General features: G+C 72.3%; 50 protein-coding genes (1 of these 50 cut by a window edge). 23 read left to right on the forward strand and 27 right to left on the reverse strand.

Annotated features, from left to right (window positions below; translation table 11 throughout):
* Window positions 1–158 precede the first annotated feature (158 nt).
* Both hemQ and hemG read right to left on the reverse strand, forming a co-directional pair.
* On the reverse strand, window positions 159–860 hold the full coding sequence (hemQ, locus tag AWQ70_RS29990) for a hydrogen peroxide-dependent heme synthase (RefSeq protein WP_067183601.1): 702 nt from the start codon (window positions 858–860) through the stop codon (window positions 159–161).
* A gap of 18 nt (window positions 861–878) precedes the next feature.
* Window positions 879–2333: a protoporphyrinogen oxidase gene (gene hemG, locus AWQ70_RS29995; protein WP_067183426.1), complete on the reverse strand. Its 1455-nt coding sequence runs from the start codon at window positions 2331–2333 to the stop codon at window positions 879–881.
* Between the two features lie 218 nt (window positions 2334–2551).
* On the opposite strand from hemG, the gene AWQ70_RS30000 reads away from it, so the two are divergent.
* Window positions 2552–3568, forward strand: a complete 1017-nt coding sequence (locus AWQ70_RS30000; RefSeq protein WP_067183430.1) for a DUF4349 domain-containing protein — start codon at window positions 2552–2554, stop codon at window positions 3566–3568.
* Here the strand turns inward: AWQ70_RS30000 and hemE are convergent.
* Window positions 3565–4602 (reverse strand): uroporphyrinogen decarboxylase, encoded by a 1038-nt coding sequence (gene hemE, locus AWQ70_RS30005; protein ID WP_174552435.1) that lies wholly within the window; start codon window positions 4600–4602, stop codon window positions 3565–3567. The two genes, AWQ70_RS30000 and hemE, sit on opposite strands and share 4 nt — an antisense overlap.
* Window positions 4603–5118: 516 nt before the next feature.
* On the opposite strand from hemE, the gene AWQ70_RS30010 reads away from it, so the two are divergent.
* Complete coding sequence (locus tag AWQ70_RS30010; RefSeq protein ID WP_067183437.1) at window positions 5119–5715, forward strand: DUF3000 domain-containing protein; 597 nt, start codon at window positions 5119–5121, stop codon at window positions 5713–5715.
* A gap of 3 nt (window positions 5716–5718) precedes the next feature.
* Window positions 5719–6942: an HRDC domain-containing protein gene (locus AWQ70_RS30015; protein ID WP_067183440.1), complete on the forward strand. Its 1224-nt coding sequence runs from the start codon at window positions 5719–5721 to the stop codon at window positions 6940–6942.
* A 72-nt stretch (window positions 6943–7014) separates the two neighbouring features.
* Here the strand turns inward: AWQ70_RS30015 and AWQ70_RS30020 are convergent, their stop codons facing one another.
* Both AWQ70_RS30020 and AWQ70_RS30025 read right to left on the reverse strand, forming a co-directional pair.
* Window positions 7015–8145, reverse strand: coding sequence for a DUF1648 domain-containing protein (locus AWQ70_RS30020; protein ID WP_067183444.1), 1131 nt, complete (start codon window positions 8143–8145; stop codon window positions 7015–7017).
* Window positions 8142–8543 (reverse strand): GntR family transcriptional regulator, encoded by a 402-nt coding sequence (locus tag AWQ70_RS30025; protein WP_067183448.1) that lies wholly within the window; start codon window positions 8541–8543, stop codon window positions 8142–8144. Before AWQ70_RS30025 ends, AWQ70_RS30020 begins: the two co-directional genes overlap by 4 nt.
* Window positions 8544–8610: 67 nt before the next feature.
* On the opposite strand from AWQ70_RS30025, the gene AWQ70_RS30030 reads away from it, so the two are divergent.
* The 5 genes from AWQ70_RS30030 (at window position 8611) to AWQ70_RS30050 (ending at window position 14554) form a co-directional block, all read left to right on the forward strand.
* Window positions 8611–9558, forward strand: a complete 948-nt coding sequence (locus AWQ70_RS30030; protein WP_245647213.1) for an ABC transporter ATP-binding protein — start codon at window positions 8611–8613, stop codon at window positions 9556–9558.
* Window positions 9555–10349, forward strand: a complete 795-nt coding sequence (locus tag AWQ70_RS30035; RefSeq protein ID WP_067183451.1) for an ABC transporter permease — start codon at window positions 9555–9557, stop codon at window positions 10347–10349. Before AWQ70_RS30030 ends, AWQ70_RS30035 begins: the two co-directional genes overlap by 4 nt.
* 81 nt (window positions 10350–10430) lie before the next feature.
* Complete coding sequence (locus tag AWQ70_RS30040; protein WP_067183454.1) at window positions 10431–11216, forward strand: hypothetical protein; 786 nt, start codon at window positions 10431–10433, stop codon at window positions 11214–11216.
* Window positions 11217–11270: 54 nt separating this feature from the next.
* On the forward strand, window positions 11271–12455 hold the full coding sequence (locus tag AWQ70_RS30045) for a thiolase family protein (RefSeq protein ID WP_067183457.1): 1185 nt from the start codon (window positions 11271–11273) through the stop codon (window positions 12453–12455).
* Complete coding sequence (locus AWQ70_RS30050) at window positions 12452–14554, forward strand: 3-hydroxyacyl-CoA dehydrogenase NAD-binding domain-containing protein (RefSeq protein ID WP_067183461.1); 2103 nt, start codon at window positions 12452–12454, stop codon at window positions 14552–14554. Before AWQ70_RS30045 ends, AWQ70_RS30050 begins: the two co-directional genes overlap by 4 nt.
* 104 nt (window positions 14555–14658) lie before the next feature.
* Here AWQ70_RS30050 and AWQ70_RS30055 read toward each other — a convergent pair whose 3' ends face one another.
* A complete protein-coding gene (locus AWQ70_RS30055) occupies window positions 14659–16299 on the reverse strand; it encodes an amino acid permease (RefSeq protein ID WP_084517965.1) in 1641 nt (546 codons plus the stop codon).
* Window positions 16300–16403: 104 nt separating this feature from the next.
* Window positions 16404–18305, reverse strand: coding sequence for a 1-deoxy-D-xylulose-5-phosphate synthase (gene dxs / locus AWQ70_RS30060; protein WP_067183465.1), 1902 nt, complete (start codon window positions 18303–18305; stop codon window positions 16404–16406).
* A gap of 156 nt (window positions 18306–18461) precedes the next feature.
* Here dxs and AWQ70_RS30065 point away from each other — a divergent pair, with 156 nt between their 5' ends.
* Both AWQ70_RS30065 and AWQ70_RS30070 read left to right on the forward strand, forming a co-directional pair.
* Window positions 18462–19241: a neutral zinc metallopeptidase gene (locus AWQ70_RS30065; RefSeq protein ID WP_067183470.1), complete on the forward strand. Its 780-nt coding sequence runs from the start codon at window positions 18462–18464 to the stop codon at window positions 19239–19241.
* Between the two features lie 117 nt (window positions 19242–19358).
* On the forward strand, window positions 19359–20168 hold the full coding sequence (locus AWQ70_RS30070) for a neutral zinc metallopeptidase (RefSeq protein ID WP_157530614.1): 810 nt from the start codon (window positions 19359–19361) through the stop codon (window positions 20166–20168).
* 19 nt (window positions 20169–20187) lie between these two features.
* Here AWQ70_RS30070 and AWQ70_RS30075 read toward each other — a convergent pair whose 3' ends face one another.
* The 5 genes from AWQ70_RS30075 to AWQ70_RS30095 all read right to left on the reverse strand — a co-directional run bounded on the left by AWQ70_RS30075 (window position 20188) and on the right by AWQ70_RS30095 (window position 25628).
* A complete protein-coding gene (locus tag AWQ70_RS30075; protein ID WP_157530628.1) occupies window positions 20188–21387 on the reverse strand; it encodes an ROK family transcriptional regulator in 1200 nt (399 codons plus the stop codon).
* Window positions 21388–21439: 52 nt separating this feature from the next.
* Window positions 21440–22690 (reverse strand): sugar ABC transporter permease, encoded by a 1251-nt coding sequence (locus AWQ70_RS30080; RefSeq protein WP_067183480.1) that lies wholly within the window; start codon window positions 22688–22690, stop codon window positions 21440–21442.
* On the reverse strand, window positions 22687–23463 hold the full coding sequence (locus AWQ70_RS30085; RefSeq protein ID WP_067183484.1) for an ATP-binding cassette domain-containing protein: 777 nt from the start codon (window positions 23461–23463) through the stop codon (window positions 22687–22689). Before AWQ70_RS30085 ends, AWQ70_RS30080 begins: the two co-directional genes overlap by 4 nt.
* Before the next feature lie 120 nt (window positions 23464–23583).
* Window positions 23584–24699 carry a sugar ABC transporter substrate-binding protein gene (locus AWQ70_RS30090; RefSeq protein WP_067183487.1) on the reverse strand — a complete coding sequence of 372 codons (1116 nt, stop codon included), beginning with the start codon at window positions 24697–24699 and terminating at the stop codon, window positions 23584–23586.
* Window positions 24700–24893: 194 nt separating this feature from the next.
* Window positions 24894–25628 (reverse strand): sulfite exporter TauE/SafE family protein, encoded by a 735-nt coding sequence (locus AWQ70_RS30095; RefSeq protein ID WP_067183489.1) that lies wholly within the window; start codon window positions 25626–25628, stop codon window positions 24894–24896.
* Between the two features lie 186 nt (window positions 25629–25814).
* Between AWQ70_RS30095 and AWQ70_RS39400 the strand changes: the two genes are divergently transcribed.
* Window positions 25815–26120, forward strand: coding sequence for a ribbon-helix-helix protein, CopG family (locus AWQ70_RS39400; protein WP_067183492.1), 306 nt, complete (start codon window positions 25815–25817; stop codon window positions 26118–26120).
* Window positions 26117–26452 (forward strand): type II toxin-antitoxin system PemK/MazF family toxin, encoded by a 336-nt coding sequence (locus tag AWQ70_RS39405; protein WP_067183495.1) that lies wholly within the window; start codon window positions 26117–26119, stop codon window positions 26450–26452. The genes AWQ70_RS39400 and AWQ70_RS39405 overlap by 4 nt, the downstream gene beginning before the upstream one ends.
* A 155-nt stretch (window positions 26453–26607) precedes the next feature.
* Here AWQ70_RS39405 and AWQ70_RS30110 read toward each other — a convergent pair whose 3' ends face one another.
* The 4 genes from AWQ70_RS30110 to AWQ70_RS30125 all read right to left on the reverse strand — a co-directional run bounded on the left by AWQ70_RS30110 (window position 26608) and on the right by AWQ70_RS30125 (window position 33209).
* Window positions 26608–29382: an aconitate hydratase gene (locus tag AWQ70_RS30110; RefSeq protein WP_067183499.1), complete on the reverse strand. Its 2775-nt coding sequence runs from the start codon at window positions 29380–29382 to the stop codon at window positions 26608–26610.
* A 163-nt stretch (window positions 29383–29545) separates the two neighbouring features.
* Entirely contained in the window at window positions 29546–30670 is a 1125-nt protein-coding gene (locus AWQ70_RS30115) for a linear amide C-N hydrolase (RefSeq protein WP_084517968.1), read from the reverse strand.
* A 135-nt stretch (window positions 30671–30805) separates the two neighbouring features.
* On the reverse strand, window positions 30806–31525 hold the full coding sequence (locus AWQ70_RS30120) for a metal-dependent hydrolase (protein ID WP_067183503.1): 720 nt from the start codon (window positions 31523–31525) through the stop codon (window positions 30806–30808).
* A 319-nt stretch (window positions 31526–31844) separates the two neighbouring features.
* Window positions 31845–33209: an MFS transporter gene (locus tag AWQ70_RS30125; RefSeq protein WP_084517969.1), complete on the reverse strand. Its 1365-nt coding sequence runs from the start codon at window positions 33207–33209 to the stop codon at window positions 31845–31847.
* Window positions 33210–33375: 166 nt separating this feature from the next.
* Between AWQ70_RS30125 and AWQ70_RS30130 the strand changes: the two genes are divergently transcribed.
* Window positions 33376–34125, forward strand: a complete 750-nt coding sequence (locus tag AWQ70_RS30130) for a PadR family transcriptional regulator (RefSeq protein WP_157530618.1) — start codon at window positions 33376–33378, stop codon at window positions 34123–34125.
* Between the two features lie 63 nt (window positions 34126–34188).
* Window positions 34189–34851, forward strand: coding sequence for a DUF1707 SHOCT-like domain-containing protein (locus AWQ70_RS30135; RefSeq protein ID WP_084517973.1), 663 nt, complete (start codon window positions 34189–34191; stop codon window positions 34849–34851).
* Window positions 34852–34904: 53 nt separating this feature from the next.
* Here AWQ70_RS30135 and AWQ70_RS30140 read toward each other — a convergent pair whose 3' ends face one another.
* From AWQ70_RS30140 to AWQ70_RS30150, 3 genes are read right to left on the reverse strand one after another with little or no spacing between them, the layout of a single operon-like run.
* Complete coding sequence (locus tag AWQ70_RS30140) at window positions 34905–35579, reverse strand: response regulator (RefSeq protein WP_067183508.1); 675 nt, start codon at window positions 35577–35579, stop codon at window positions 34905–34907.
* Complete coding sequence (locus AWQ70_RS30145; protein WP_084517970.1) at window positions 35576–36655, reverse strand: sensor histidine kinase; 1080 nt, start codon at window positions 36653–36655, stop codon at window positions 35576–35578. The genes AWQ70_RS30140 and AWQ70_RS30145 overlap by 4 nt, the downstream gene beginning before the upstream one ends.
* On the reverse strand, window positions 36652–38178 hold the full coding sequence (locus AWQ70_RS30150; protein WP_245647214.1) for a serine hydrolase domain-containing protein: 1527 nt from the start codon (window positions 38176–38178) through the stop codon (window positions 36652–36654). The genes AWQ70_RS30145 and AWQ70_RS30150 overlap by 4 nt, the downstream gene beginning before the upstream one ends.
* A gap of 209 nt (window positions 38179–38387) precedes the next feature.
* Between AWQ70_RS30150 and AWQ70_RS30155 the strand changes: the two genes are divergently transcribed.
* Window positions 38388–39344: a DUF5996 family protein gene (locus AWQ70_RS30155; RefSeq protein ID WP_067183613.1), complete on the forward strand. Its 957-nt coding sequence runs from the start codon at window positions 38388–38390 to the stop codon at window positions 39342–39344.
* Between the two features lie 23 nt (window positions 39345–39367).
* On the opposite strand, the gene mug is transcribed toward AWQ70_RS30155, so the two are convergent.
* Window positions 39368–39916, reverse strand: a complete 549-nt coding sequence (gene mug, locus AWQ70_RS30160; protein ID WP_067183514.1) for a G/U mismatch-specific DNA glycosylase — start codon at window positions 39914–39916, stop codon at window positions 39368–39370.
* Window positions 39917–40140: 224 nt separating this feature from the next.
* On the opposite strand from mug, the gene AWQ70_RS30165 reads away from it, so the two are divergent.
* The 5 genes from AWQ70_RS30165 (at window position 40141) to AWQ70_RS30180 (ending at window position 44860) form a co-directional block, all read left to right on the forward strand.
* Window positions 40141–41250 carry a HesA/MoeB/ThiF family protein gene (locus tag AWQ70_RS30165; RefSeq protein ID WP_174552436.1) on the forward strand — a complete coding sequence of 370 codons (1110 nt, stop codon included), beginning with the start codon at window positions 40141–40143 and terminating at the stop codon, window positions 41248–41250.
* A gap of 86 nt (window positions 41251–41336) precedes the next feature.
* The gene (locus AWQ70_RS42145; protein ID WP_281197134.1) at window positions 41337–41462 is read left to right on the forward strand and encodes a hypothetical protein; all 126 of its coding nucleotides are present in this window, start codon (window positions 41337–41339) and stop codon (window positions 41460–41462) included.
* A gap of 84 nt (window positions 41463–41546) precedes the next feature.
* The gene (locus tag AWQ70_RS30170; RefSeq protein ID WP_067183517.1) at window positions 41547–42161 is read left to right on the forward strand and encodes a DUF6879 family protein; all 615 of its coding nucleotides are present in this window, start codon (window positions 41547–41549) and stop codon (window positions 42159–42161) included.
* Between the two features lie 13 nt (window positions 42162–42174).
* On the forward strand, window positions 42175–43410 hold the full coding sequence (locus AWQ70_RS30175) for a hypothetical protein (RefSeq protein WP_067183521.1): 1236 nt from the start codon (window positions 42175–42177) through the stop codon (window positions 43408–43410).
* Window positions 43411–43453: 43 nt separating this feature from the next.
* Window positions 43454–44860: a sugar porter family MFS transporter gene (locus AWQ70_RS30180; protein WP_067183522.1), complete on the forward strand. Its 1407-nt coding sequence runs from the start codon at window positions 43454–43456 to the stop codon at window positions 44858–44860.
* Window positions 44861–44916: 56 nt separating this feature from the next.
* Here the strand turns inward: AWQ70_RS30180 and AWQ70_RS30185 are convergent, their stop codons facing one another.
* The 4 genes from AWQ70_RS30185 to AWQ70_RS30200 all read right to left on the reverse strand — a co-directional run bounded on the left by AWQ70_RS30185 (window position 44917) and on the right by AWQ70_RS30200 (window position 50744).
* The gene (locus AWQ70_RS30185) at window positions 44917–45633 is read right to left on the reverse strand and encodes a nucleotidyltransferase domain-containing protein (RefSeq protein ID WP_067183526.1); all 717 of its coding nucleotides are present in this window, start codon (window positions 45631–45633) and stop codon (window positions 44917–44919) included.
* Window positions 45630–48179 carry a polynucleotide kinase-phosphatase gene (locus AWQ70_RS30190; protein ID WP_067183529.1) on the reverse strand — a complete coding sequence of 850 codons (2550 nt, stop codon included), beginning with the start codon at window positions 48177–48179 and terminating at the stop codon, window positions 45630–45632. Before AWQ70_RS30190 ends, AWQ70_RS30185 begins: the two co-directional genes overlap by 4 nt.
* On the reverse strand, window positions 48172–49737 hold the full coding sequence (locus AWQ70_RS30195; RefSeq protein ID WP_067183532.1) for a 3' terminal RNA ribose 2'-O-methyltransferase Hen1: 1566 nt from the start codon (window positions 49735–49737) through the stop codon (window positions 48172–48174). Before AWQ70_RS30195 ends, AWQ70_RS30190 begins: the two co-directional genes overlap by 8 nt.
* An 89-nt stretch (window positions 49738–49826) precedes the next feature.
* Window positions 49827–50744 carry an LLM class F420-dependent oxidoreductase gene (locus AWQ70_RS30200; RefSeq protein WP_067183534.1) on the reverse strand — a complete coding sequence of 306 codons (918 nt, stop codon included), beginning with the start codon at window positions 50742–50744 and terminating at the stop codon, window positions 49827–49829.
* Between the two features lie 95 nt (window positions 50745–50839).
* On the opposite strand from AWQ70_RS30200, the gene AWQ70_RS30205 reads away from it, so the two are divergent.
* The gene (locus AWQ70_RS30205) at window positions 50840–51970 is read left to right on the forward strand and encodes a glycoside hydrolase family 18 protein (protein WP_067183537.1); all 1131 of its coding nucleotides are present in this window, start codon (window positions 50840–50842) and stop codon (window positions 51968–51970) included.
* 103 nt (window positions 51971–52073) lie between these two features.
* Window positions 52074–52475 (forward strand): TIGR03668 family PPOX class F420-dependent oxidoreductase, encoded by a 402-nt coding sequence (locus AWQ70_RS30210; RefSeq protein WP_067183539.1) that lies wholly within the window; start codon window positions 52074–52076, stop codon window positions 52473–52475.
* Window positions 52476–52560: 85 nt separating this feature from the next.
* On the opposite strand, the gene AWQ70_RS30215 is transcribed toward AWQ70_RS30210, so the two are convergent.
* The 3 genes from AWQ70_RS30215 to AWQ70_RS30225 all read right to left on the reverse strand — a co-directional run bounded on the left by AWQ70_RS30215 (window position 52561) and on the right by AWQ70_RS30225 (window position 56582).
* The gene (locus tag AWQ70_RS30215) at window positions 52561–52920 is read right to left on the reverse strand and encodes a four-helix bundle copper-binding protein (RefSeq protein ID WP_067183542.1); all 360 of its coding nucleotides are present in this window, start codon (window positions 52918–52920) and stop codon (window positions 52561–52563) included.
* A gap of 366 nt (window positions 52921–53286) precedes the next feature.
* Window positions 53287–54531: a class I SAM-dependent RNA methyltransferase gene (locus tag AWQ70_RS30220; protein WP_067183545.1), complete on the reverse strand. Its 1245-nt coding sequence runs from the start codon at window positions 54529–54531 to the stop codon at window positions 53287–53289.
* A 14-nt stretch (window positions 54532–54545) separates the two neighbouring features.
* On the reverse strand, window positions 54546–56582 hold the full coding sequence (locus AWQ70_RS30225; protein WP_067183548.1) for an APC family permease: 2037 nt from the start codon (window positions 56580–56582) through the stop codon (window positions 54546–54548).
* A 106-nt stretch (window positions 56583–56688) separates the two neighbouring features.
* On the opposite strand from AWQ70_RS30225, the gene AWQ70_RS30230 reads away from it, so the two are divergent.
* Window positions 56689–56692, forward strand: the 5' end (the start) of a protein-coding gene (locus AWQ70_RS30230; protein ID WP_067183552.1) for a potassium channel family protein. Its footprint extends 665 nt past the window's final position; 4 of the gene's 669 nt are visible here — the first part of the coding sequence; it begins with the start codon at window positions 56689–56691; its stop codon lies off the right edge, out of view.

Below are 56692 nucleotides of genomic sequence, written 5' to 3' on the forward strand. Positions count from 1 at the left end.
CAATTGGTACAGCGAGGTAGATCTTTCCGTACGCCGAGGGCGATCTCGGCCGGTCCTACCCGCCCCGGCGGCGTCGTACGCCAGGTGTTCCCCGGGCCGGAACGCGCGACGCCCGCCGGTGGGACCGGCGGGCGTCCGGATGGAACGCGGCACAGCGGTCAGGGCAGCGCCGCGACCAGCTCGCCGACGGGCTTCCTGCGCCCGGTGAAGAACGGGATCTCCACCCGGGTGTGCCGCCGCGCCTCGGCGCCGCGCAGATGGCGCATGAGGTCGACGATGCGGTGCAGCTCGTCCGCCTCGAAGGCGAGCATCCACTCGAAGTCGTTCAACGCGAAGCAGGCCACGGTGTTCGCCCGCACGTCGGGGAAGTCGCGGGCCATCCTGCCGTGCTCGGCCAGCATGGTCCGGCGCTCGACGTCATCCAGGAGGTACCACTCCAGGGAGCGCACGAACGGGTAGACCGAGACGAACGCCCGCGGCTCCTCCTCCGCGAGGAAGGCCGGGATGTGCGACTTGTTGAACTCCGCCGGCCGGTGCAGCGCCATCGCCGACCAGACCGGCTCGCTGGCGCGGCCGAGCGCGGTGCGGCGGAAGCGCGAGTACACCTCCTGCAGGTCCTCGGCCGCCGGAGCGTGCCACCAGAACATGAAGTCGGCGTCGGCGCGGAACCCGGAGACGTCGTAGCACCCGCGGGTCACGACGTCCTTGCCGCCCGCCTGCGCGAGCAGCTCGTCGACCTCGTCGGCGACGCCCTCGCGGGCCTGGGGAAGCTGGTCGCGCAGCCGGAAGACCGACCACATGGTGTACCGGATCACCTGGTTGAGATCACGCGCCTTGGGACGCGGTGTGCCGTCCGTCATGCGTTCCATTCTGCCGTCTCACCCCTCCGGGTCTTCGGCCGCCCCGGCGGCGTACCGGGCGTCGCCCGCGGCGAGATGGGCCAGGATCTCGGCCGCGGCCGTACGCGCGCCGGCGGCGCACGCCGGCACCCCGACGCCGTCGTAGGCCGCGCCGCAGAGCGCGAGGCCGGGCTGGATGGCCGTCGCCGCGCGGATGCGGGCGACCCGGTCGAGATGGCCCACGTTGTACTGCGGGAGGGAGCCGCCCCAGCGGGTGACCCGGGTGTCCAGCGGGAACGCCGTGACCCCGGTGACCTCGGCCATCTCCGTCACCGCCGCGGCGACCAGGTCGGAGTCGTCCCGCTGCAGGACGTGCTCCTCCCCCAGCCGCCCGATGGAGCAGCGGACCACCACCACGCCGGGGTCGGCCTCGGCCAGGTGCGGCCACTTGATCGTGCTGAAGGTCGCGGCCTTGACCGGCCTGCCCTCGACGGGCGGCACAAGGTAGCCGCTGCCCGACGGCGCCGCGGGGAAGGCGTCCCGCGCGTACGCCAGGGTGACGATGGCCATACTCGCGTACTCGATGCCGGCCAGTTCGGCGGCCGCGCCCGGCACCTCGCGCCGCAGCAGCCGGGACGCGGCGGTCGCGGGCACGGCGAGCACGACGGCGTCGGCCTCGACGATCTCCTCGTCCCTGGTCGGGCCGGTGACGAGCCGCCAGCCGCCCGGGACGCGGATCAGCTCGCGCACCGTCACGCCCGTCCTGATGTCGGCCCCGGACGCCTTGGCGACCGCCTCCGGAAGGCTGCCCATGCCGCTCTTGAGCGTGGCGAAGACCGGCCCCGCGTCCTTGGGAGCCGCCGCGACGATGTCGGCGACGGCCTTCGTCAGGGAACGTTCCGTACGCGCGACGGCCGCGATCTGCGGCATGGTCGCCCGGAGGGACAACATCTCCGAACGGCCTGCGTAGACGCCGCCGAGCAGCGGCTCGACCAGCCGGTCGACGACCTCGCCGCCCATGCGGGCCCGGATGTAGGCCGCCACCGAGACATCCGTGGTGGCCGGGCTCGCGGGGAGGACCCGGTCGAGCGCGGCGCGGGCCAGCCCCGCGGGCGAGAGGACGCGCGAGGCGGCGAGCGCGGCCAGGTCGGACGGCACGCCCATCACCTGGCCCGCGGGCAGCGGGCGGAGCGCGCCCCGCGACAGGATCGACGCGTGCGTCGTGCCCGGATGCACGAGCATGTCCTCGAGGCCGGCCAGCCGGGCCAGCTCCCTGCCCTCGGGCCGGCGGGCCAGCATCGCCTCGGCCCCGGCGTCGACCTCCAGGCCGGCCACCTCCGAGGCGTACAGCTTGCCGCCGATCCGCGGCGCCCCTTCCAGAACGGTGATCCGGATCTCGCGTGCGGCGCCGCGCCGGAGGTGGAGGGCGGCGGCGAGGCCGGCGATGCCACCGCCGACGACCACGACATGGCGCGGAGCTGGGGTTCCTTCCATAGCCGTCAAAGCTACCGCTCAGGGGGCGCGGCTCCGGAACCGGCGTGACCGCGCGTCGCGGGCCGGAACGGGTGCCGGCGCGACCGCGGAACGTCCGCGATCACCGCGCCGCCGCCCCGGCGCCCCCGCTGCGCCCCGTGACCGTGCGGTGCGGAACCCGTGACAGGACCGTGACGCCGGTCGCCGAACCCGCCCTGTCACCGCCCCGTCTTCCGGATATGACCAGATTCCGGTACGGAACGGCCGTCGTCGTCGCGGCGGCCTTCCTGATCGCCGGCTGCGGAGCGAGCGATGGCGGCTCCTCCTCGGCCGTGGCCCGTGACGAGGCCGCCTCCGCCCCCGAGTTCGCCCGCCCGGCCACCGCCGCCACCGCCGCCGCCGGCGGCGGGGCCGGCGCCGACTCCATCGGCGAGGCGGACCGCGCCCCCCAGAAGGCGAAGATCGTGTCCGACGACCGGGCGGTGATCTACACGGCCGAGCTGACCGTCCGCGTCAAGGACGTCGCCGCGGCGTCCGACCAGGCCAAGCAGATCGTGACCGGCGCGGGTGGCTACGTGTCCGAGGAGCGGAGCGACTCCTACTCCCGGCGGGACCAGGCGGTCGTCACCTTCAAGATCCCCCCGGCCCGGTACCCCGACGTGCTCACCCGGCTCGGCCGCGACCTCGGCAAGCGCGAGTCGCTGCACCAGGGCGCGCAGGACGTCACCGAGGAGGTCGCCGACGTCGCCAGCCGGGTGAAGTCGGCGGAGTCCGCGCTCAACCAGTTCCGTACGCTGCTGCGCAAGGCGGAGAAGATCGGCGAGATCCTGGAGATCGAGCGGGAGATCTCCAACCGCGAGGCCGAGCTGGAGGCGCTCCAGGCGCGGCAGAAGGCGCTCGCCGCCCAGACCGGCATGGCGACGGTCACCCTCAGCCTGGCCGGGCCCGCCGCCGTGATCGCCAAGCCGGAGCCGAAGGAGACCGGGTTCCTCGCCGGCCTCCACGCCGGCTGGAAGGCGCTGGTGGGGTCGGTCGAGATCGGCCTCGTCGTGCTGGGCGCGCTGCTGCCCTGGCTCGTCCTGGGCGCCGTCATCGGCCTGCCCTTCATCGCGATCGTCCGCCGCCGCGCCCGCCGTACGGCGTCGCGGGAGCGGCCGCTCCCGGAGCCGGAGCGGGCCCCCGCTGAGCGGGAGCGGGACGAGCCCCGGGGCGGGACCCGGGACGAGCCCCAGGACGAGGCCGGGCCCTCCGCCTAGCGGGCGGAGGCCTCGTGGACGAAGTCGGCAAGCCTCGCGAGCTGGTCGGGGTCCGTGGACGGCAGGACGCCGTGGCCGAGGTTGAAGACGTGCCCCTCGGCCACCCGTCCGCGCTCCAGGACGTCGCGGGCGCGGGTCTCGACGACCTCCCAGGGGGCGAGCAGGACGGCGGGGTCGAGGTTGCCCTGGAGCGCCTTGCCCGCGCCGACGCGCAGCGCGGCGTCGTCGAGCGGCACCCGCCAGTCGACGCCGACGACGTCGGCCCCCGCCTCCCCCATCAGGCCGAGCAGCTCGCCCGTGCCGACGCCGAAGTGGATGCGCGGCACGCCGAGGTCGGCCAGGCCCGCGAAGATCCTGCCGGTGTGCGGCAGCACGTACGACCGGTAGTCGGCCGGGGCGACCGCGCCGACCCACGAGTCGAAGAGCTGGATCGCGGAGGCTCCCGCGGCCACCTGGAGGCGCAGGAAGGCCAGCGTGATCGTGGTGAGCCGGTCCATCAGCTCGTGCCACAGATCGGGCTCGCCGTACATCATCGCCTTGGTGCGGTCGTGGTTCTTCGACGGCCCGCCCTCGATGAGGTACGACGCGAGCGTGAACGGGCCGCCCGCGAACCCGATGAGCGGAACGCGGTCGAGCTCCTTCACCAGCGCCTCGATGGACTCGGTGACGTACGGCACGTCGCCCGGTTCGAGCGGCCGCAGGGCGGCGACGCCCGCGGCGTCCCGGACGGGGCTGCCCACCACGGGCCCGACCCCGGGCACGATGTCGAGATCGACGCCGATGGCCTTGAGCGGGACGACGATGTCGCTGAAGAAGATCGCGGCGTCCGTGGAGTACCGCCGGACCGGCTGCATCGTGATCTCGACGACGAGGTCCGGCGTCGCGCAGGCGGCGAGCATCGAGGTGCCCTCGCGCACCCGGCGGTACTCCGGAAGCGACCGCCCGGCCTGGCGCATGAACCAGACGGGCGTGTGCGGGACGGGCTCGCGGCGGCAGGCGCGGAGGAAGGCTGAGTCGGCAAGATGGGCAGTCACGGTCCCAGCGTCCCATGTCACGGCGCCGGTCCACGCACCGGTCGGGCGTGCCGGAGGTACACTCCGCGCCAAGCATCGGTAAGGTGAAACTCTCCGCTTCACGAGGTTCGCCTCACCGCTCGGCAAAGTGTTCGCAATCGGGGTTCCAGCATCGATTCCAATGCCACTTTCGAGACACGCCGAGCGCGTTGCGGGGAAATGTCGGCGGGACATGTCAACGTCGGAGCAGTCCCGATCACTCGGGACACGACCGTGGATCCGACGAGAGGCCCCGGAGCGATGACGTCGATGTGGAGTTCCCCCGAACACCGCACTGAGCACTGTGCCGGTTGCGGCGCCGAGCGCGCGTTCGAACGGCCGCCCTGCCCCGACGCTCACGACGACCGTCCCGAACGGGTGTGCACGACCTGCGGATTCGCCCTGTTGCTTGCGACGGCCTCGGTTTGATCGGTACGTATGCCCCCCACAGCCATCCCCCTGCTTCGCGCACTCCCGAATCCGGCCTACGCTTCGGCTATGACCCTCGGTGACGCACCCGTGCCTCCGGCCGCCTTCCGGCGGGCGCTGGAGACGTTGCGGCCCGCCAAGGTCAGGCCGGAGATCGAGCTGGAGGACATCCCCGCGCCGCAGCGCCTCGCGCCCTACTCCGGTGCCGTCGGGGCCTCCGTCTACCGGGACGACGACGAGCTCGCCGTCGGCCGGCTGATCATGCTGTTCGATCCGGACGGCCAGCGCGGCTGGGAGGGGCGCTTCCGCCTGGTCGCGTACGTCCGGGCCGACATGGAGCCGGAGATCACGACCGACCCGCTGCTCGGCCCCGTGGCCTGGAGCTGGCTCACCGAGTCGCTCGACGCGCACGGCGCGGCCTACGCCGCGGCCGGCGGCACGGTGACCCGGGCGGTCTCGGAGGGCTTCGGGAACAAGTCCGGCGATCCGGTCACCACCGAGCTGGAGTTGCGGGCCTCCTGGTCCCCCCTGGAGGAGGACCTGTCCGCGCATGCCGCCGCCTGGTGCGACCTGATGTGCCTCGCGGCCGGCATCCCACCCCTTCCACCCGATGTCGCGGCGCTGCGGCTCCGCCCGGCGCGCCGTGACGATCCGAAAGCCCCGTAACTCGTGATCGAACCTGAAGTTCAGCTCTTGTTGGAGCCGCGTGAAGGAATCCCGCCCGTCATCGAGGACGCCTCCGCACTGGCGGCGGTCGTACGCGCCTTCGCCGCCGGCAGCGGCCCGGTCGCGGTGGACGCCGAGCGCGCCTCCGGCTACCGCTACAGCGGCCGCGCCTACCTCGTGCAACTACGCCGTGCCGGGTCGGGCACGGCGCTGATCGACCCGGTGGCCTGTCCCGACCTGACCGCCCTGGACGAGGCCCTCGCCGAGGGCGAGATCGTCCTGCACGCCGCCACCCAGGACCTGCCGTGCCTGACGGAGCTGGGTTTCCGGCCGCGCAAGCTCTTCGACACCGAGCTGGCGGGCCGGCTGCTCGGCTACGAGCGGGTGGGCCTCGGCACGATGGTCGAGGTCGTGCTGGGGCTGCGGCTGGAGAAGGGCCACTCGGCGGCCGACTGGTCGAACCGCCCCCTCCCGGAGGACTGGCTCCGCTACGCCGCGCTGGACGTCGAGGTGCTGATCGAGCTCAGGGACGCGCTGTTCACCGAGCTCGCCTCCAGCGGAAAGCTGGAGTGGGCGCTGGAGGAGTTCTCCTCGATCCTCGCCGCGCCGACCGCCCCTCCGCGCAACGACCCCTGGCGGCGCACCTCGGGCATCCATCGAGTGCGGTCGTTGCGCGGCCTCGCCGTGGTCCGCGAGCTGTGGACGCTGCGCGACGAGATCGCCCGCGAGATCGACCTCGCGCCCGGCCGGGTGCTCCCGGACTCCGCGATCGTGCAGGCCGCGCTGGATCTGCCGCGCACCACGAAGGCGCTCACCGAGATCGCCCCGTTCACCGGCAGGAGCGCGCGCCGTCACCTGCGCGGCTGGCTCGCCTCGGTCACCCGGGGCAGGACGATGCCGGACGCCGAGCTGCCCCAGCCGATGGGGCCGGGCGACGGCCCGCCTCCGGCCAACCGGTGGGCGGACCGCGACCCGGCGGCGGCGCGGCGGCTGGCCGCCGCGCGGGCGGTGGTCGCGGCGCTCGCCGACGAGCACCGGATGCCGACGGAGAACCTGCTGCAGCCGGACGCGGTGCGGCGGCTCACCTGGGAGCCGCCCGCCGACCTGTCGGAGGAGTCGATCGCGGCGCGGCTCGGCGAGCTGGGCGCCCGGCGGTGGCAGATCGGCCTGACGGCCGTCCCGATGGCGAAGGCGCTCCAGCGGCTGGACGCCAGGAGCACCGCCTGACCCTCGTCCGCCTTCCGTGCGGGAGACGCCGGGCGGCGGCCGCCGATGGTGGCCGGCGCCCGGCGTCCCGCCTCAGAAGGCGCTCCGCCGTGCGGGGAGGTCGATGACGCCGAAGGCGGCGAGCAGGCCGGCCACGACCAGGACGGCGATGAGGACCCACGCGACGGGATGCCCGAGGTTGAGCGTCCAGGACGCCCCGATCCGGGCGTGGAGCAGGATCGCGGGGTCGCGGCGGTTCACGTAGACGGTTCCGGCGAGGAACCAGTGCCGGTCGTCGTCGCGCTGCGTGACGCCGGAGTCCTCGTCCTCCTCTCCCGGGAGGGCGGGCAGGCGGTGCCCCGCGTGGCCCACCCGGCTCTCCCACACCAGCCAGGCGACGGCCAGGGCGACGAGCGGCAGGTACGTGACGGCGGTCCAGAACGCCGAGGGGGCGACGAGCGTCCAGAGCTGGAGCGCCGAGACGAACAGGCCAAGGTTGAGGCAGGCCGCGCCGAGCACCGACATCCGGGCGACGCCGCGCAGGTAGACGCGGTACCTGCGGGCCGATCCCACGGGACGCGCGGCGTCGAGGTCGGGGCGGGCGCGCAGCAGGAGCAGCGTCATGGCCGGGATCAGCAGGGTGATCGCGAGCTGGTACAGCACGGGCGTGAACGCGGCCGCCGCGGTGGCGGGTTCCCGCCGGGCGGCGTCGACGCCGAAGCCGGGGAAGCCCGGCAGCGTGGCGGGCAGGTCGCCGTAGCGCCACCAGCCGACGGCCGCGGTGAGGAGCAGGACCGCCGCGGCCGGCAGCGTCCAGGACCAGGGCAGCCGGACCGGGTCGGTCCGGAAGGTGGTGTCCACGGTGACGCCCTGGCGCCGCTCGTCGCTCCACCCGCCGGCCAGCTTGGCCGCGCGCAGCCGGCGGGCGGCCCGCCAGTACAGCAGCAGGTCCGCCACGACGAGGGCCGTGACCGTCGCGCCGACGACGGTCGCGTCCCCTCCAGCCGCGAGGAGCGGCGCGGAGACGAGCGCGGCGCAGACGCCGGCGGCGAGTGCCAGCCTCGCGTAGGCGCGCCGCTGGGCGATCACGGCCGGGTCGGCGGACCTGGCGTGTGACAGGCGCACGCCGAACGGCGTCGTGGGCCCGGCCATCGCGGGCAGGGCCAGCATCAGGCAGGTGGCCAGCACGACCGCGGCCAGGTCCGCGGCGATCAGCGGTGTCATCGCGTCGTCCTTTCTTCGGCGCGGAACCCCGACAACATCGCGGCGCACCGCCGTACGACGTCGTCGCCGCCGAGGCCGTGGACGGTGGCCTCCGCGAGCAGCACGCGCATCCTGTCCTCCCAGTCGTCGGTGAAGCCGGGCTCGGGCGGCCCGGAGCGCGGATCGCGCCGGATCACCGCGCCGCTCTTGCGGTTGACGCGGATGACCCCCTCCTGGCGGAGCAGGTCGTACGCCTTGTTCACGGTGTGGAAGTTGATCCCGAAGTCGGCGGCGAGCTGACGCGTGGACGGCAGCGGGTCGCCCTCCTCCGCCTCTCCGCGGGCGATCGCCTCCACGATCCGGTCCCTGATCTGCTGGTAGATCGGGACCTCGCTGTCGAGATCGAGCGTCAGGTTCACACCTAGGAGCATAGCTGATATACAACTTATAGAACAGATACACCTGATGTGTCAGAAGGAGGGCGGAATGATCCGGATGAAGACCCGCGGCGGCGTGCCGGCGGCGCGGTCATGGGACATCGAGGTGCGCGGCCTGACCAAGACCTTCGGCACCGTGGAGGCGGTCGCCGACCTCGGCTTCACCGTCGCCCCGGGCACGGTGACCGCGTTCCTCGGCCCGAACGGCTCGGGCAAGACGACCACCATGCGCATGCTGCTCGGCCTGGTCACGCCGACCTCGGGCCACGCCACGATCGGCGGGCTGCGCTACGCGGAGCTGCCCCGCCCGGCCGCGACGGTCGGGGCCGTGCTGGACACGTCGGGGTTCCACCCCGACCACACCGCCCGCGACCACCTCGGCGTGTACGCCCGCCTGGGCGGCTTCGCCCCGTCGCGGGTGCGCGAGGTCATGGACCTGGTCGGGGTGACGCCGTTCGCCGGACGCAGGACCCGCGCCCTGTCCACCGGCATGCGGCGGCGGCTGCACCTGGCGACGGCGCTGCTCGGCGACCCCCGCGTGCTGCTGCTGGACGAGCCCGGCAACGGCCTGGACCCCGAGGGCATCGCGTGGCTGCGCCGCTTCCTGCGCGAGCTCGCCGCCGAGGGCCGCACGATCCTGGTCTCCAGCCACGTCCTCAGCGAGGTGGAGCAGATGGCCGAGCACGCCGTCATGATCCGCGGCGGGCGGCTGGTCGCGGCCGGCGCGGTCACCGACCTGTACGGCGAGGCCGCCGTGCGGGTCCGCTCCCCGCAGGCCGGGCCGCTGACCGCCGCCCTGCTGGCCGCCCACCCCGGCGCGGTCCGCGTGGAGACGGTGGAGCCGGACACGCTGCGCGTCCACGGCCTGAGCACGGCCGCGATCGCCGCCGAGGCGACGGCGCGCGGCGTTCCGCTGCACGAGATCACCCCCGAGCGGCCCACGCTCGAACACGCCTTCCTCCAGCTCACCGGAAACAACCAGGGAGACACCCGATGACCGCGCTCGTCTGGGCGGAGCTGCGCCGCCTGGCCGCCACCAGGCTCCCGATGTGGGGAGCGCTCGCCGCGACCGGCAGCGGCGGCTTCGTCGGCCTGCTCGCCCTCATCGGCCCGGAGAACTTCGATCCGCCGATGCCCGGGCTGGAGACGGACGCGAGCGTGCGCGTGCTGCTCGGGCTGCTCGGCCTGTGCGCGTTCGTCCCCGCCCTGCTCGGCACGACCGCCGTGGCCTCCGAGTACCGCCACCGGACGATCACCACGACGGCGCTGTTCGCCCCCAGGCGGTGGACCGCGCTGGCCGCCAAGCTGGCGGCGTACACGATCGCCGGGCTCGCCTACGGGCTGATCGCCGTCACCGTGGCGGGAGCGGCCCTGTTCGGGGCGGCCGCGGTCAAGGGCGTCACGCTCGGCCTGCCCGCCGCCACGGTGCTGGCGCTCCTGGCCAGGATCGCGGTGACGATGGCCGTCTACACGCTGGTCGGCGTGGCGGTCGGCGCCCTGATCCCCAACCAGGTGGCCGCGGCGGCGGTGCTCGGCGCCTACTTCTACATGATCGAGACGGCGCTCCTGCTCATCCCCGGCGTCAAGGAGCTCTATCCCTACCTGCCCGGCGGCGCGACGGCGGCGCTCACCGGGTTCACCTTCCTGACCGAGGCGCTCGCGGAGCAGACGGGCGGGGGCGCCGCCTCGCTGCTGTCCGCCCCGCTCGGCGCCGCCGTGCTGGTCGGGTACGCGCTGGCGGCCGCCGTGATCGCCGTGGTCGCCCCCCTGCGGCGCGACATCACCTGACCCGCGGTGCGCCCGAACGAGATCCCGGGAGATATCCGCGTTTTGGCCCACGAACGCGTGCGGTAACGGCATCATTACGAGATGTCCGCCCTGACACCGCGGCATCGTCCCGCCCCCGACGGGCTGCCCGCGTCCCCCGGATCCGCACGGCTCATCCTCCTGCGCGAGCGGGCGACCGGAGCGCGGCGCGCCGCGCTCCTCGTTCTCGGGATCTCGACGACCCTGCTCGTCGCCGTCCAGCTCCTCGCGGAGCGGGCGGAGACCGGCCGGGCCGCGGCGCCGTACGCGGTGGCGGCGCTCGCGGTGCTCCTCGTGGCGCTGCCCGCGCTGACCGCCAGCCAGGTGTTGTGGGGCATCCGCGAGCAGGAGGCGAGGGTCGGCGAACGCGAGGTCTTCGCGACCAGGAGCCGGCCGGACGCCAGACGCCTGCTGGCGCGGCTGGCGGTGGCGGTCTGCTGGGCGGTGGTGGTGCTGCTGGGGCTCACCGTGCCCCGCCTGTTCACCGACGCCGGCATGTACGGCGCGGCGGACCGGCTGGCGGGCGCGGCCGAGACGCTGGCGATGACCTGTTACATGAGCGGGATGGCGTTCCTGCTGTGGTGGGGCAGGGACGTGATCGTGGCGGCGGCGCGGAGGCAGCCGCCGCCGGACCCGTGGGACGACGCCGTGCCGTCCCGGCCGCGGCGGCGGTGGCGATGGCCGCCGGGCGCGGCGGCGGTCGCGCTGGTCCTCGCGCTGGTCGGCGCCCGCGCGCACCTGTGGGCCCCGGACACCGTGACGGTGCTGGCCCTGGCGGCGGCGGCGCTGGCGGCCTGCGTCGTGGCCGTACGCCGCGGGCCGGGCCGGGCACCCCGCTCCGGGGAGTAGTTACCGATAAGTAGCATTGGTTCGAGAAGCTACCGATCAGTAGGAGCGAACCTCGTGCCTGCGTCCCGTGAAGTCGTCTTCGTCGACGGCGTGCGCACGCCTTTCGGCAGGTCGGGCCCCAAGGGCCTGTACGCCGAGACGCGTGCCGACGACATGGTTGTCCGCGTCATCCGCGAGCTCATGCGCCGCAACCCCGGCCTCCCGCCCGAGCGGGTGGACGAGGTGGCCATCGCGGCCACCACCCAGATCGGCGACCAGGGCCTGACCATCGGCCGCTCGGCCGCGGTGCTGGCCGGCCTGCCCAAGTCCGTCCCCGGCTACGCCATCGACCGGATGTGCGCGGGCGCGATGACCGCCGTCACGACCGTGGCGGGCGGCATCTCGTTCGGCGCGTACGACGTCGCCATCGCCGGCGGCGTCGAGCACATGGGCCGCCACCCGATGGGCGAGGGCGTCGACCCCAACCCCCGGTTCCTGTCCGAGCGACTGGTGGACGGCTCGGCCCTGATCATGGGCATGACCGCGGAGAACCTGCACGACCGCTACCCGTCCATCACCAAGGACCGCGCCGACGCGTTCGCCGTCGCGTCCCAGGAGAAGGCGGCCAAGGCGTACGCCGACGGCAGGATCCAGCCGGACCTGGTCCCGATGGCGGCGCGCAAGGCGGCCGAGGGCTGGGGCCTGGCCACCGCCGACGAGGCGCCGCGGCCCGGCACGACCATGGATGCGCTGCGCGCCCTGAAGACCCCGTTCCGGCCGCACGGCCGGGTCACCGCCGGGAACGCCTCGGGCATCAACGACGGCGCGACCGGCTGCGTCGTCGCCGCCCGCGAGGTCGCCGACGAGCTGGGGCTGCCCGCGCGGATGCGGCTGGTCTCCTACGCGTTCGCGGGCGTCGACCCCGAGGTCATGGGCGTCGGCCCGATCCCGTCGACCGAGCGCGCGCTGCGCCTGGCCGGGCTGTCCATCGACGACATCGGCCTCTTCGAGATCAACGAGGCGTTCGCCGTGCAGGTGCTCGCGTTCCTTGAGCACTTCGGCATCGCCGACGACGACCCCCGGGTGAACCCGTACGGCGGCGCGATCGCCTTCGGCCACCCCCTCGCGTCCTCCGGCGTACGGCTCATGATCCAGCTCTCGCGCGAGTTCGCCGAGCGGCCGGACGTCCGGTACGGCATCACCACGATGTGCGTCGGCATGGGCATGGGCGGCACGGTCATCTGGGAGAACCTCGCATGAGCGACATCGAGACGTACAAGAGCCTGCTGGCGGGCAAGGACACCGGCGAGGTCGTCACCCGGGCCCTGGTCCGCGACGTCGACCTGCCGTACGGCGCGGGCACCATGGCGCTGATCACGCTGGACAACGGGCTCGACCACACCAAGCCCAACACGTTCGGGCCGCAGGGGCTGCTCGCGCTGAACGACGCCCTGGACACGATCGAGGCGCGCGGCGACCTCGCGGCGGTCGGCGTCACCGGCAAGCCGTTCATCTTCGCGGTCGGCGCCGACCTCAAGGGCGCGGCGGCGGTGGCCACGCGCGAGGAGGCCCACGCGATCGGCGCGCTCGGCCACCACGTCTTCCGGCGTCTCGGCGAGCTGGGCATGCCGACGTTCGCGTTCGTGAACGGCGCGGCCATGGGCGGCGGGCTGGAGATCGCGCTGCACTGCTCGTACCGGACGGTGTCGTCCGGGGTGCCCGCCATCGCGCTGCCCGAGTGCTTCCTCGGCCTGGTGCCCGGCTGGGGCGGCACCCAGCTCCTCCCCCGGCTGATCGGCCCGGAGAAGGCCATCAGGCTGATCATCGAGAACCCGCTCTCGCAGAACCGCATGATCAAGGGGCCGGACGCGTACGCGCTGGGCGTCGCGGACGCGATGTTCGAGCCGGCCGACTTCCTCGAGGAGTCGCTGCGCTGGGCGGCCCGGGTGCTGCGCGGCGAGGAGACCGTGGCCCGCGCGCCGTACGAGGGGGACTGGGACAAGGCGGTCGCCGACGCGCGCTTCCTGGTGGACATGAAGCTGCGCGGCGCCTCCCCCGCGCCCTACCGCGCGCTCGACCTGGTCGCGCTGGCGAAGACCGCCTCCCGGGACGAGGGTTTCGCCGCCGAGGACGAGGCGCTCGCCGACCTGCTGATGGGCGACGAGCTGCGCGCCGGGCTGTACGCGTTCGACCTGGTGCAGCGGCGGGCCAAGAAGCCGGCCGGCGCGCCGGACCGGTCCCTCGCCCGCAAGGTCACCAAGGTCGGCGTGGTGGGCGCCGGGCTGATGGCCTCGCAGCTCGCGCTGCTGTTCGCGCGGCGGCTGGAGGTGCCGGTCGTGCTGACCGACCTCGACCAGGCCCGGCTCGACAAGGGTGTGGGCTACGTCCACGCCGAGGTGGACAAGCTGCTCGCCAAGGGCCGGGTCTCGGCCGACCAGGCGGGCCGGATCAAGGCGCTGGTGACGGGGTCGCTGTCCAAGGACGCGTTCGGGGACGCCGACTTCGTGATCGAGGCGGTCTTCGAGGACCTCGACGTGAAGCGCAAGGTGCTGGCCGAGGTCGAGGCGGTCGTCTCGGACGAGTGCGTGCTGGCCACCAACACCTCCTCGTTGTCGATCACCGCGATGGCCTCCGGGCTGCGGCGTCCGGAGCGGGTCGTCGGCTTCCACTTCTTCAACCCGGTGGCGGTGATGCCGCTCCTGGAGATCGTCAGGGGCGAGGCGACGGACGACGCGACGCTCGCCACCGCCTTCTCCGTCGCCAAGACGCTGAAGAAGTCGTCCGTGCTCGTCAAGGACGCCCCCGCGTTCGTGGTGAACCGGCTGCTGACCCGGTTCATGGGCGAGGTCATCGCGTCCGTCGACGAGGGCACCCCGCTGGAGGTCGCCGACCACGCGCTGGACGGCCTCGGCCTGCCCATGACGCCGTTCACGCTGCTCCAGCTCGTCGGCCCGGCCGTGGCGCTGCACGTGGCCGAGACCATGCACACCGCCTTCCCGGACCGGTTCGGCGTGTCGGCCAACCTGGCCGCGCTCGTCTCCGCGGGCAAGCCCGGCGTGTACGGCGCCGACCTCCGGATCGACCCGGAGGCGCGGGCCTTCTTCGAGGGCGGCACGTCGCCGTCCACCGGCGAGGAGGTGCGGCTGCGCGCGCTGCGGGCGCTCGCCGAGGAGATCCGCCTGATGCTCGACGAGGGCGTCGTCGCGGCGGCCCAGGACATCGACCTGTGCATGATCCTCGGCGCGGGCTGGCCGTTCCACACCGGCGGCATCACGCCGTACCTGGACCGTGAGGGCATCTCGGAGGCGGTGACCGGGGCGCGGTTCCTCACCCCCGGCGTGGCCTCCGTCCCCGCCTGATCGGCCTCGGACGTCGTCCGCCCGGGGGCATGGGGGTGGCTCCGGGCGGGCGGCCCGCCCGGTCCCGCCGGTTTCCGGCGGGACCGGGCGATCTCATCCCTCGGTCAGCACTCGCCTTCGCCGGCGGGTTCCGTGCGGTGCCGGTCGGGCCCGAGGCGGTGCCGGCGGCCCTGGTCGGTGCCGGGCGGCATCGGCTCGGCGTTCGAGGCCACCGCGTCCTGCTCGCCGGGGGCGCCCTGCCGGCGGCCGTCACCGGGCCCCCGCTCCCCGTCCGAGGGGTCGCCGGTCAGCCGGGCCCTGCTGTGGCGGGCGCCGTACGCGAAGTAGAGCACGATTCCGGCGATCATCCATACGACGAACCGCAGCCAGGTCTCCACCGGCAGGTTGAGCATCAGGTACAGGCAGGCCAGCACGGACAGGATCGGCAACACCGGGACCCAGGGCGCGCGGAAGGCGCGGGGCAGGTCGGGCCGGGTCCTCCGCAGGATGATCACGCCGATCGACACGACCACGAACGCGAAGAGCGTCCCGATGTTGACCAGCTCGGCGATCGCGGCCAGCGGGATCAGCGCCGCGAGGACCGCCACCACCACCCCGATCACGATCGTGATCACGTACGGCGTGTGGAACCGGGGGTGGACGCGGGCGAGCCCGCGCGGCAGCAGGTTGTCGCGGCACATGGCGAAGAACACCCGGCTCTGGCCGAGCATGAGGATCATCACCACGGTGGTGAGCCCGGCGATGCCGCCCAGGCTGATCACCGTGGCCAGCCATGACTGCCCGACCGCGAGGAACGCGTCTGCGAGCGGCGCGGACTCGCTCAGCTGCGTGTACGGCTGCATGCCGACGACCACCAGGGAGACCGCGACGTACAGGATCGTGCAGATCGCGAGGGAGGCGAGGATGCCGATCGGCAGGTTGCGCTGCGGCTCGCGGGTCTCCTCGGCGGCGGTGGCGACCACGTCGAACCCGATGTAGGCGAAGAAGACGAGCGCGGCGGCGGTGAAGATGCCGAAGACGCCGAAGGCGACCGGCGTGACCCCGAACAGCACCTGGATGAGCGGCGAGGCGAGCCCTCCCCTGGTCTCGATCTCCCGCGCCGGGGGGATGAACGGCTGGTAGTTCTCCGCCTTGAGGAAGAACAGGCCGGCCACGATGACGAGCAGCACCACGCTGATCTTGATGGTGACCATGGCGGCGTTGAAGCGGGCCGAGGTCTTGATGCCCACCACCAGGATGGCGGTGAGCAGCAGCACGATGGCCGCCGCGGGGACGTTCACCACGGCGGTGTCCCCGGCGATGAACGGGGGCAGGTCGATGCCGACGCTGCGCAGCAGCGACGTGAAGTAGCCCGACCAGCCGGAGGCGACCACGGCGGCGGCGAGGGAGAGTTCGAGCGCCAGGTCCCAGCCGATGATCCAGGCGGGGAACTCGCCGATCGTCGCGTACGCGAAGGTGTAGGCGGAGCCGGCGACCGGGACGGTGGCGGCGAACTCCGCGTAGCACAGGGCGGCCAGGCCGCAGGCGACCGCCGCCGCGATGAAGGAGAGCGCCACGGCGGGGCCGGCCGTGGTCTTGGCGGCGACGCCGGTGAGCACGAAGATGCCGGTGCCGATGATGACACCGATGCCGAAGACGGTCAGGTCGAAGGCGTTCAGGGTGCGAACGAGCCGGTAACGCCCACCTTGAGTGTCTTCGATCGACTGCTCGATGGACTTTGTCCGAAAAATCGTCTTCCGGCTCATGCACGGCCCCCGATCTGGCGATGACCTGCAAGGTTCCCGGAAACGCGCGGTTCACGCGCGCTCCCGGGACAGGGGTCACACCTTGCGGGCGCCCGGGACCGGCGTCAGACCTGGCCGGCCGGGTCGTCCTCCAGGACGGGCGAGCGCCGCGCCACCGCCTCGGTGATCTCCCGGGCGAGGTCCTGGGCGGTGAGGCCGATCTCGGAGAGGATCTTGGGCCGCTTCGCGTGGTCGAGGAACCGCTGCGGGATGCCGTACGTGCGCACCGGCACGTCGACGTCGGCGTCGCGCAGCGTCCGGGCGACCGCGTCGCCCACGCCGCCGACCCGGCCGTTGTCCTCGACGACGACCACGAGCTTGTGCTCGGCGGCGACCGGGACCAGCGCCTCGTCGAGCGGCTTCACCCAGCGTGGGTCGACCACGGTGGCCGAGATGCCCTGGGCGTCGAGCAGCGTGGCGGCGTCGAGGCACGTCTCCGCCATCGACCCGACGGCCACCAGGAGCACGTCGGGCTCTCCGGAGCGCAGCACGTCCATCCCGCCGATCTTGCCGACGGCCTCGATGTCGTCGGCGACCGCGCCCTTGGGGTAGCGGACCACGGATGGGCCGTCCTCGATCGCGACGGCCTCGCCGAGCAGCTCGCGCAGCCGTACGGCGTCGCGGGGCGCGGCGACCGACAGGCCGGGGACGACCTGGAGGATCGACAGGTCCCACATGCCGTTGTGGCTCGCGCCGTCGTCGCCGGTGACACCGGAGCGGTCGAGCGTGACGACGACGGGCAGCCGGTGCAGGGCGACGTCCATCAGGAGCTGGTCGAAGGCCCGGTTGAGGAAGGTGGCGTAGAGCGCGACCACGGGGCGCAGGCCGCCCATCGCGAGCCCGGCGGCGGAGGTGAGCGCGTGCTGCTCGGCGATGCCGACGTCGTAGATGCGGTCGGGGTAGGCGTCGGCGAACGGGGCCAGTCCGACGGGGTGCAGCATCGCCGCGGTGATCGCGACGACGTCCTCGCGCCGGGCGCCGAGCCGGACGATCTCCTCGCTGAACACGTCGGTCCAGCTCCGCGGCTTCTTCCGCTCCTCGCCGGTGACCGGGTCGAACGGGCCGGGGCCGTGGAAGCAGTCCTCGTCGTGGTTCTCGGCGGGCTGGTAGCCCTGGCCCTTGCGGGTGAGGACGTGCACGATGACGGGCCCGCCGAAGCCCTTGGCCCTGCTCAGCGCGGCCTCCAGGGCCTCCTGGTCGTGGCCGTCGATCGGGCCGACGTACTTCAGGCCGAGGTCCTCGAACATCACCTGCGGGGCGAGGATGTCCTTGATGCCCTTCTTGACGCCGTGCAGGGCGTCGTAGAACGGCGCTCCGACCACGGGCACCTTGGCCAGGTTCTCCTTGACGAACTCCAGCGCGTCCTCGTACTTCTGCGTCATCCGCAGGGAGGCCAGGTGCGAGGCGAGGCCGCCGATGGTCGGCGAGTAGGAGCGGCCGTTGTCGTTGACGACGATGATCAGCGGGAGGTCCTTGCGCCCCGCGATGTTGTTGAGCGCCTCCCAGGCCATGCCGCCGGTCAGCGCGCCGTCGCCGATGACCGCGACGACCGTGCGGCCGGTCTCGCCGCGCAGCGTGAACGCCTTGGCGAGGCCGTCGGCGTAGGAGAGGGCGGTGGAGGCGTGCGAGTTCTCGATCAGGTCGTGCTCGGACTCGGCCCGGCTCGGATATCCCGACAGGCCGCCCTCCTGGCGCAGCGTGCCGAAGTCGCCGGCCCGGCCGGTGAGCATCTTGTGCACGTACGCCTGGTGTCCCGTGTCGAAGAGGATGGGGTCGCGCGGCGACTCGAAGATGCGGTGCAGGGCGATGGTGAGCTCGACGACACCGAGGTTGGGGCCGAGGTGGCCGCCCGTCTTGGCGACGGACGAGACCAGCAGTTCGCGGATCTCCGCGGCGAGCCGTCGCAGTTGCCCGGCGTCCAGGCGCCTGACGTCCTGTGGGCCCTTCACCGTCTCCAGAATCCCCACGAATCTTCCTTCCCGCTCGCCATCGAACAGGCCGAGTCTAGTTCGAGAACATCGTGACGCCCTCATGGGCGGCAGCGAGACGTCACGCCATTTCACGCAGAATCGATATATTTCCGCTTTACCGGTACTTGACCTTTCCCCTACGCTCCTGATCTCATGCGGAAATCCTTTATCGCGCTGCTCACGGGGCTGATCGTAAGCCTTCTGCTTTCCGGTACGGCCGCCGCCTCCGGTTCTGCTGCACGACCTGTACCCACCGGCAAGGCCGCTCTGACCAAGAACCCCATCTACGCGACGGGCGAGTTCGACTTCACCGAGTGCAAGGAGCTGAACCGCCAGCCCGACGACGTCGACTCGTACAAGATCTATCTCGACCACCTCATGGACTGCCTCAACCTCTCATGGGGTGAGGAGTTCGCGCAGGCGAAACTGACGTTCGCCAAGCCCAAGGTGCGATTCATCACAGCTGCCGCCAAGACGGGATGCGGAAAGTACCCGGCGGGCTACGCGGCCGGCATGTACTGCCCCGTGGACAAGACGATGTGGGTCCTCATCGACAAGCACCAGCTCAAGGACCCGTCCGAGTTCGAGCTGTTCGAGGTGATCGCGCACGAGTACGGGCACTACGTCCAGGACCGGATCGGCGTCCTGACCGCGGTGGACCGGATGACGCGCCGCGCGGGCAAGGCGACGCTCTACGCGTGGAACCGGCGGGTCGAGCTGCAGGCCGCCTGCTTCTCCGGGGCGTTCATCGGCAGCGTGTGGCACTCTCTGGGCCGCGACCAGTGGGACTGGGACGACCTGCTCGACCGCACGCTCGGCGACGTGCTGCACGGCAAGGCCAAGAACATTCGCTACTGGCTCAAGCGCGGCTGGAACGGCAACGGGCCGGGTGTGTGCAACACCTTCTCCGCCCCGGCGTCGAAGGTCGCCTGACCCGCCGCGGCGTACGGCCGACCGGTCCGGCCGGCCGTACCCGTCGTGTCACGATATGTCGAACAAATCATGATCTAACATGTGATTGCGGTCCGGTTGCAATAAGCTCACGTGACCATGCGAAACCCCCTCATCGCAGTGGTCCCGGGACTACTCGCCGGCCTCATCGGCATCGGCGCGGCGCCCGCTTCGGCCACGACCGAGACGGCCACGAGCGCGAAGGCGGCGCAGTCCGCGCAGTCCGCGCCCACGGCCCTGACCAAGAACAAGATCTATCGCTCAGGCATGGCGAAGGAGATCGCCTGTTCCCCCACCCAACCCCGTAAGGGCAGCGCCGCGTCGATCAAGCGGTACCTGCTGCAGGTCGCGAAGTGCAACGACGTGCTGTGGACCCGGCAGTTCAAGGCCGTCGGCTGGCGGTTCAGCCGGCCGCGCGTCGTGGTGACCATGGCCACGCGGTCCCCCTGCGGCAAGCTCACCAACTGGTCCCAGGCCCACTACTGCCCCGACTCCCGGACGATCTACTTCCGCCTGCTCAAGTCGCAGATCAAGGACCCGTTCGCGCTCGTCCTGGCCAAGACCATGGCGCACGAGTACGGCCACCACGTCCAGCAGCGCACCGGGATGCTGACCCAGTACTACATGCTGTACAACCGGACCAAGGGCCGCACGCCGCGCAACCTGCTCAGCCACCGCCTCGAGCAGCAGGCGGAGTGCTTCTCCGGCGTCTTCCTCCGCGCGACCGAGTCCTACCTGCCGGTCGACCCGCGTGAGTACGACTACATGGTGGACTGGGCCGCGAAGAACGCCACGGACACGGCCCACGGCAAGGGCCGCAACCAGGCCTTCTGGCTGGAGCGCGGCTTCAACTCCGCCTCGCCCGCCTCCTGCAACACCTGGACGGCGCCGAACTCCCGCGTCGCCTAAACGTTGAACGTGTCCCGCCTCAGCCGAGGCGGGACAGCACCTCAAGGGGGTCGTCGAGCACCTGGGCGAACGCCAGCTCGGCGGCCCCCACGATCGTCGCGTCGTCTCCCAGCGCCGAGATGCGCAGCCGCAGCCGTTCACGTGACGCCACCAGCGTCGAGGTGTTGATCCGGCTCCTGACCTGGGCGGCCGCGCCGAGATAGAGCTCCCGCAGCACCCCGCCGAAGACGATCATCTCCGGATTGAAGATGTTGATCAGGTTGGCGACGCCGAGGCCGAGCCAGTCGCCGACCCGGTTGAGCGCGTCCCGCGCCCGGACGTCGCCCCGCCCGGCGGCGTCGACGATCGCGCGCACGGCCTCCCTGCCGACGACGTCGCCGCCCCGGCCGGCGAGCTCCATGAGGGCGTCCTCGCCGACCTCGGCCTCCAGGCACCCGCGGGACCCGCAGGCGCAGCGGCGCCCTCCCGGGTTGACGACCATGTGCCCGACCTCGCCGCCGTACCCCGCGAGACCGCCCAGCAACTGCCCGTTCACGACGATGCCGCCGCCGATGCCCACGTCGCCGTGCAGATAGACGAGGTCGCGGCAGCCGACGCCGACGCCGCGCGACTGCTCGGCGACCACGCCCACGTTGCCGTCGTTGCCGACCGTGACGGGCAGGCCGAGCGCGAGCCTCCTGGTCAGCTCCTCGCCGAACGGCGCGTCCCTGAACCCGATGTTGGGGCCGAACCTGACCACGCCGTCCGTCGGCCCGACCGAGCCGCACACGGCGGCGGCCGCCCCGACGCAGACCGTGTCCGGACGGGTCCTGCGGTGCATCTGGCGGGCGAAGCCGGCGAGCGCGGCGACGACCTCCGGCATCCCGAAGCCCTCGCGCGGCCGTACGGCCTCCCGGCGGTCGAGGATCACGCCGCCGAGGCCGACCCGGGCGGCGACCAGCCGGTCCACGCCCACGTCGAAGGCGAGGACGTAGACCCGGGCGGACTCCGGCCGTACGACCAGGGAGGGGCGTCCGGCCCGGCCCGTCTCCCGCGGCAGCTCCTCGCGCACCAGTCCCGCCGACGTCAGCTCGGCGGTGAGCGCCATGATGGTGCTGCGGTTCAGCCCCATGCGGTTGGTCAGCTCGGCCCGGGACGTCGGCCCGCCCAGGTGCACGTGGCGGAGCAGCGTGCCCAGGTTGTGCCTGCGGATCTCCTCCTGGGAGGGACCTGCGCGCATCATCCGTCCGGGCTTCGTCGGGGGTTCATTGTCGTGGACCACCTTAGCGGGGTCACCCTCGGCCGGTGGCCGCCGCCCTCTTGCGGGACAGGGCGTCCACGCCCGCGGCGAGCAGCAGCACGCACCCGGTGACCGCGTACTTGACGCCCGCCGCGTAGCCCATCAGGCCCATGCCGTTCTCGATCACCGCGACCACGGCGCCGCCGAGCAGGGCGTCCAGCGCCCGCCCCTTGCCGCCGAACAGGCTGGTGCCGCCGATGACCGCGGCGCCGACGGCGAACAGCAGGACGTTGCTGCCGCCGGTGTTCGGGTCGACCGAGTTGGCGCGCGAGGCCGCGATGATCCCGCCGATCGACGCCATGAACGAGCAGACGACGAACGCCGAGATGCGGATCCGGTCCACGTCGATGCCCGCGCGGCGGGCCGCCTCCGCGTTGCCGCCCACCGCGTAGATGTGCCTGCCGTACGCGGTGCGCCGCAGCACGAACGTCCACACGAGCAGCAGGACGACGATCACGGGCACCACGATCGGCACACCCTTGAGCGAGACGAGGGCGGCGTTGCGGCTGCGCTCCAGGTTGAGCACGAAGACGGCGGCGCCCGAGATCACCGCCAGCGCGCCCACGCGGAACGCGATCATCGGCATCGGTGTCGCGGGCAGCCCTCTCGCGGCGCGGCGGCGGGCCTGGACGACCTGCAGCGCCGCGTAGATCAGCACGCCGGCCGCCGCGCAGCCCCATCCGAGCGCCGGCGGCATGTTCTTGTTGGCGACGGCCAGGATCGTCTCGTCCCGGATCGAGATGTTGGTGCCCTCCTTGAGCAGCAGCAGGACGACGCCCTGGAACGCCAGGAACGCGGCCAGCGTGACCACGAAGGAGGGGATGCCGAGCTTGGCGACGAGCGTGCCGAGCACCAGGCCGATGACGGCGCCGGTCGCCATCGCGGCCAGGACGGCCGCGTACCAGGGCCAGCCCTCGTTGGTGAGCAGCACGCCGAGGACGGCGGCGCACACGCCGCTGGCGAAGCCCGCGGACAGGTCTATCTCGCCGAGCAGCAGCACGAAGATCAGGCCCATCGCGATGACCGCGACCGCCGCGCCCTGGGTGAACAGGTTGGCGAAGTTGATGGGCGACAGGAACGCCGGGCGCAGGACGGAGAACGCCGCGCACAGCACGACCAGCCCGATCACGGCCGGCAGCGCGCCGAGATCGCCGCCGCGGACGCGTTCCACGTAGTCGCGGGCGTGCGCGCCGATGGCCGGAGCGCCGGTCGTGCCCTTCTCGGGAACCGTGGTGGTCGTCATGGCGTCGCTCCGTTGCCGTTCTGCAGGCCGAGCTCGCCGCTGCGTCCGGCCGTGATGAGTTCCACGACCTGCGAGTGCGTGACCTCGGAGGTCTTCACCTGGGCGGCCATCCGGCCGAGGTAGAGCGCCGCGATCCGGTCGGACACGGCGAAGACGTCGTTCATGTTGTGCGAGATGAGCACCACGGCGAGCCCCTTGTCCGCCAGGCGGCGCACCAGGTCGAGGACCTGCGCGGTCTGCGCGACGCCGAGCGCCGCCGTGGGCTCGTCGAGGATGACGACCTTGCTGTTCCACAACACGGCCTTGGCGATCGCGACCGTCTGCCGCTGGCCGCCGGAGAGGCTGGAGACCCGCTGGCGCAGGGACGTGACCGTGCGGACCGACAGGCTCTCCAGGGTCCGGGCCGCCAGCTCCTCCATGGTGGCCTCGTCGAGGACCAGGCCGCTCCTGCGCTCCCGTCCGAGGAACATGTTCTGGACGATGTCGAGGTTGTCGCACAGCGCGAGGTCCTGGTAGACGATCTCGACGCCCAGGGCCGCCGCGTCCCTGGGGCCGCCGACGTGGACCTTCTCGCCCTCGAAGAAGTACTCGCCGGAGTCGATCGGATGGATGCCGCCGATGCACTTCACCAGCGTGGACTTGCCCGCTCCGTTGTCGCCGACGAGCGCGGTCACCTCGCCGGGGTGCACCGAGAAGGCGACGTCGTGAAGGACCTGCACGGGACCGAAGCTCTTGTCGATGCCGCGCAGCTCCAGGACAGGTGCCTGGGACACGATGGACTACTCCGTTGCTCGGGGGCCGGCACCGCCCGCGGGCCGGGCGCGGGGCGTCTCGTGGGGACGCCCGCACGCCCGGCCTCCGGAGCGCGAGCCGTACACGGCCGGGAAGGGTGGCTAGCTGATTCCGGCCTCGGCGCACTTGCCGGCGAAGTCGCCGGTGCACAGCTCGTCCTTGGTGACGTACCCGTCGGCGACGACGTCCTTGACGTTGTCGAAGTAGACGGCCTTCGGGGTCAGCAGCACCGCGGCGACGTCCTTGCCGGTCTCGGTGTCCTTGACGCTCCCGTTCGCGGCCGGCTTCTGGCCCTGGGCGAGGGCGATCGCGAGCTGGGCGGTCGCGTCCGCCTCCTGCTTGACCGCCTTGTAGACCGTCATGCACTGGTCTCCGGCGAGGATGTTCTGCAGGCCCTGCACGGTGGCGTCCTGGCCGGTGACCGGCACCTTGCCGTTGAGGTTGTTCTTCTTCAGCACGGAGATGGCGGCGTTGCCGAGGCCGTCGTTGGCCGCGAGGACACCGGCGATCTTGGGGGTGCTGGTCAGCATCTGCTCGAAGATGGTGCCGGCCTGGGTGTTGTCCCAGTCGGGCACGGACTGGTCGGGCCCCTTGACGTACTCCCCGGAGTCGTACTTCGGCTTGAGCACGCCGTCGTAGCCCTCCTTGAAGAGTGTGGCGTTGTTGTCGGTCGGCGAGCCGTTCAGCTCGGCGACGATCGGCTTGTCGGCCTTCTGGTCGGTCAGGCACTTGACGAGGCCCTCGCCCTGGAGCCTGCCGACCGCGGTGTTGTCGAAGCTCACGTAGTAGTCGGCGTTGCCCCCCAGGGTGAGCCGGTCGTAGTCGATGGTGGCGACGCCCTGTGACTTCGCCTTGTCGAGAACGGCCTTTCCGGTGCCGCTGTCCAGGTTGACGATCGCCAGCACGGTGACGCCGCCGGTGATCATCTGGTCGGCGATGGTCTGGAAGCTGTTCTTGTCGCCCTGCGCGTTCTGGATCTCGTGCGCGACGCCCGCGGCCGTGAACGCCTCTTCGAGGTACTTGCGGTCGGCGGTCTCCCACCGGGCCGAGGACTTGCTGTCGGGCAGGATGACGCCGATCTTGCCGGGCTTGGCCGAGGAGGCGGACGAGGCGTCGCCGGCCTGCGCGGTGGTGTCACCGTCGTCGCCCCCGCAGGCGGTGAGACCGAGGGAAAGCGCCGCGGCTGCGGCGGCGATGCTGAGGATCCCCTTGCGCATGATGCCTGGGTCCTTTCTCTGACACTGGGGGTGTGGGCTGCGCCGAGCTCTGCGCCGAGCCGGTCCGGCGACGCCGGGTCACGGCGCCCACCGATCCGGTGAATGTTGTTTGGCACAACGTAATCCAGGCCACATGCAGTTGAAAGACACAGGAATGTAACGTTTGTTGCCTGTGGCAACGATCAAGACTGTGATCAGCCGGTCTGCCCGGCCAGACTCTGCACGATGAGCGTGCCGGCCGACAGGGCCGCCACGGCGAGGACGGCGGCACGCGTCCGGCCCCCGTCGAGGTAGCGACGGAGCGGCCGGGAGGCCAGGAAGCCCACGATCAGGAACGGGATCAGCGAGAGCCCGGCCACCACGGCCCGCTCCGGCAGCTTGCCGACCACGCGCAGGACGATCAGGGACTGCGCGGCGCTCAGGAAGAAGAACATGGCCAGCGTCGCCCGGATCTGCGGCCCCTTGGCGTTCTGGTACACCAGCGCCATCGGCGGGCCGCCGATGCCCGTGGCGGTCCCGGTGATCCCCGAGCAGAAGCCGGCGCCGGCGAGGGTCGCGGCGTTGCGCGGCACGCTGACGGCCCGGGCGCTGAGCACGATCGCGACCACCACCATCCCGCCGACGAGCACGCCGAGGGCGGACGTACTGACGTGGACGACCACGAACGCCCCCACGAGCGTGCCCGGCAGCCGGCCGAGCACGCCGAAGCCGAGCCCGCGCCAGTCCACCCTGCGCCACTCGGCGGCCAGCGTGAACAGCGGGAGCGTGGCGTTGACCACCTGGACGGCCCCGGGCATGACCGTCGGGTCGAGCAGCGTGAGCAGCGGGGCGGCCACCAGCCCCAGGCCGAATCCCACCCCGCCCTGGACGATCGCGCCCGCGCACACCGCGAGACCGGCGATCAGCAGCAGAAGAACGTCATGATCCATGCCAGCAGAGGCTAACCACCGCCCGAAACCCGGTTTCCGGGGACCACCTCGGCCGCCATAGACGACATTCCGCGGCAATCACCCTACGTAATCGAATCCTCTTGCGAGAGTAATCGGATGGTCACTAAACTCAAGTTGAGACGGGGCGGTAGACCGCTGTGTAGACGCCGTCGTAGCCTCTTGAGTATGAGCACCGAACCCAAGACGACGACGATCCGGGTCAGCTTCGTCACGCGCGACGAGATCGCGAAACTCGCCGAACAGGAAGGAAAATCCATGACGGCAGTGGTGGAACAGGCCATCCGGCAGTACGAGAGGAAGCAGTTCTGGACGAAGGTGCGGGCGCAGATCGAGCGGACCAAGCAAGAGGACCCGGAGGCGTGGGAGGACTACCTGACGGAGGTTCAGCAGATCGATGGTGCGCGATCCACTTCCGTGAAGATCGCCCCCGAGTGGGAAGGGCTCGTCGACCTGCCCGAAGGAGACCGGTGAAGAAGATTTCACAGGGAGAGATCTGGTTCGCCGACTTCGGCGCGCCGGTCGGACGGGAGCAGGCGTACCCGCGTCCCGCGCTCGTGATCAGCAACGACGACTACAACACGGCGGGCTTCGAACTCGTCATCGCCGTTCCCCTCACGACCAGGGAGCGCGGATGGAACCACCATGTGGAGATCCCCCCTGGTGATTCCGGCCTGCGCAAGACGAGCTGGGCGATGGTCCAGCAGGTCAGGTCGCTCTCTCCCCTGCGGTTCTCGGCGAGGCTCGGCGAGGTGCCCCCGGAGAAGGTCGAAGAAGTCCTCGGCGTGCTGGGGCGGATGGTCTAGAAAGCACCGGAGCCGTCCGGGGCGGGAGGGTGTCCCGGCCCGGACGGCTCCGCGGCCTGCTCGAGGTTCACGGCCTCGGGTACGTGCCCGGCGGAGATGTCCGGGGGCACGCCCCGGCCGCCCGCATGGGGCGGCCGGGTTCCGGCGTCCGCCGCTCAGCTCTTGGCGAGCAGCGACCGCAGGACGTACTGCATGATCCCGCCGTGGCGGTAGTAGTCCGCCTCGCCCGGGGTGTCGATCCGCACGACGGCCTGGAACTCGACGTCCCCGGCGCGCACGGTCACGGTGGCGGGCGTGGCGCCCGTGTTGAGCTCCTCGACCCCGGCGATGTCGAAGGTCTCCTCGCCGGTCAGCCCCAGGGAGGCCGCGCTCTCGCCCTCCGGGAACTGGAGCGGCAGCACGCCCATGCCGATGAGGTTGGAGCGGTGGATGCGCTCGTACGACTCGGCGATGACGGCGCGGACGCCGAGCAGCGCCGTGCCCTTGGCGGCCCAGTCGCGGGACGACCCGGAGCCGTACTCCTTGCCGGCCAGGACCACCAGCGGGATGCCCGCGTCCTGGTAGTTCCGCGAGGCGTCGTAGATGAACGACTGCTCGCCGCCCTTGGTGAAGTCGCGGGTGTAGCCGCCCTCCACGCCCTGCAGCAGCAGGTTCCTGAGCCGGATGTTGGCGAACGTGCCGCGGATCATCACCTCGTGGTTGCCCCGGCGGGAGCCGTACGAGTTGAAGTCCTTGACGGCGACGCCGTTCTCCCGGAGGTACTGCCCGGCGGGCGAGTCGGCCTTGATCGAGCCGGCCGGCGAGATGTGGTCGGTGGTGACCGAGTCGCCGAGCAGCGCGAGCACGCGGGCGCCGGAGATGTCCGTCACCGGCTCGGGCGAGGCCGGCATCCCGTCGAAGTACGGCGCCTTGCGCACGTAGGTCGAGGCCGGGTCCCACTCGAAGGTGTCGCCCGTCGGGATCGGCAGGGACTGCCAGTTCTCGTCGCCCTTGAACACGTCGGCGTAGTCGTGCAGGAACATCTCCTGGCCGATGGACTCGGCCACGACGGCGGAGACCTCCTCCGGCGAGGGCCAGATGTCCTTGAGGAACACCGGCTGCCCGTCGGCGCCGACGCCGAGCGGCTCGTTGTTCAGGTCGATGTCCATCGTGCCGGCCAGCGCGTACGCGACGACGAGCGGCGGGGACGCCAGGTAGTTCATCTTGACGTCGGGGTTGATCCGGCCCTCGAAGTTGCGGTTGCCGGACAGCACCGCGGTCACCGCGAGGTCGGAGCTCTGCACCGCGGCCGAGATCTCCTCGGGCAGCGGGCCGGAGTTGCCGATGCACGTGGTGCAGCCGTAGCCGACGAGGTTGAAGCCGAGCTTGTCCAGGTACGGCTGGAGGCCGGAGCGCTCGAAGTAGCCGGTGACGACCTGGGAGCCGGGCGCGAGCGACGTCTTCACCCACGGCTTGCGGGTGAGGCCCTTGTCCACGGCGTTCTTGGCGAGCAGGGCCGCGCCGAGCATGACGTACGGGTTGGAGGTGTTCGTGCACGAGGTGATCGCGGCGATCACGACGGCGCCGTGGTCGACCTCGAACGAGGTGCCGTCGGCCAGCGTGACCGGGGTCGGCCGGTGCGGGCGGCCGCCGTCGAGCCGGGCGGCGTGCGGGACGTCGCCGGAGCCGCTGTGCGAGATGGCCGGGGAGTCCGACGCCGGGAACGACTCGGCGGACGCCTCGTCGGCCGGGCCCTGGACGCTGTCGCCGGGCACGTAGTCGCGGACGGCGGCCCGCCACGCCTGCTTGGCGGTGGCCAGCGTGATGCGGTCCTGCGGGCGCTTCGGGCCGGCGATCGACGGGACGACGGTGGACAGGTCCAGCTCGATGTACTCGGAGAAGACCGGCTCCGGAGCGGACGGGTCCAGCCAGAGACCCTGCTCCTTGGCGTACGCCTCGACGAGGGCGACCTGCTCGGCGGACCGGCCGGTGAGCGTGAGGTAGCTGATCGTCTCGCCGTCGATCGGGAAGATCGCGCAGGTGGAGCCGAACTCGGGGCTCATGTTGCCGATCGTGGCGCGGTTGGCCAGCGGCACGCTGGAGACGCCCTCGCCGTAGAACTCGACGAACTTGCCGACGACGCCGTGCTTGCGCAGCATCTCGGTGATCGTGAGGACGAGGTCGGTGGCGGTGGCGCCGGCGGGCAGCTTGCCGGTCAGCTTGAAGCCGACCACGCGCGGGATCAGCATCGAGATCGGCTGGCCGAGCATGGCGGCCTCGGCCTCGATGCCGCCGACGCCCCAGCCCAGGACGCCGATGCCGTTCTCCATGGTGGTGTGCGAGTCGGTGCCGACGCAGGTGTCGGGGTAGGCCTTGCCGTCCCTGATCATGACGACGCGGGCCAGGTGCTCGATGTTCACCTGGTGGACGATGCCGGTGCCCGGCGGGACCACCTTGAACTCGTCGAACGCGGTCTGGCCCCACCGCAGGAACTGGTAACGCTCGTGGTTGCGCTCGTACTCGCGCTGGACGTTGCGGGCGAACGCGTCCGGGGCGCCGAAGTAGTCGACGATGACGGAGTGGTCGATGACCATCTCGGCCGGGGCGAGCGGGTTGATCCGCGCCGGGTCGCCACCGAGGTCGCGTACGGCCTCGCGCATGGTGGCGAGGTCGACGACGCAGGGCACACCGGTGAAGTCCTGCATGATGACGCGGGCCGGGGTGAACTGGATCTCGACGCTCGGGGCGGCGTTCGGGTCCCAGCCCGCGAGCGCGCGGATGTGGCCGGCGGTGATGTTCGCGCCGTCCTCCGTGCGGAGCAGGTTCTCCAGCAGGATCTTCAGGCTGTACGGGAGGCGCGCCGACCCCTCGACGGCGTCCAGCCGGTAGATCTCGTAGGACGCGTCACCGACGCGCAACGTGTCGCGGCTGCCGAAGCTGTTCTCGGACACGACGTTTCGCCTCCCCAGGTTCCGGGCTGTCAGAAAGTTCGCCTTCGCATCCTCCCGCACCCTCGGATCGCATCCGACAGTTAGGTTCACCTAACCGGCGACGCGGGAGTCTCTCGATATCAAGATATCTCGGTAGATATCTTGATATCAAATTAAGTGCGGGTCAGCCGACAGGGAGCCGGAACTCGTGCACCGTGCCGTACCTCTGGCCGGTGGCCAGCCGCACCTCTCCGCTCTTCTGCCCGTAGACGATCGACCACTGGGTGTGGCCCTGCCTGACGCTCGCGAGCAGATCCATCGCCCGGGCCCCCGGCGCCCTGCCCCCGCTGCCGTCGAGGGCCTCGCTCAGCGTCCGGTAGCGCTGGTCGGCCCGCCGGCTCTCCTCGGTGGACCCGGTGAGGGTGAAGTTCGTCATCGCCTGCCACCGCCCCTCGCCCCGCCGTACGACCATCTCTCCGCGGTCGAACTCGATGACGGCCGACCGGCCCGCGGCGTCGGCGACCATGTAGTGCAGCGGCGGGCTGTCGCTGAAGTCGACGTTGTACCGGCCGAAGACCGCGATCGCCTCGTCCACGGTCGCGGCCTCGTCGAGCATCAGCCGCTGGACCCGTACGCTGCCGACGGTGCGCCGCCCGGCGTCGACCCCCGGCTTCGCCTCGGGCACCGTGGCCATGCCGACGACCAGGCCCTTCGCGTTCATCCCGTCGAACGGCAGCAGCGGGGCGCCCAGCAGGGCCCTCCTGCCCGCGTCCGTCGTGAAGTCGGCGTCCGACCTCAGCCCGAGGTACGACACGTCGACCATGGAGACCGACGCGTACCCGTCCGGCGGCGAGGCGAACAGCAGCAGCGCGGGCTGGTGGTCGAAGTCGAAGTTCCGGCCGAACACCGGGTCGGCCGGGTCGCCGTGCGCGGCGAACAGCGAGCAGCCGAACGCGTCGGGCGTCAGCGTGGGCGCGACCGTCGCGAGGCGGTCGTATCCGCCCTGGTAGGTCATCGTCCACAACGGGTGGTCGTCCACCTTGCGGAGGGTGGCCAGCGTGGCCGCCTGGTCGCGGGACAGGGCCCCCGCCCCCGGCGCGGCGCCGCTCGCTGCCGGCGTGCTCACCGGGGTCGTGCTCGCGGGCGGCGCGCTCGTCGCGGCGGCCGAGGGGGCGGGCGCCGCGTCGCCCACGAGGGACGGCGTACCCCTCCCCGCGGCAGGCGCCGGTGGAGCGCCTCCGCCCCCGCACGCGGCGAGCGCCGCGACGGCGAGCACGAGCGTGACCGTGGTCCAGGAGGCGTTGCCCATGCCGCCATGATCTCCCGCCGCGCCCCGATTTCGTCGACGGATTGTCGGCGTTTTTCGGGAAATCCCGTTGAATGCGGGGTACGCGTGGCCCGGCGGGGCCCTTCCCCCGCCCCGGCACGTACGCGCGCGGCGAGATCAGGCGGGCATGAGCCGCAGGCAGAGCAGGGCGACGACGGCCAGCGAGAGCGCGGGCGCGAGCACCTTCTGCTCGAACGCCTTCCCGGTCTTGAACCCGATCTTGTACGGCAGGACCCACCGCCCCTTGATCGGCCACAGCACGGGACACCCGTGCTCGGTCAGGCAGTCGCCGACGACGTGGGTCAGGCACCCGACGCCGATGGCGACCCCGAGCCAGGCGTAGCCCACGCCCAGCAGGTGGAAGGTCGCGAAGACCCCGGCGGTGAGGAAGACGTTGACCACCGCCGACGTGAGCGTCTTCCCCGGGACGCCGATGCCGATGGCGCGCAGCGCGAGCCCGATCATGAGCACCACGACGACGTCGCGCGCGATCGGATAGTTGTCGGCCAGGAAGTACGTTCCCAGGCCCATCGCGATGGCGAACAGCAACGAGTGGGTGGCGTGCCGGTGCCCGCCGCTGACGACGTTGACCCCCTTGCTCAGCCAGTAGGTGACCGGCCCGAAGGTCTGGGCGATCGTGGCGCTGGGGTGGTCGAGGTCCGGAAGCATGGCGGCGCCCGCGCAGACCAGCGCTCCGGCGATCAGCTCCGTCGGGCTGAGCACGTTGGCGGTCACCGAGGCGAGTTCCGGCGCGATCACGGCCGGAAGCGCGGCCAGCCCGGGGGCGATCCCGAGCCACACGACCGCCCCGCTCAGCGAGTGCGAGTGTCCCATCATGTCCAGATCACGCCTGGTAATGCTACGGGAAAGGACCGACAAAATCGATCTTTACCGTACGTGGCGCGTTCCATGGCCCCGAACGGCGCGGCTCGCGGCGCGTTCCGCGGCGGTCTCCGGGCGACACGGCTCCGGGACAGGGACGATGCCGGTCGGGCTCCGGCGGGGCCGGTCAGGACGGGGAGAAAACGAAGACGGGATCGTTCCGCTCCAAGAGCACCCCCCAGCCCTCTCAGAGCAGAACAATCCCGTCTGTTAGTCGCAACGCCCGTGTTCCGGGCTATGTTCCCGCATTCCCCGCAAATTCCTGTGATCTAGGTCACGAGCCCGCTGACCTGCTGAGTTCCGCCGTCGTGACGGTCCGCAGGAAGGGGATCGGGAGCATCGCCACCATCACCGCGAACAGCGCGAACGCCGTCCGGATTCCGAAGACCTCGGCGAGCAGCCCGCCGAGGGCCGCGCCGAGCGGGAGCGTCCCCCAGCCGAGCAGCCGGGACGCCGCGCCGTACCTTCCGAGGAGCCGGTCGGGGACGAGCGCCTGCGCGATCGTGCGGGAGTTGACCGTCCAGAGCGTGCCGCCCATGCCGCCGGCGAACGCCGCGGCCGCCACCGCCCAGGCCGCCGGGAAGATCGCCGGAACACCCATCATGAGGAACGTGCCGACGAGGTCGGCGAAGAGCGCCCACCTGACGCCCAGCAGGCGGTTGATCACGGCGACCAGTGCCGCGCCCGCCAGCCCGCCCAGCCCGATCGCGCTGATCAGGAACCCGTACTCGGCGGCGTCCGCCTCCAGCACGGAGGCGGCGTAGGACGGCAGCAGCGCCAGCCACGCGCTCCACGACGCGGCGAGCACGGCGATCGTCAGCGTGAGGGTGCGCAGCAGGCGATGCCGCCACACGAAGCCGAGCCCCTCCCGGATCTCCGCGACCACGCCGGCCGTGCCGCCGCCTTCGGGGGTGCGCCCCGGCGAGGCGGGAACGGGACGGAACCGGCCGGCCAGCATGGCGATGAGCACCGCCCCCACGGCGAACGCCGCCGCCACGGAGCCCAGCGCGATCGCGGCGCCCAGCCCCACGAGGAGCCCGCCCACCGCGGGGCCGCAGAACTCGTTGGCCAGCGTCTCGGCCCCGGCGACCCAGGCGTTCGTCCGCGCCCGCCGCTCCGGCGGCACGGCTGCGGGCACGAGGGCGCCGCCGGCGGTGTTGGCCACGACCTCGGCGAGCCCGACGACGAGCCCGCACGCGTACAGGACGGGCAGGGAGGACGCCCGCGCCGCGACGGCGGCGAGCAGTCCCGCGACGGCCGCCAGCCGGACCAGGTCGGCCACGATGACGAGCATGCGCCGGTCGGCGCGGTCGGCGAGCACGCCGACCGGCAGCGAGGCGACCAGCCACGGAAGCGTGAGCGTGAGGCCGACCAGCGCGACCTGGCCCGGCGAGCCGCCCAGCCCCACGGCGAGCAGCGGCAACACGATCTTCAGGACCCCGTCCGCCACGTTGGTCATCGCGGTGAAGGCGACGAGCACGACCTCGTTCCGGCGGGCACGGGACGGTTCGCCCGGCGCGGCGACCGGCTCCGCCGCCTCGGGGGACGTCCGGCCCGGACTCGCCTCGGCATCGCCCGTCCCGGTGACGACCGCGCCTTCGACGCGGCCGGGAGCGGCACGCACGCCATCCTCGATCATTAACACCACCAAAGTTGTTTAGGTGGTGTCACCATAGCGACTTCAGGGGGATCTGCTCAAGGTCGCGAAGTTCGCGAGGGGTTGTCGGCATAAGGGGTGTTGCTTCAGTAATGTTCTCGATATATCGTTGAAGCATCGAAGAACAATCGACATCAGGAGACACATCATGAATCCGGCGTATGCCATGCGAGGGCCCTGGGCCCACCACCACTTCGGCCACGCCATGCGGCAGTCCCTCCGCGAGGCCATGATCCGCGGCGCCGCGGCCTGGCACTCCGGCCACCACGGCGGCCCGCCTCGACCCGACGGCCCCGACGCGCGCGACGAGGGCGGCCCGTACGAGCGGCGGCATCGCGGAGCGCCGTGGGGGCGCGGCCCCTGGGGCGGCTTCGGTCCCGGCGGCCCCTTCGGCGGGCCGGGCTTCCCGTTCGGCGGGCGCGGCTTCGGCCGGGGACGCAAGGCCAAGCGGGGCGACGTACGCGCCGCGATCCTCGCCCTGCTCGCCGAGGAGCCGCGCAACGGCTACCAGATCATCCAGGAGATCGCCCAGCGCAGCCAGGGCGGGTGGAAGCCCAGCCCGGGCGCCGTCTACCCCGCGCTCCAGCAACTCACCGACGAGGGCCTGGTCCGCGCCGACGAGACGGAGGGCCGCAAGACCTTCCGCCTGACCGACGCCGGGCGCTCCTACATCGCCGAGCACGCGGAGGAGGTCCGCGCCCCCTGGGAGGAGATGACGCCGGACATCGGCGAGAACGTGCACGAGCTGTTCGACCTGTCCCGCCAGGCCGCCTCCGCGCTGTTCCAGATCGCGCAGACCGGCACCGAGGCCCAGGTCAGGCAGGCCAGGCAGGTGCTGGTCGAGACCCGCCGCAAGCTGTACCACATCCTCGCCGAGGGCGACCCGGACGAGGAGTGACCGGCATGTCCCCCTCCCCCAGGCCCCTCACATGTCCCCGTACGAAGAGGTGAGGTGATCGACATGGCTTCCGCCGAGCAGCCACCGCGGCCACAGGGGTCGCAGCGGTCGCGTCAGCGATCGGAGCCGGCGCCGCGTGACGGGCTCCGCGTCGGAGACCGCGAGCGCGACGAGGTGACCCGGGCCGTGCACGACGCGTTCGTCCAGGGCCGCATCACCCGCGAGGAGCTGGACGAGCGCCTGGACGCCACGCTCGCCGCGAAGACCGAGGGCGACCTGCGCCGGGTGACCGCCGACCTGCCCGGCGTTTACGGCCGCGAGCCGGGCGGCGTACACGAGGGACCCCCTTGGGCGCCCGACCGGCGGGGACACGGCCCGTGGGCCACCGGGACCGGTCACCGTCCGTGGACCGCGGGCGATCCCGGCGTGGCCCCGTCGATGGCGGGCGGCCCGTGGGGCCCCGGCGCCGGCCTCGCCCCGTGGAGCCGCCGGGCGGCCGAGGCGCGGCGCGGGCCATACGGGAGGCGTCGCGGCGGCCCGCCGCCGATCGCCTTGCTGATCCCGGCGGCCCTCGTCACCGTGGCGCTCGTGTCGGGGGTGGCCTGGCCGCTGTTCGCGGCGATCAAGGTGCTCTTCTTCGCCTGGATCGTGATGGCCGTGCTCGGCCTCGCCCATCACGGCCGCTTCCACCGGCGTCATCGGCACGGCGGCCGGATCCGCGCCTGACAGCGCCTTGCCGGTCCCGCGCCGCCGGGCGTCTCGCCCCTGACTCCGTCAGCTCAGCCGGTACCGGCCTCCGGGCCGCCGTGCACCAGGCCGGCCTCGTAGGCGACGATCGCGGCCTGGACGCGGTTGTTCAGATCGAGCCGAAGCAGGATCGCGCTGACGTGGGACTTGACGGTGCCCTCCGAGAGGAAGAGCTCACGGCCGATGTCCTGGTTGGACATGCCCCGGCCGACGAGGACGAGCACCTCGCGCTCTCGCGGGGTCAGCGCCTCCACGCGCCTGCGGGCGGCGTCCGCTCTGGAGAGGCGGCCGCCGCCCAGCCGTGTGATGACCTTCCGCGCGATCCTCGGCGACAGGTACGCCGCGCCGTCGGCGACCGCTCGCACCCCGATGATCAGCTCACGCGGGTCGGCGGCCTTGAGCAGGAAACCGGCTGCTCCTTCGGCGAGTGCTCTGGAGACGTACTCGTCCTCGTCGAACGTGGTCAGCATGATGACCGCGACGTCGGGAGCGGCGGCGCGCAGCTCGGCGACGGCGGACAGGCCGTCGAGGCGGGGCATGCGGATGTCGAGCATGGCGATGTCGGGCCGGTGCGCGCGCACCAGCTCGACCGCCTCGCGTCCGTCGGCGGCCTCGGCGACCACCTCGATCTCCGGGTCGGTGGTCAGGATCGACCTCACCCCCACCCGGATCATGGCCTCGTCGTCGGCCAGCACCACCCGGATCACCGGCTCGCCTCGCTCTCTCCCCGGCCACGGCCCTCGTGGCCTTCGTGGCTCTCTGCTTCCCCGCCCCGTCCGTCGCGGCCGCGCGGGAACCGCGCCGTCACGGCGAACCCTCCCTCGTACGGCCCGGCGCGCAGCGTGCCGCCGAGCAGCCGCACCCGCTCGCGCAGACCGGCCAGGCCGCTGCCGCCGCCCGACGGCCCCGGCGTGTCGCGCGCCGCGGAGTTGCGCACCGTGACCACGACCTCCTCGGCGGTCCGCCCGAGGCGGACGAGCACGTCCGCGCCGGGCGCGTGGCGGGCGGCGTTGGTCAGCGACTCCTGCACCACCCGGTGAACGGCCCGGTCCACCAGGGGCGGCAGGGCCCTCCGCTCCCCGTCGTACCGGAGCTCGACGGTCATCCCGGCGTCGCGCGCGCGGTCCACCACCGCCTCGACGGTCTCGTCCGGCGGCTCGGTCGGCGTCCGGGTCGCGGTCCCGCCCGCCGCACCGGTCAGGGCGGCGGCGCCGCTCTCGCGCAGCACCCCGACGGTGCGGCGGAGCCGGTCGGTCGCGGTGACCGCGGACTCCCGCAGTTGAGCCGCCGCCTCCCGGTTCCGTTCGGTCATGTCGGCGGCCAGTTCGAGAGCGCCGGCCCGCAACGCGATCAGCGCCAGCTCGTGGCCGAGCGAGTCGTGCATGTCGGCGGCGATGCGGGCGCGTTCGCGGAGCCGGACGCGTTCCGCGATCAGCTCCTGCTCGCGTTCGAGCCGGGCGACCCGCTCCCGGCCCGCCACCACCAGCTCGGCCTGCTGCCGCCGGAAGCGACCGGCCAGCCAGGGCAGCACCACGAAGAGGCCGAGGGCCATCAGTGCCGTGGCGCCGTTCCAGAAGTCCGGCACGAGGTGGACGACCCCGGGCGTCGTGGCGACGGTGAGGATCAGCCAGTCACGCCGTTCGGGCAGATGGCGTCCGTGGAGGTAGGCGGCGACGACCAGCACCACGAACAGGAGTTGCCGCCACGGCGGGACGTGGTCGAGGTACAGCCCGTTCACGACGGCGATCCCCGCGATCGCCACCAGGGTCGCCCGGTTTCTCACCGCGCCGAGACTACCGACCGCAGTCTGAGCAGTCGCGCCGCGGTGGTGGCCGCGCCCGCGGCGGCCGCGACCGCGAAGGCGATCGTCAGGGGCGCGGCGAAGTAGGTGAGCTGCTCCCATGTGACGGTCCGGCCGTTCATGAGGAACGAGATCAGATCCGGGTACAGCGCGAGCAGCGGCACCGGCAGCAGCGCCGGGATCAGCCGCAGCCCGATCCTCCAGGCGGGCCTCCCGGCGCGCCGGCCCGCCCAGCGCCGGGACCGCAGCACGCCCAGCAGGCCCAGCCCCGCCGCGGCCAGCGTGATCAGGCCCAGGGCCAGCTCGGACGTCTGCCGGCCGCCGCCGGGCACCTCGGGGGCCTCGCCCCGGCTCATCGCCACGAGGCCGGTGAGCACGTCGTAGACGTCGTCGTACAGGCCGGCGCTGTTGGTCATGACGGCGAAGCCGTACCCCGTGTCGGGGGCGATCGCCTCCACGGCGGTGTACGTGAACAGGTTGCCCGAATGCACGAGCAGTTCGGCGCCGTTCACGGTCTCCCGGCCCCAGCCCATGCCGTAGTCGTGCACCTTGGACGGCGTGTGCATGGTCTTCAGGCTCTCCGGTGTCACCGGCTGCGGGCCGTCACCGCTCTGGCCGATCAGCCATCTGCCCATGTCGGCCGCGTCGGTGACGACGCCGCCGGCCCCGCCGCCGTACAGGAAGTCGCGCAGCTCCGGCCGCGGCACCCACACCCCGAACAGCGAGTTGAAGCCCTGGGCCGGCCTGACCGTCCGGTCACCGACCGCGCTGCCGGTCATGCCGAGAGGTCCGAAGACGCGCTGCCTCATGTACTCGCCGAAGCTCCTGCCGGCGACCACCTCGACCAGCCGGGCGGCCACCTCGTAGTTGACGTTGCAGTACGCCCAGCGCGTACCGGGGGCGGCGGCCAGGGTGCCGGTGCGCAGCGCGGCCACGTACCCGGCGAGGGTGGTCGCGGACTCCGCCGCACGGAGGTCGACGGTGCCGTCGGAGATGCCCGAGGTCTGGTTCAGCAGGTGCCGTACGGTGATGCCGGCCGCGCGCGGGTCGGCCATGCGGAACTCGGGCAGCCACCGGGCGACCGGCTCGTCCAGCGAGATCTCGCCGTCGTCGACCAGCGTCATGACGGCCATGGCGGTGAACGACTTGCTCACCGAGGCCACGCGCATCGGGGTGTTCTCGGTGACCGGCTCGCCCGCCGAGTCGTGCCCGTATCCGGCGGCGTGCACGACCTTCCCCTGGTGGGTCACGACGACCGACATCCCGGGCAGGGCGGTCGATTCCATGGCCTCGGTGAGATAGGCGTCGATGGCGGCCGGGGACGGCTCGTCGACGGCGGGCGCTCCCGCCGGGACCGGCCCGGTGTGAGCGCCCGCCGGGGACACGGCTGGGGACACGGCGCTGGCCGTCGCGGGAGCCGCGGTGAGGGACAGGACCAGAGGGGTCACGACGAGGGGAACGGCCAGACGGGCGCGCCGCGCCAGGCCGATGAGCTTCTGTTTCACGGAAGGAGACGCTACGAATCGGCGGCCTCGGAAAGATCCGGCGATCCGCCACGATCACCCCTGACGAAAGTAGGAGTCCCGCCCCGGCACGGCGCCGCCCCGCGGGCGGGCCTCTCGGCGGTAGAACATCGCGGTCCCCTCCGATGGCCATGCCGTGACCCGCTCCAGGGGATGCCCGAAATGTGGTGACACCGGTGAAGGAGTGGTCCATGGAGCTCTTCCCCGACATCCCCCTGGAGGCCTGGGCCGACAGCAAGGCGACGGTCCACAGGTTCGCCCAGATCGTGGGCAAGGTGCGGCTGGCCGCGTGCGTCCGCCGCAACCACTGGTGGAACGTGCCCTTCCACCTCACGGGGCGCGGCATCACCACGCGGCCGATGGGCGGCCTGGACGGCGACACACCGGTGTTCGCCATCGACTTCGACTTCGTCGACCATCGGCTCGTCGTGAACGTGATCGACGGGCGCACGGCCTCGTTCTCGATGCCCGGCCGTTCGGTGGCGTCCTTCTACCGGGAACTGTTCGCCACGCTCGACCGGCTCGGCATCGACGTGTCCATCTGGGCGACGCCCTTCGACCTCGAGGACGACATCCCCTTCGGCGAGGACACCGTCCACCGGGCGTACGACACGGCCATGGTGACCCGCTACTGGCAGGTGCTCAGCCAGGTCGCCCAGGTGCTCGAACGCTACGCGGCGGACTTCTCCGGCAAGATCAGTCCGGTCCACCATTTCTGGCACACCTTCGACATCGCGGTCACCCGCTTCTCCGATCGGCGGGTGGACCAGTCGCCGGAGGTCGACGTCGTCACCCGCGAGTCGTACTCCAGAGAGGTGATCAGCGCGGGCTTCTGGTTCGGCGACCGCGACGTGCCGGAACCGGCCTTCTACTCCTACACGGCGCCGGAGCCGCCCGGCCTGGAGCGGGAGCCGCTCCGCCCGCCCGAGGCGCGCTGGCTGGCGCTGCGGGGCAGCCACCTGGCGATCCTGCGGTACGCCGACGCCCGCACCGCCGCGGACCCACGGGGGACGGTGCTCGACTTCCTGCGCAGCGCGTACGAGGCGGGCGCCCGGCGGGCGGGATGGGACACGGCGGCCACGTTCTGCCCCGGAGGCGTCACCGATCCGGTCGCCCTGCGCGACCTCGGCCCCGACGGAGCCGGCTGAAAGGGCCGGCGCGGACGCGGAGGTCAGGCGGGCGGGCGCAGCAACCGCATCTGGGCCGCGATCGCCTCCAGGCTCCAGTGCGCGTTGAGCCCGCTCGGGTTGGGCAGCACCCACACCTCGCTGCCCGCGATCCCCTCGCCCTGGCGCCCGATCGCGGCCTTCCTCCGCCCGAACGCGAGCCGGTACGCGGAGACCCCGGCGACGGCCACGATCCTCGGGCCGGCCTCCGCCACCAGGCGGGCGAGCCGCTCCCCGCCCCGGCGCAGTTCCTCGTCCGAGAGCTCCTCGGCGCGGGCGGTCGCGCGCGGCGCCAGGTTGGTGATGCCCAGGCCGTACCCGGGGAGCAGGTGCTGCTCGTACGGCGCGAGCCTGCGCGGCACGAGGCCGGACAGGTGGAGCGCGGGCCAGAACCGGTTTCCCGGCCGCGCGAAGTGGTGTCCCGTCGCGGCCGAGTACAGGCTCGGGTTGATGCCGCAGAAGAGCACGTCGACGCCGGGCCCGAGCACGTCGTCGATCGTGCCGTCTCTGGCCGCGTCGAGATCGGCACGGGTGGGCGGTGAAGCGGGAGGCACCCTCCGATGCTAGGTCGTGTCCCACGGTCGCCGGCGTCGCCGATCACCCGGCGGCGAGGGGCCGCCTCGCGGACCATCGCCCTCACCACCGCGCAAGACGGTCTTGACAGCGCCTGTCAGGCGGTTCAGGGTGTGGACCTTGATCATCGATCGAGAAGAGGCTCCCCCATGACCGACGAACAGCGGCGCGACGCCCTCCCCCCTCACGGTTCCACCGCACCCTGATGCGCCTTCCGCGGATCAAGCCCGAACACCGGCCCGGGCGTCTCGGCGACGGCGTGATCCGGATCGGGGGCACGGTCTACGGGGTGGCCGGGGAGATAGCCGACCCGAACGGCTGGGCGTGGACCGCCCTGGGGCTGATGGACGGGTCGAACACGTCCGAGCAGATCGCCGACGCCCTCCTGCGCCGCTTCGCCGCGCTGCGCCCCGAGCAGGCGGCGAGGCTCGTGGAGACGTTGATCGGCTCGGGATACGTCGAGGACGCCGCCGCCGCTCCCCCGCCGGAACTCGGCTCGGAGGAGCTCGACCGGTACAGCAGGAGCCACGCCTTCTTCCGGCGGATCGACCTGGCTCCCCGGGAGCACGGCTGGGAGGCCCAGCTCCGCCTGAAGAGGGCGCGGGTGATCGTGCTCGGTCTGGGCGGCACCGGCAGCCACGCGGCGTCGGCGCTCGCCGCCTCCGGAGTCGGGTCGCTGCACTGCGTGGATCCGGACCGGGTGGAGCTGTCGAACCTCAACCGCCAGGTCCTCTACCGGGAGAAGGACATCGGCCGGTTCAAGGCCGAGGTCGCCGCGGAACGGCTCGGGGAGCTCAACTCCGGCATCGCGGTGACGAGCTCCCTCGATCGGGTCGACGACGAGCGGACGCTGACCGCGCTGCTGGAGGGGTTCGACGTGCTCGCGCTCTGCGCCGACCGGCCGAAGGACCCCGAGGGCATCCGGATCTGGGCCAACCGGGCGTGCGCGGCGGCGGGCATCCCGTGGGTCGGCGGCGGCTACGACGGGCCGCTGGTGACGGTCGGAACCTACTCGGCGCGGTCGGGCGCCTGCTACGAGTGCGTGTGCGCCGGCGAGGACGCGCTCCGGCGGCACGACCTCGACATCGGCCACGGCGGCCCCGGAGTGATGGCCCCCTCGGCCGGGATCTCCGGCCAGCTCGTCGCCCACTGCGTGATCTCTCTGATCACGGGGGTTCCCGATCCGCGCCCCGGGACCGTACGCGGCCTCAACCTCGTCGGGCCGGACCAGAACGTGTTCATCCACCACCAGCCGCGCCCGGACTGCCCGTTCTGCGGAGCCGGAGAAGAGAGCGGAGCCGAGGCTGGCGAATGATGACATTTGGGCCTTGACTGCTGCCTCCGACAGCAGATGATCTCCTTGTCATCTCTTGTTGTCCCCAGAAGGGATTCACGAGGAAAATGTCCGAGTTCGGCAATGAAACGCCGGTCGACACCGACGAGGAACCCGCGACGGAGATCTCGATCAGGAGGCTCGACAAGATCGAGACCACCGGCGATCTGAAGTGCGGCAACTCCAATTCGTGAGCCGGGATCCGGGGGGAGCGACTCCGCTCCCACCTGGACCACTCCGGTCGACGCCGCCTCCGGACCATCCGATTGGAGTTGAACATGGCATATCGGATATTCGACCGCGTTCACACGGCTTACGGCGACCTGCTGAACACGAATGACTACCGGGCCGATTTCTCGGCCGGTTTTCATGAGATCGAAGGTCCCATCTGGAAACTGGAACGCGCCCAGAACTTCGACGAGGGCTCCGACCCGAGCTGGAACGCGATGCTCGACGGCGACTGGGAACGGTCGAAGGCGCTCCTGGAGGAGTCCCGGCCGGATCACGCCGCCGACCTCCCCGCGCGCGGGGAACTCCGGCGGCTCCGCATCGTCGAATGGCCGCTGACGCCGTACATGCAGTGGGAGCTGCACCTGCTGGCCATGCGGGCGCGCCTGGGAGAGCGCGGCAGGGCGCTCGCGGCCTCCGACGTCGCGTTCCTCGAACCCGGACGCCCGCTCCCCGAGCTGGTGGTCTTCCGGACGGACCTCATGTACCAGGTGCTCTACGACGCGACCGGGACGTGCGTCGGCGCCCGCAGGATCACCGACGCCGCCGTCATCGAGCCGTGCGTCACCCAGATCTCCACCCTGTACGGCGGAGCCGAGGAGATGGCCGGATACGTCGAGCGGGAGGTCGCGCCGCTCCCGCCGCCACGCGGCGCCCGTGCATGAACACCGTCCGTGCATGAACACCGTCCGGTTCCACGAGCTCGGCGTCAGGAGGGACGGCGACGAGTGGATCGTCGGCCGTGTCGCCACGGGTGACTTCGTGGCCGTGCCGTACGAGGGGATGCGGGCGATCCGGCTGCTGGGCGAGGGTATGACCGCCGGCGACGTCCAGGCGCGGCTGCGCGAGGAGACCGGCACGCGGCTCGACGTCGGCCGGTTCGTGGAGGCGCTGGTCTCGTCCGGCCTCGTGGCGTCCGTCGACGGCGTGGCGACGGTCTCCGCTCCGCCGCCCCGCCCGACGTTCCCCTGGCTGCGCGCCGGATCGATGCGGTGGATCCTGACCCCCGCCCTGCACACGGCGCTCGGCGTGCTGATCGCCGCCGCCGTGCTCGCGACGGCCGTGCGGCCGGACGTGATCCCCGGGTGGGAGGCGTTCCTGTGGCACCCGAACGGCTCGCTCGTCCTGCTCGGGCAACTTGCCCTGAGCTGGGCCCTGGTCTTCCTGCATGAGATGGCGCACCTGTGCGCCGCCCGCGCGGCCGGCGTCCCCGGCACGATCAGGTTCGGCACCCGGCTGCAGTTCCTCGTCGCGCAGACGGACGTGTCGGGGATCTGGCTCGCCGAGCGCAGGATCCGGTTGACGGTCTACCTCGCCGGGATGGCGCTGGACGCCGCCGTCTGCGCCGTGTGCGTCCTGCTCACCGTCGCGTTCGGCGACCAGCCCCTCCTTTCCCTGCTGATCCTCACGACCCTGCTGAGCCTCGGCCCGCAGTTCCTCGTATTCATGCGGACCGACCTCTACTTCGTGCTCCAGGACCTGACAGGGGCGCGGAACCTGTACGCGAACGGCGGCGCCTACGCCCGGCACCTGGTCAAGCGGCTGTTCAGGCGCGCGACGACGGACCCGCTGGCGAAACTGCCGGCGAGCGAGCGCAGGAGCGTCCGCGCCTACATGATCCTGCTCGCCACGGGGACCCCGGCCTGCCTGGCGGTCTTCGCCGCCGTCTCGATCCCGGCGACCGTGACGCTGGTACGGCGGTCCCTCACGGGGTTCCTCGCGGCCCCCTCCCCGGCCACGGCCCTCGACGCCGCCGTGGTGATCGGGATCGTGGTCGGCTTCGAGTCGTTGTGGATCACGGCCTGGACGCGCCGTCACGGCGCGCGGATCAGGCGGGCGGTCGCCCGCGTGATCGGTCGGAACGCGCGCGGCCCCGGCGCACCGGCCGCGTTCCACCCGCCCCCTCCGGGGTAGAGGACGGCCACAAGATCGCCGTTCCACGGGTCAGGGGGGATGGATGAGGGTGACGCCTGCTTCCGGCGCACGGGGGACTCTGGAGCGGGTCGTCTTCATCGCGGCCGCCGCGGCGATCGGCGGCTTCCTCTTCGGCTACGACAGCGCGGTGATCAACGGCGCGGTCACCGGCATCCGGCGGCGGTTCGCCGTCGGGAACTTCGAGATCGGCGCGACCGTGTCCTCGGCGCTGCTCGGGTCCGCGATCGGCGCGTGGTTCGCCGGGTCGCTGGCCGACCGCCTGGGCCGGCTGCCGGTCATGCGGATCGCGGCGGCCCTGTTCGCGATCAGCTCGGTCGGGTCCGGGCTGGCGTTCGCCATCTACGACCTGGCCGCCTGGCGGGTCCTGGGCGGCGTCGCCATCGGCATGGCGTCCGTGGTCGGGCCCGCGTACATCGCAGAGGTGGCGCCGCCGGCGTACCGGGGCAGGCTGGGGTCGTTCCAGCAGCTCGCGATCGTGCTCGGCATCGCGGTGTCCCAGCTCGTCGACTACGTGCTGGCGGAGGTGGCGGGCGGCGACGTGCGCGGCGTGCTCGCCGGGCTGGAGGCGTGGCGGTGGATGCTCATCGCCTGCGTGGTCCCGGCGGCCGTCTACCTGACCCTCGCGCTGGTCATCCCGGAGTCCCCCCGGTTCCTCATCGCCGTACGCCGCATGGGCGAGGCGCGGGGCGTGCTCGCCAGGGTCGAGGGCGAGTCGACGGACCTCGACGGGCGGATCGCGGAGATCGAGTCGGTGCTGCGGGGCGAGCGGCGGCCCCGGCTGTCCGACCTCCGCGGCCCCCGGTTCGGCCTGCTGCCGATCGTCTGGGCGGGGATCGTCCTTTCGGTGTTCCAGCAGTTCGTCGGCATCAACGTGATCTTCTACTACTCGTCCGCGTTGTGGCAGTCGGTCGGGATCAGCCAGAGCGGCTCGCTGCTGATCAGCTTCTCCAGCTCGGTCATCAACATCGTCGGCACGTTCATCGCCATCGCCCTGGTGGACCGGGTCGGGCGCAGGCCGCTGCTGTTCACCGGATCCGTCGGCATGGCGCTATCCCTGGCCGCGGCCTCGTGGGCCTTCGGCTTCGCGGTGAAGACCGGCGGGAGCGTCACCCTCCCGGGCGACAAGGGCATGATCGCGCTGATCGCGGCGAACGCCTTCGTCCTGTTCTTCGCCCTGTCGTGGGGTGTCGTGGTGTGGGTACTCCTGGGCGAGATGTTCCCCAACCGGGTCCGGGCCGCCGCCCTGTCGGTGGCCGCCGCCGCCCAGTGGTCGGCGAACTGGCTGGTCACGGTGACGTTCCCGAGCCTGTCCGCCTGGAACCTGCCGGCCACCTACCTGATCTACGCGTTCTTCGCCGCGCTGTCCGCCGTCTTCGTGGTCCGCCATCTCCGGGAGACGAAGGGCCGGGCCCTGGAGGAGATGGGCTGACCTCCCCCCGCGAGCGCGGTCACGAACGTCGGCGAGCCAGACCGGCGGGATCACTGTCACAGCGCGCCTCTGCGGACGTCGACCAGGAACTCCTCGACCACGGCGCGGTCCGGTACGGCGGGAAGGGCCCGGGGCGCGGCGGGCGCGCCGCCCCGGGACAGGGCCGCGACCAGATCGTCACGCCATCGCACCACCTCGGGCCAGGGCACCTCGCCGCGCCGTACGGCGAGCAGCCGCTCGCGATGGCCGGACATGTCCACCAGCGGCTCGCCCTCGCGCACCAGGTGGCCGCCGCTGATCAGCAGCCTGATCATGTGCATGACCTGCTTCCATCGCGGCCGTTCCGGACTGATGCGGCGGAACTGGGCGTCGGCGTACCCGAGAAAGGTCTCCTCGGCCCGGACCGACAGGAACGCCTTCCTGATCGCGCGCAACCGGGCGCCGGTCCCGGTGACGTGCTCGACGATCGGCGACCAGAGGCACTCCAGGACCGTGGGGTTCGCCCCGAGCGCGAGCACGCAGAACCGCTCGACCTCCCAGGAGAACTCCTCCGGCCGCGGTCCCTCCACGTGCGTGGGCGGCTTGTCCAGCCGCCAGAACATCGGCGTGGGCGCCACGAAGACGCCGCGGCGGTCCACGTCGCTGTCCTCGGTGTCCAGGCCGTACGCGCGCGAGCCGACGACCACGGACAGGGCGAGACGCCGGGGCACCAGCTCCTCCGCCCCGGCGCCGTCCCGCGCCTCCGGCGACCCGGCTCGTACGGCGCCGGTCACAGGCGCGGGTCCACGGGCTCGGACTCCAGGGCCAGCACGGCGAAGACCGGCTCGTGGACGCGCCACAGCGGCTCGCCCTCGGCGAGACGGGTGAGCGCCTCCAGGCCGAGCGCGTGCTCCCGCAGCGCCAGCGAGCGCTTCCTGCCGAGGAACCGGCGTCGCAGCACGTCGAGGGACTCGGTGTAGTCCGGGCCGTAGATGATCCGGAGGTACTCGCGCCCGCGCACCTTGATCCCGGGCTGGACGCGGCCGGTCGCGACGTCCACCGGCTTGACGACCATGCCCTCGCCGCCGGCCTCGGTCAGCGCCGTCCACCACTCGACCGCGTCCGCACGCTCGCGCTCGGAGTCCAGCGACACGTACACGTGCCGGGTCGGCGCGAACAGCCGGGATGCCTCGGCCGGGTCCCCGGAGGGCGCTCCGGATCCGGGCGCGACCGGGTCGGGCGTCAGGCGCGACAGCAGCTCCAGGTGCCACGAGTGCGGCTCAAGCGCGGCCGTCGCCCGTCCCTCGCAGGCGAGGATCTGGAACGGCGCGAGCCGTACGCCGTCGAGCCCGGACACCGGCCAGCAGTACCGCGCGTACGCGTCGCGGAAACGCGCGGCGTTGTCGAGGCGGCGGCGGGCGCGTTCCAGCAGGTCGCCCACGTCGAGGCCGCGCTCGGCCGCCGCCGACAGGGCCGCGACCGCGTCGGGCAGCGCGGTGCGCGCCGCCGCCCCGACCGACGCGTACTGTCCGCGGATCAGCTCCTCCGCCTTCGCCGACCAGGGCAGCAGCTCGCAGTCGAGCACCACCCAGTCGGAGACCAGCTCGTCCCAGAGTGGACGCGCCTCCTCGCGCAGCCGGTCGACCAGCTCGCCCATGCGGGCGCCGTCGAAGAACGGCCGTCCGGTGCGGGTGTAGACGACGCCCGCGCTCCCGTCCGTGATCCCGAACCGCTTGGCGGCCGCCTCGGGGGTCCGGGCCAGTACGGCGATCGCCCGCGAGCCCATGTGCTTCTCCTCGCACACGACACGCGTGACCCCCGCCTCGGCGAACTCGCCGAACGCCTCGGCCGGGTGCTCCAGGAACCCGTCGAGCGTGGACGTCTCCGGCGGCGCCATGGTCGGCGGCAGATAGACCAGCCAGCGGGGATCCACCGCGAACCGGCTCATGATCTCCAGCGCGGCGGCGGCGTTCTCCTCCCTGACCTTGATCCGGCCGCCGAACCGCGTCTCCACGAAACGTGTGCCCGCGACGTCGCCGATCCGCAGCCCGCCCGCGTCCCGGCCGGAGGTCGCCGCGGCCCCGCCGATCGGCCGGACCGACTCGTACCAGACCCGCTCCGCCGGTACGGAGACCAGCTCGCGCTCGGGGTAGCGCAGGGCGGTCAGTCGCCCGCCGAAGACGACGCCGGTGTCCAGGCAGATCGTGTTGTTGACCCACTCGGCCTCGCGGACCGGCGTGTGGCCGTAGACGACCGTCGCCCGGCCCCGGTAGTCCTCGGCCCACGGGTAGCGGACGGGCAGGCCGTACTCGTCGGTCTCTCCCGTGGTGTCGCCGTACAGCGCGAACGCCCGGACCCGGCCGCTGGCCCGCCCGTGGTAGGCCTCCTTGAGGCCGGCGTGCGCGACCACGAGCCGGCCTCCGTCGAGCCGGTAGTGGCTGATGAGGCCCTCCATGAACGCCGCGGCCTCCCGCCGGAACTCCTCCGGCTCGGCGGCGAGCTGCTCCAGGGACTCCTTGAGTCCGTGCGCGACCCTGACCTTGCGCCCGGCCAGCGCCCGCACGAGCTTCTGCTCGTGGTTCCCGGACACGCAGAGCGCCGTCCCGGCCGCGACCATGCCCATGACCAGGCGCAACACGCCCGGGGTGTCGGGTCCGCGGTCGACCAGGTCGCCGACGAACACCGCCGTACGCCCCTCGGGGTGGACGGCGCCCGCGGCCGAGACCTCCCAGCCGAGCGCGCGCAGCAGGGTCTCCAGCTCCGACCGGCAGCCGTGCACGTCGCCGATGACGTCGAACGGGCCGGTCAGCTCCGTCCTGTCGCTCCACGCCTTCTCGTAGGTGACGACCGCCTCGTCGATCTCGTCGCCCCGCAGGACGTGGACGCGGCGGAAGCCGTCCTTGGAGATCCGGCCGAGCGAGCGGCGCAGGTCCTTGCTCTGCCGCGTGACCACCCGCGGGCCGAAGTCCCGGTCCGGCCGTACGGCGTTGCGGGCGACGGCGACGTCCGCGGGGACGTCGAGCACGATGGCGTCGGCGAGCACGTCGTGGCTCCTGGCCAGCTCGATCAGCTTCTTGCGGGCGTCCCACTGCACGTTGGTGGCGTCCACGACCGTGAGGAGGCCGCGTCGCAGCCGGACCCCGACGATGTGGTGCAGCAGGTCGAACGCCTCCGGCGTGGCGGACTGGTCGTTCTCGTCGTCGGAGACCAGGCCGCGGCAGTAGTCGGACGAGATCACCTGGGTGGGCGCGAAGTGCCGGGCCGCGAAGGTGGACTTCCCGCTGCCGGAGACGCCGACGAGCACCACCAGGCCCATCTGGGGAACCTTGACCTCAACCATCGCCCTCGCTCCTCTCCCCCGCCACGCTGAACACCGCCATCTGGGTGGGCGGCCCCACCTCCGGGTCGTCGTCTCCCACCGGCCTGAACACGACCCGGTAGCCGTACCGCCCGGCCACGCCGGAGGCCCATGCCGCGAACTCGGCCCTGGTCCACTCGAACCGGTGGTCGGGGTGGCGCATCGCCCGGCCCCCGCCGCGTCCCTCGCCCAGGAAGTCGTAGCGCACGTTGTACTCGGAGTTGGGCGTGGTCACGACGACGTGGGCGGGCCTCGCCGTGCCGAAGACGACCCGTTCGAGCGCGGCCAGCCGGGGCGGGTCGACGTGCTCGACCACCTCCATGAGGACGGCCGCGTCGTACCCGGAGAACCGAGGGTCGGCGTAGGTGAGCGCGCCCTGGAACAGCTCCAGGCGGGCCCGCTTCGCGTCCGGCATCCGGTCCAGCTTGAGCTTGCGCGCGGCGATCGCGAGCGCATGCGTGGACACGTCGGTCCCCGTGACCCGGGTGAACCGCGGCCGCGCCAGCAGCGCCTCCAGCAGCTGGCCCGACCCGCATCCGAGGTCGATGACCGTACGCGCGCCGAGCTCCTCGACGGCGGCGACGACGGCGTCCCTGCGCAGCACGTTCAGCGGGACCCGGGCCGGCTCCGCCTCCCCGGCGCCGGCCTCGGCGGAGGTGCCGGTCGCCGCCTCCGGTGCGAGGTCCGGCACGGCGGGATCGCCGCCGGACGTCCCGGGCGGCTCGTCCCCGGGAGGCGGCTCCGGGGTGAGGTCCTCCTCCACGGGCGGCTCCAGGGCCTCCTCGACGTCGTCGCCGAGCTCGGCCAGCCGGGCGAAGGCCGTACGCTCCAGCGCCCGGCGCCGGCCGAGGTAGCGGCGCGTGATCAGGCCCTTCTCCGGGTGGGCGGCCAGCCAGCCCGCGCCGGCGCGGACGAGCTTGTCCACCTCGTCGCCCGCCAGCCAGTAGTGCTTGGCGTCGTCCAGCACCGGAAGCAGCACGTAGAGCTGGTTGAGCGCGTCCGCCAGCCGCACCTCGCCCCGCAGCGCGAGCCGTACGTACCGGGAGTCACCCCACTCGGGGAAACCCTCGTCGAGCGGGACGGCCTCCGCCTCGACCTCCCATCCGAGCGGCTCGAACAGCCGCCGGGCGAGCGCCGCGCCGCCGCGGCAGGGCAGCGCGGGCAGCCGGATCTCCAGGGGCATCGGCGCGGCGGCCAGCTCGGGCCGCGCCGCGCAGCGCCCCGTGCGCGCCGTACGGAAGACGTCGGCGAGCGCCACCGCGAGCAGCGACGAGGCGGCGTAGGGGCGGTCGTTGACGTACTGGCCCAGGCTGAAGTCCGGCGTGGACTTCCCACGGGAGCGCGCGAGCCGGACCGGGTCGACGTCCAGCAGCAGCGCCGCCGTGCAGCGCCGCTCCGTCGCCTCCGGGTAGAAGACCCGCGCCGTGCCGAACGACTGCCCGAACTCCTGCACGCGTCCGGGATGCTTGTGCAGCAGGAAGCCGAGGTCGGTCGCCGGGCGGGACGCCGCGGAGGAAACGGTCGAGATCGTGAGAAGCACGGATCAAGCATCCCGTAGGGGCTTCCACACTTTCCACCGTTTTGTGATCAGGCCGCTCCGCCACGCCCGCCCGGACGTCCCCGAAGGGATCAGACGTGCGGCATGACCTCGGCGGCGATCAGCTCCAGGTGGTCGAGGTCGGCCAGATCCATGACCTGGAGGTACATCCGCTCCGCGCCGATCTCCGCGAAACGGCCGATCTTCTCCACGACCTCGGCGGGCGTCCCGGCGAGGCCGCCCGCGCGCAGCGACGCCGCGTCCTGGCCGATCGCCGCCGCACGGCGGGCGATCTCGGCCTCGTCCCGGCCCACGCACACCGTCTGCGCGGCGGAGTAGACCATGGACTCCCGGCCGGCGGACTCGCACGCCTCGCGCACCCGCCCGAACGCCTGCCGCGTCTCGTCCAGCGTCCGGAACGGCAGGTTGTACTCGTCGGCGAACCGCGCGGCCAGCCTCGGCGTGCGGCGCGGCCCGCCGCCGCCGACGATGATGGGCGGCCGGGGCCGCTGCACCGGCTTGGGCAGCGCCGGGGATTCCTCCACGCGATAGTGCGCGCCCTCGAACGAGTACGGCTTGGCCGCCCCCCACAGCCCGGTGACGATCTCGAGCTGCTCCTCGAACCGGTCGAACCGCTCGCCCACCGCCGGGAACGGGATGCCGTACGCGGTGTGCTCGGCCTCGAACCAGCCGGTGCCGAGGCCCAGCTCGACCCGGCCGCCGCTCATCTGGTCGACCTGGGCGACGCTGATGGCGAGGGGGCCGGGCAGCCGGAAGGTCACCGGCGAGACCAGGGTGCCGAGCCGGATGCGGGACGTCTCCCTGGCCAGCCCGGCGAGGGTGATCCAGGCGTCCGTCGAGCCGGGGCCGGGGTCGCCGGGGCCGATCCGCAGGTAGTGGTCGGAGCGGAAGAACGCGTCGAACCCCAGCCGCTCGGTGGCCCGCGCCACCGTGAGCAGGTCGTCGTACGTCGCGCCCTCTTGCGGCTCGGTGAAGATCCTCAGCTTCATCCGGCCATTATCACCCCGGTCCTTCCGGCGTGGTTGATATGGTCCACCCATCGTGCGCGTAATGTAGTCACAATATGACTCCGGGTGGTGAACGCGTGGATTCCGCACGAGGCGAGCGCGAGCCGGGAACGCCGCCGCGCCCCCTGGTCGCCCTGGCCGCGGCGGCCCTGGTGGCCGGCACCGGATACGCCATGTGGCTGCTGCCCGCGCGGGCGATCCCCGATGCGCCGGACCCCGCTCCGAGCACCCCCGCGGGAGCCGCGCAGGGCGGCGCGACCGGTCTCGGGCCGGTGGCCGCGAGCGCCGCCGCGACCGCTCCGGCGCCCGCCGTGACCGCCGGTTCCGCCGTCGCCTGGCGGTCCTCCGACCAGGTCGCGCCGATCCCGGTGGGCGCCCGCGACGGCGGCCCGTCCGGCTACGTCGTCTTCGTGGACGCCGTACGCGACCCCGGCTTCGACCTCGCCGGCGCGGCCCGCAGCACCGGCGCCGGCTGGTACACCCTGGGCCATCTCGCCGCCGGTCCCGACGGCTGCACCCCGCGCTGGGGCGGCGTCGTCGAGCAGGGCGGGAACCCGGCGGCGAACGGCCTCGGACCGCTCCGGGCGCTCGGCGGCGACGCCGGCATCGCGTTCGGCGGGCCGTCGGGCCGGGAGCTCGCGCAGACCTGCCGGGACCCCGGCCTGCTGCTCGCGGCCTACCGGCGGGTGATCGGGGCCTTCGACCCCGCCGTCATCGACTTCGAGGTCCGCGACTCGGCCGACGAGGCGGCGACCGCCCGGCGCGCGGCCGCGGTCGGCCAGTTGCAACGGGAGGCCGCGGCCGCCGGGAGGCCGCTCGCCGTCACCTTCACGCTCCCCGCCTCCGAGTCGGGCCTCTCCACCGCCGACGCCGCCATGCTGCGCTCCGCACGCGCGGCGGGCGTGGAGATCCTCGCGGTCAACCTCCTGGTGCCCTTCCGGCCGGGCGGGTCCGGCGACCTGCACCGGCTGGCGGTCGCGGCCCGGGCCGCCCGGGCCCAGTTCGCGTACGCGCTGGGGGTGACCGGGCGGGAGGCGTGGCGGCGGATGGGGCTCGCCCCGGTGCTGACGTCCCCCCGGGACCTCGGCGGCGGGCGGGCGCGGCGGCTGGCGGACTTCCGGGCGCGCAACGGCCTGGCCTGGGTTTCCATACGGGGCGCCCGGCCGGACGACGACGTCGTCCGCGTCCTGGGCGCCGCCGGGTCCTGACCCGCCGGCACCGCTCATCCGGCACATCGTGGAGAGGAGACCCGTGGTGGGATCGCAGAGAGATCCGGGCGCGTCCGGCCGAGGCGACGCTCCCCCGCCCCCGATGGACGCGCGGAGGCTGCTCGGCGAGGCGCGGGTGGCGAGGCTGGCCACGGTGAGCGGCGCGGGCATCCCCCATCTGGTGCCTGTCACGTTCGCCCTGGCGGGCGACACGATCGTCACCGCCGTGGACCACAAGCCGAAGTCCACCCGGCGGTTGCGCCGCCTCACCGACATCGCCGAGAACCCGAACGTGTGCGTGCTGGCCGACCACTACTCCGACGACTGGGACGAGCTGTGGTGGGTCAGGGCGGACGGCTTCGCCACCGTCGTCGAGGACGACGCGGAGCGGGCGGCCGCCCTGGCCCCCCTCGTCGCGAAGTACGCCCAGTATCGGGACCGGCCGCCGGCCGGCCCCGTCATCCTGATCCAGGTCACCGCCTGGCGTTCCTGGTCGTACACGTAGGCCCGTACGGCTGCGCGCTCCGGAGCCCGGTCACCGCGCGACGCCCCGCTCCGGACGGCGGAGCGGGGCGTCGCCGGTGCAGAGGTCAGGCGCGGGCGGGGGACAACTTCCGGGCCGCCTGGACGAACTCGTGGCACGCGTTCGCGCACTTCTGCATCATCGGGTCGCCGTCGCTCATGGACATGGCCATCTCGGCGCACTTGTCCGCGGCCCGCGCGCACAGCGACGCCATCTCCATGGCCATCGGCGACTGGCGCATCATCATGTCGCCGCACATGCGGGACATGTCGGAGCAGTCCATGAGGGCGCCCATCATCGCCATGTCGGCGTGCTTGCCGCCCTGCTGGAGACAGTGGGTCATGGTCTGCTCACAGCAGCTGTGCATCTCCATGCACTTGTCGATGCATCGCTGCATCTCCGCCGTGATCTTACTTTCCTGCTTCATGCTTCCCCCGAGATCGTGACCGCCCGGCCGGCCGGGCCTGGTCGATGTGTGCGGGAGATGAGATTCCCCTCCACCAGCGGAGAGATGTGCCTATTTCGCTAATTTGATCACTATTTGCAAGGGATTTATGACCCCACGATCCTCCGCGGCGGAGACGGAGCCCGACGGCGCGCTCAGGGGGCGAGGCGGCCGGGCGGACGACCAGGGGCGGTACGGGACCCACGCGGCTCCCCTACCGCCGGGGAGAGGAGCCGTGGGCGCGGCCGGCGAGACGCTTTCATGATCGTGCGTCACGCGTACGCGTCGATCCCGGCCGAAGCCGGATGATCCCGGAGGATCGCCAGAGGCTCACCCCCGGGTCGGACGCTATGCCGGCTCTTTGAGCAGGAGCGCGACGCACTCCACGTGGTGGGTCATCGGGTACTGGTCGAAGGCCCGCAGATCCGCGAGGCGGTAGCCGTACGGGGCGAACCAGGCGACGTCCCGCGACAGGGTGGCCGGGTCGCAGGAGACGTAGACGATCCTGGGCGCGTCCAGCGTGGCCACCCGGTCCACCACGGACCGTCCCAGCCCCGCCCTCGGCGGGTCGACCACGACCAGGTCGGCCCGCTCGATCTCCAGCCGGTCGAGCGCCTCCTCGACCTTGCCCCGCTCGGTGACGGCCTGCGGCAGGTCCCTCAGGTTCCACCGGGCGTCCTGCACGGCCTGCGGGTCGGACTCGATGCCCAGCACCGCGCCCTCCGGCCCCACCGCCTCGGCGAGCCCGGCGGCGAACAGGCCGACGCCGCAGTACAGGTCGAGCGCCCACTCCCCCGCCTTCGGCCGGGCGAAGTCGAGCACGGCGTCGAGGAGGGTCGCCGCCGCGCCCGGGTGCACCTGCCAGAAGCCGCTCGCGGTGACCCGGAAGTCCCGGTCGCCGACGCGCTCGGTCATGGCCGCGCGGCCGCGCAGCGCGCGCGTCCCCCTCCTGCCCTCGTCGATCAGGACCGCGGCGTCGACGTCGGGCAGGGACACCCTCCTGCCGGGCCTGGGGGTGACGATCACGGCGCGGTCGCCGCCGGAGGAGGCGACCACCTCGACGGTCTCCGCCCCCCGCCAGCCGAGCGACTCCGCTCCGACCTCCTCGACCGCCGGATGGGCGATCGGGCAGTGGTCCACGTGCTCGATCTCGTGGGACCGGTGGCGGCGCAGGCCGATGGAGCCGTCCCGGTCGGCGGCGAACTGCACCCGCGTGCGCCAGCCGAGCCCGCCGTCCGCCGCCCCGGGCACCTCCTCGACCGTCACCGGGCGCTCGACACCCGCGAGGCGGCGCAACTGCTCCTCGACGACGGCGGCCTTCAGCCGGCGCTGGGCCTCGGGCGAGGCGTGCTGCCAGTCGCAGCCGCCGCACCTCCCCGGACCGCTGAACGGGCATGGCGGCGTCACCCGGTCCGGCGACGCCTCCAGGATCTCGACCGCGTCCGCCCGCAGGAACCGCGCGGTCTCCTCGGTGATCTCCGCGATCACGCGCTCGCCCGGGAGGGCGTGCCGTACGAACACGACCCGCCCCTCGTGGCGGGCCACGCACCAGCCGCCGTTCGCGACCTGGCCCACCGTCAACTCGATCGACATCGTGCTCTCCCCGCTCATGCCTTGATCTCGCCCTTCTTCACGTCGGCGTGCGAACGCCGTACGGCGCCGGGCGCGAACGCCTCGGGGCGCCCCTTGAGCCGGTCGGAGGAGGCGAGCTGCCACGGCACGCTGGTCACCATCACGCCGGGCTTGAACAGCAGGCGTCCCTTCAGCCGCAGCGCGCTCTGATTGTGGAGCAGGTGCTCCCACCAGCGGCCCACGACGTACTCGGGGATGTAAACGGTCACGACGTCACGGGGCGACTTGCGACGCAGCGACTTGACGTAGTCGAGCACCGGCCCGGTGATCTCCCGGTAGGGCGAGTCGAGGATCTTCAACGGCACCGGGATGCCGCGCCGGTCCCACTCCTCCTGGAGGCGGGCCGCCTCGTCGGAGTCCACGCCCACGCTGACCGCCTCCAGGGTGGACGGCCGGGTGGCCCGCGCGTACGCGAGGGCGCGCAGCGTCGGCTTGTGGATCTTGGACACGAGCACGATGGAGTGGTTGCGCGCGGGGAGCATCGTCTCGTCGATCTCACCCTCGGGCGCGGCCAGCTCGTCGGCGACCCGGTCGTAGTGGTGGCGGATGCCCTTCATCATCAGGAACAGCACCGGCATCGCGATGCAGACGATCCACGCGCCGTGCGTGAACTTCGTGAGCAGGACGACGACGAGCACGATGGCCGTCATGACGCCGCCGAACCCGTTGATGACGCGGGAGCGGTGCATGCGGAAGCGCGTCCGGGCGTCGGCCTCGGTCCTCAGGTGCCGCGTCCAGTGCCGGACCATGCCGATCTGGCTGAGCGTGAACGACACGAACACGCCGACGATGTACAGATTGAGCAGCTTGCTGACATCGGCCTGGAACACCCAGATCAGCAGGCAGGCGCCGGCGGCGAGCAGGATGATGCCGTTGCTGAAGGCCAGCCGGTCGCCGCGGGTGTGGAGCTGGCGCGGCAGGTAGCGGTCCTGGGCGAGGATCGACGCGAGCACCGGGAAGCCGTTGAACGCGGTGTTCGCGGCCAGGAACAGGATGAGCGCGGTCACCGCGGCGATCGCGATGAACAGGATCGAGCCGTCGCCGAACACGGCGGACGCGACCTGCGCGATGATCGGCTGCTGGTAGTAGCCGGGCCCGGCGGGACGGCCGTTGATCAGGATGTCCGTGGCGATGTTCGCCGGCTCGGTCAGCTTCACCCCGGACTTGAGGCCGAGGTAGATGATGCCGCTGAACATCACGACCGCGATGAGGCCCATCATGAGCAGCGTCGTCGCGGCGTTCTTGCTCTTGGGCTTGCGGAACGCGGGCACGCCGTTGCTGATCGCCTCGACGCCGGTGAGGGCGGCGCAGCCCGAGGAGAACGCGCGCAACACCAGGAACGCCATCGCGAACCCGGCGATGTCGGCCTGTTCGGCCACGATCCGGTACTCGGCCGTCGGGGCGCGCAGCTCGTCTCCGAGCACGAGCAGCCGGAACAGCCCCCACAGGACCATGCCGATCACCGCGATCATGAACGCGTACGTCGGGACCGCGAAGGCCACACCCGACTCGCGGATGCCGCGCAGGTTCATGATGGTCAGCAGGACGACGATCGCGATCGCCACCAGCGGCCGGTTCTCCGCCACGAACGGCACCGTGGCGCCCACGTAGTCGGCGCCGTTGGCGACGGACACCGCGACGGTCAGCACGTAGTCCACGAGCAGGGCGCTCGCCACGGTGAGCCCGGCGCTCGACCCGAGGTTGGTGGTGGCGACCTCGTAGTCGCCGCCGCCGCTCGGGTAGGCGTGCACGTTCTGCCGGTACGAGGCGACCACAGTGAGCATGACCAGCACGACGCCCGCCGCGACCCACGGGCTGTAGCTGTAGAACGCGGCGCCGCCCAGCGAGAGGATGACGAGGATTTCCTGCGGCGCGTACGCGACGGAGGAGAGTGCGTCACTGGCGAAAACCGGAAGTGCAACACGTTTGGGGAGCAACTGGTCGTGGAGCTGCGTGCTGCGAAGCGCGCGCCCTACGAGAAGCCGCTTGACGAGGTCCGTCACCTTTGACACGACTGTCGATGCTAGTCCTTCACCTCGGCTCCCCGCGCACCCGGCGTCCGCTCTGGGAGACATACTGTGCTCGAAGGAGACCGCCTCTACCCAACGGCGGGAGAGCATGC

The organism is Microtetraspora niveoalba (assembly GCF_001570405.1).
GTDB lineage: Bacteria > Actinomycetota > Actinomycetes > Streptosporangiales > Streptosporangiaceae > Microtetraspora > Microtetraspora niveoalba.

Coding starts and splice junctions, on each gene's coding strand:
- AWQ70_RS30175 (WP_067183521.1), top strand. CDS start 42,175: ATGAACACCGTCCGGTTCCACGAGCTCGGCGTCAGGAGGGACGGCGAC.
- AWQ70_RS30020 (WP_067183444.1), bottom strand. CDS start 8,145: ATGACACCGCTGATCGCCGCGGACCTGGCCGCGGTCGTGCTGGCCACC.
- AWQ70_RS30155 (WP_067183613.1), top strand. CDS start 38,388: ATGGAGCTCTTCCCCGACATCCCCCTGGAGGCCTGGGCCGACAGCAAG.
- AWQ70_RS30065 (WP_067183470.1), top strand. CDS start 18,462: ATGCGGAAATCCTTTATCGCGCTGCTCACGGGGCTGATCGTAAGCCTT.
- AWQ70_RS30055 (WP_084517965.1), bottom strand. CDS start 16,299: ATGAGCCGGAAGACGATTTTTCGGACAAAGTCCATCGAGCAGTCGATC.
- AWQ70_RS30040 (WP_067183454.1), top strand. CDS start 10,431: ATGTCCGCCCTGACACCGCGGCATCGTCCCGCCCCCGACGGGCTGCCC.
- AWQ70_RS30075 (WP_157530628.1), bottom strand. CDS start 21,387: ATGCGCGCAGGTCCCTCCCAGGAGGAGATCCGCAGGCACAACCTGGGC.
- AWQ70_RS30130 (WP_157530618.1), top strand. CDS start 33,376: ATGAATCCGGCGTATGCCATGCGAGGGCCCTGGGCCCACCACCACTTC.
- AWQ70_RS30070 (WP_157530614.1), top strand. CDS start 19,359: ATGCGAAACCCCCTCATCGCAGTGGTCCCGGGACTACTCGCCGGCCTC.
- AWQ70_RS42145 (WP_281197134.1), top strand. CDS start 41,337: ATGTCCGAGTTCGGCAATGAAACGCCGGTCGACACCGACGAGGAACCC.
- AWQ70_RS30220 (WP_067183545.1), bottom strand. CDS start 54,531: ATGTCGATCGAGTTGACGGTGGGCCAGGTCGCGAACGGCGGCTGGTGC.
- AWQ70_RS30090 (WP_067183487.1), bottom strand. CDS start 24,699: ATGCGCAAGGGGATCCTCAGCATCGCCGCCGCAGCCGCGGCGCTTTCC.
- AWQ70_RS30135 (WP_084517973.1), top strand. CDS start 34,189: ATGGCTTCCGCCGAGCAGCCACCGCGGCCACAGGGGTCGCAGCGGTCG.
- AWQ70_RS30000 (WP_067183430.1), top strand. CDS start 2,552: ATGACCAGATTCCGGTACGGAACGGCCGTCGTCGTCGCGGCGGCCTTC.
- AWQ70_RS30115 (WP_084517968.1), bottom strand. CDS start 30,670: ATGGGCAACGCCTCCTGGACCACGGTCACGCTCGTGCTCGCCGTCGCG.
- AWQ70_RS30215 (WP_067183542.1), bottom strand. CDS start 52,920: ATGAAGCAGGAAAGTAAGATCACGGCGGAGATGCAGCGATGCATCGAC.
- AWQ70_RS30200 (WP_067183534.1), bottom strand. CDS start 50,744: ATGAAGCTGAGGATCTTCACCGAGCCGCAAGAGGGCGCGACGTACGAC.
- AWQ70_RS30210 (WP_067183539.1), top strand. CDS start 52,074: ATGGACGCGCGGAGGCTGCTCGGCGAGGCGCGGGTGGCGAGGCTGGCC.
- AWQ70_RS30010 (WP_067183437.1), top strand. CDS start 5,119: ATGACCCTCGGTGACGCACCCGTGCCTCCGGCCGCCTTCCGGCGGGCG.
- AWQ70_RS39400 (WP_067183492.1), top strand. CDS start 25,815: ATGAGCACCGAACCCAAGACGACGACGATCCGGGTCAGCTTCGTCACG.
- AWQ70_RS30190 (WP_067183529.1), bottom strand. CDS start 48,179: ATGGTTGAGGTCAAGGTTCCCCAGATGGGCCTGGTGGTGCTCGTCGGC.
- AWQ70_RS30180 (WP_067183522.1), top strand. CDS start 43,454: ATGAGGGTGACGCCTGCTTCCGGCGCACGGGGGACTCTGGAGCGGGTC.
- AWQ70_RS30030 (WP_245647213.1), top strand. CDS start 8,611: ATGATCCGGATGAAGACCCGCGGCGGCGTGCCGGCGGCGCGGTCATGG.
- hemQ (WP_067183601.1), bottom strand. CDS start 860: ATGACGGACGGCACACCGCGTCCCAAGGCGCGTGATCTCAACCAGGTG.
- AWQ70_RS30095 (WP_067183489.1), bottom strand. CDS start 25,628: ATGGATCATGACGTTCTTCTGCTGCTGATCGCCGGTCTCGCGGTGTGC.
- AWQ70_RS30050 (WP_067183461.1), top strand. CDS start 12,452: ATGAGCGACATCGAGACGTACAAGAGCCTGCTGGCGGGCAAGGACACC.
- AWQ70_RS30035 (WP_067183451.1), top strand. CDS start 9,555: ATGACCGCGCTCGTCTGGGCGGAGCTGCGCCGCCTGGCCGCCACCAGG.
- AWQ70_RS30165 (WP_174552436.1), top strand. CDS start 40,141: ATGCGCCTTCCGCGGATCAAGCCCGAACACCGGCCCGGGCGTCTCGGC.
- AWQ70_RS30120 (WP_067183503.1), bottom strand. CDS start 31,525: ATGATGGGACACTCGCACTCGCTGAGCGGGGCGGTCGTGTGGCTCGGG.
- hemG (WP_067183426.1), bottom strand. CDS start 2,333: ATGGAAGGAACCCCAGCTCCGCGCCATGTCGTGGTCGTCGGCGGTGGC.
- AWQ70_RS30080 (WP_067183480.1), bottom strand. CDS start 22,690: ATGACGACCACCACGGTTCCCGAGAAGGGCACGACCGGCGCTCCGGCC.
- AWQ70_RS30125 (WP_084517969.1), bottom strand. CDS start 33,209: ATGATCGAGGATGGCGTGCGTGCCGCTCCCGGCCGCGTCGAAGGCGCG.
- AWQ70_RS30170 (WP_067183517.1), top strand. CDS start 41,547: ATGGCATATCGGATATTCGACCGCGTTCACACGGCTTACGGCGACCTG.